The sequence below is a fragment of the Sphingomonas sp. PvP055 genome (assembly GCF_040546365.1).
GTDB classification, from domain to species: domain Bacteria; phylum Pseudomonadota; class Alphaproteobacteria; order Sphingomonadales; family Sphingomonadaceae; genus Sphingomonas; species Sphingomonas echinoides_A.
The window spans coordinates 111854-169524 of sequence record NZ_JBEPNS010000003.1 but is presented as its reverse complement, the minus strand read 5'-3'; the positions used below and the strand labels follow the sequence as shown (position 1 = coordinate 169524).

At 61.0% G+C, this 57671-nt stretch carries 52 protein-coding genes and 4 pseudogenes (1 of these 56 cut by a window edge); 24 read left to right on the top strand and 32 right to left on the bottom strand.

Annotated features, from left to right (window positions below):
• The 4 genes from ABIC16_RS20715 to ABIC16_RS20700 all read right to left on the bottom strand — a co-directional run.
• A protein-coding gene (locus tag ABIC16_RS20715) for a LysR family transcriptional regulator (protein WP_354292808.1) crosses the window boundary here: on the bottom strand, positions 1–515 show its 5' portion. Its footprint begins 358 nt before the window's first position; 515 of the gene's 873 nt are visible here — the first part of the coding sequence; its start codon is at positions 513–515; its stop codon lies off the left edge, out of view.
• An 88-nt stretch (positions 516–603) separates the two neighbouring features.
• The gene (locus ABIC16_RS20710; protein WP_502958370.1) at positions 604–1554 is read right to left on the bottom strand and encodes a malate dehydrogenase; all 951 of its coding nucleotides are present in this window, start codon (positions 1552–1554) and stop codon (positions 604–606) included.
• An 80-nt stretch (positions 1555–1634) separates the two neighbouring features.
• Entirely contained in the window at positions 1635–2444 is an 810-nt protein-coding gene (locus tag ABIC16_RS20705) for a hypothetical protein (RefSeq protein ID WP_354292806.1), read from the bottom strand.
• Between the two features lie 40 nt (positions 2445–2484).
• Positions 2485–2805 (bottom strand): hypothetical protein, encoded by a 321-nt coding sequence (locus tag ABIC16_RS20700; RefSeq protein WP_354292804.1) that lies wholly within the window; start codon positions 2803–2805, stop codon positions 2485–2487.
• Between the two features lie 244 nt (positions 2806–3049).
• On the opposite strand from ABIC16_RS20700, the gene ABIC16_RS20695 reads away from it, so the two are divergent.
• Genes ABIC16_RS20695 through ABIC16_RS20685 form a run of 3 tightly spaced genes read left to right on the top strand, consistent with a single transcriptional unit; the run spans position 3050 to position 5348 of the window.
• Positions 3050–3529 (top strand): hypothetical protein, encoded by a 480-nt coding sequence (locus ABIC16_RS20695; protein WP_354292802.1) that lies wholly within the window; start codon positions 3050–3052, stop codon positions 3527–3529.
• 23 nt (positions 3530–3552) lie between these two features.
• Complete coding sequence (gene copM / locus ABIC16_RS20690; protein ID WP_353461429.1) at positions 3553–3933, top strand: CopM family metallochaperone; 381 nt, start codon at positions 3553–3555, stop codon at positions 3931–3933.
• Positions 3930–5348 (top strand): YncE family protein, encoded by a 1419-nt coding sequence (locus ABIC16_RS20685; RefSeq protein WP_354292800.1) that lies wholly within the window; start codon positions 3930–3932, stop codon positions 5346–5348. The genes copM and ABIC16_RS20685 overlap by 4 nt, the downstream gene beginning before the upstream one ends.
• Before the next feature lie 497 nt (positions 5349–5845).
• Here the strand turns inward: ABIC16_RS20685 and ABIC16_RS20680 are convergent, their stop codons facing one another.
• Positions 5846–6925 carry a site-specific integrase gene (locus ABIC16_RS20680; protein WP_354292798.1) on the bottom strand — a complete coding sequence of 360 codons (1080 nt, stop codon included), beginning with the start codon at positions 6923–6925 and terminating at the stop codon, positions 5846–5848.
• A gap of 413 nt (positions 6926–7338) precedes the next feature.
• Between ABIC16_RS20680 and ABIC16_RS20675 the strand changes: the two genes are divergently transcribed.
• Together ABIC16_RS20675 and ABIC16_RS20670 are read left to right on the top strand one after the other, a co-directional pair.
• Entirely contained in the window at positions 7339–7608 is a 270-nt protein-coding gene (locus ABIC16_RS20675) for a type II toxin-antitoxin system Phd/YefM family antitoxin (RefSeq protein ID WP_354292797.1), read from the top strand.
• Positions 7517–8002 carry a hypothetical protein gene (locus tag ABIC16_RS20670; RefSeq protein WP_354292795.1) on the top strand — a complete coding sequence of 162 codons (486 nt, stop codon included), beginning with the start codon at positions 7517–7519 and terminating at the stop codon, positions 8000–8002. The genes ABIC16_RS20675 and ABIC16_RS20670 overlap by 92 nt, the downstream gene beginning before the upstream one ends.
• 102 nt (positions 8003–8104) lie before the next feature.
• On the opposite strand, the gene ABIC16_RS20665 is transcribed toward ABIC16_RS20670, so the two are convergent.
• Genes ABIC16_RS20665 through ABIC16_RS20645 form a run of 5 tightly spaced genes read right to left on the bottom strand, consistent with a single transcriptional unit; the run spans position 8105 to position 14490 of the window.
• On the bottom strand, positions 8105–9352 hold the full coding sequence (locus ABIC16_RS20665) for a TolC family outer membrane protein (protein WP_354292793.1): 1248 nt from the start codon (positions 9350–9352) through the stop codon (positions 8105–8107).
• Complete coding sequence (locus ABIC16_RS20660) at positions 9345–11768, bottom strand: FtsX-like permease family protein (RefSeq protein WP_354292791.1); 2424 nt, start codon at positions 11766–11768, stop codon at positions 9345–9347. The genes ABIC16_RS20665 and ABIC16_RS20660 overlap by 8 nt, the downstream gene beginning before the upstream one ends.
• 29 nt (positions 11769–11797) lie before the next feature.
• Positions 11798–12481 carry a head GIN domain-containing protein gene (locus tag ABIC16_RS20655; RefSeq protein WP_192191424.1) on the bottom strand — a complete coding sequence of 228 codons (684 nt, stop codon included), beginning with the start codon at positions 12479–12481 and terminating at the stop codon, positions 11798–11800.
• A 15-nt stretch (positions 12482–12496) separates the two neighbouring features.
• Positions 12497–13177 carry an ABC transporter ATP-binding protein gene (locus ABIC16_RS20650; protein WP_354292789.1) on the bottom strand — a complete coding sequence of 227 codons (681 nt, stop codon included), beginning with the start codon at positions 13175–13177 and terminating at the stop codon, positions 12497–12499.
• 11 nt (positions 13178–13188) lie between these two features.
• Complete coding sequence (locus ABIC16_RS20645; protein WP_354292787.1) at positions 13189–14490, bottom strand: efflux RND transporter periplasmic adaptor subunit; 1302 nt, start codon at positions 14488–14490, stop codon at positions 13189–13191.
• 107 nt (positions 14491–14597) lie between these two features.
• Here ABIC16_RS20645 and ABIC16_RS20640 point away from each other — a divergent pair, with 107 nt between their 5' ends.
• The 5 genes and pseudogenes from ABIC16_RS20640 to ABIC16_RS20620 all read left to right on the top strand — a co-directional run bounded on the left by ABIC16_RS20640 (position 14598) and on the right by ABIC16_RS20620 (position 22784).
• Positions 14598–15821, top strand: coding sequence for a sigma-54-dependent transcriptional regulator (locus tag ABIC16_RS20640; protein ID WP_056677439.1), 1224 nt, complete (start codon positions 14598–14600; stop codon positions 15819–15821).
• Between the two features lie 109 nt (positions 15822–15930).
• Positions 15931–16977 carry a sensor histidine kinase gene (locus ABIC16_RS20635; RefSeq protein ID WP_354292785.1) on the top strand — a complete coding sequence of 349 codons (1047 nt, stop codon included), beginning with the start codon at positions 15931–15933 and terminating at the stop codon, positions 16975–16977.
• 435 nt (positions 16978–17412) lie between these two features.
• A complete protein-coding gene (locus ABIC16_RS20630; RefSeq protein ID WP_354292783.1) occupies positions 17413–19791 on the top strand; it encodes a TonB-dependent receptor plug domain-containing protein in 2379 nt (792 codons plus the stop codon).
• Positions 19791–20951 (top strand): annotated as a pseudogene (locus ABIC16_RS20625) (aminotransferase class V-fold PLP-dependent enzyme); the annotation flags it as partial. The gene ABIC16_RS20630 and the pseudogene ABIC16_RS20625, both read left to right, overlap by 1 nt.
• Before the next feature lie 402 nt (positions 20952–21353).
• Complete coding sequence (locus ABIC16_RS20620; protein WP_354292780.1) at positions 21354–22784, top strand: DUF6880 family protein; 1431 nt, start codon at positions 21354–21356, stop codon at positions 22782–22784.
• A 335-nt stretch (positions 22785–23119) separates the two neighbouring features.
• On the opposite strand, the gene ABIC16_RS20615 is transcribed toward ABIC16_RS20620, so the two are convergent.
• A complete protein-coding gene (locus tag ABIC16_RS20615) occupies positions 23120–24034 on the bottom strand; it encodes a pepsin/retropepsin-like aspartic protease family protein (RefSeq protein WP_354292778.1) in 915 nt (304 codons plus the stop codon).
• An 84-nt stretch (positions 24035–24118) separates the two neighbouring features.
• On the opposite strand from ABIC16_RS20615, the gene ABIC16_RS20610 reads away from it, so the two are divergent.
• Both ABIC16_RS20610 and ABIC16_RS20605 read left to right on the top strand, forming a co-directional pair.
• Positions 24119–24484 carry a hypothetical protein gene (locus ABIC16_RS20610; protein ID WP_354292776.1) on the top strand — a complete coding sequence of 122 codons (366 nt, stop codon included), beginning with the start codon at positions 24119–24121 and terminating at the stop codon, positions 24482–24484.
• A gap of 64 nt (positions 24485–24548) precedes the next feature.
• The gene (locus ABIC16_RS20605) at positions 24549–24941 is read left to right on the top strand and encodes a DUF1622 domain-containing protein (RefSeq protein ID WP_354292774.1); all 393 of its coding nucleotides are present in this window, start codon (positions 24549–24551) and stop codon (positions 24939–24941) included.
• 84 nt (positions 24942–25025) lie between these two features.
• Here the strand turns inward: ABIC16_RS20605 and ABIC16_RS20600 are convergent, their stop codons facing one another.
• The 4 genes from ABIC16_RS20600 to ABIC16_RS20585 form a co-directional block, all read right to left on the bottom strand.
• Complete coding sequence (locus ABIC16_RS20600) at positions 25026–25451, bottom strand: hypothetical protein (RefSeq protein WP_354292772.1); 426 nt, start codon at positions 25449–25451, stop codon at positions 25026–25028.
• A 767-nt stretch (positions 25452–26218) separates the two neighbouring features.
• Positions 26219–27826, bottom strand: a complete 1608-nt coding sequence (locus ABIC16_RS20595; protein ID WP_354292770.1) for an efflux transporter outer membrane subunit — start codon at positions 27824–27826, stop codon at positions 26219–26221.
• A 3-nt stretch (positions 27827–27829) separates the two neighbouring features.
• Positions 27830–31036 carry an efflux RND transporter permease subunit gene (locus ABIC16_RS20590; RefSeq protein ID WP_354292769.1) on the bottom strand — a complete coding sequence of 1069 codons (3207 nt, stop codon included), beginning with the start codon at positions 31034–31036 and terminating at the stop codon, positions 27830–27832.
• A 6-nt stretch (positions 31037–31042) separates the two neighbouring features.
• Positions 31043–32230, bottom strand: coding sequence for an efflux RND transporter periplasmic adaptor subunit (locus ABIC16_RS20585; RefSeq protein WP_354292767.1), 1188 nt, complete (start codon positions 32228–32230; stop codon positions 31043–31045).
• Positions 32231–32372: 142 nt separating this feature from the next.
• On the opposite strand from ABIC16_RS20585, the gene ABIC16_RS20580 reads away from it, so the two are divergent.
• Positions 32373–32921 (top strand): TetR/AcrR family transcriptional regulator, encoded by a 549-nt coding sequence (locus ABIC16_RS20580; protein WP_354292765.1) that lies wholly within the window; start codon positions 32373–32375, stop codon positions 32919–32921.
• A 496-nt stretch (positions 32922–33417) separates the two neighbouring features.
• Here ABIC16_RS20580 and ABIC16_RS20575 read toward each other — a convergent pair whose 3' ends face one another.
• Positions 33418–33903, bottom strand: coding sequence for a hypothetical protein (locus ABIC16_RS20575; protein ID WP_354292763.1), 486 nt, complete (start codon positions 33901–33903; stop codon positions 33418–33420).
• Between the two features lie 935 nt (positions 33904–34838).
• Here ABIC16_RS20575 and ABIC16_RS20570 point away from each other — a divergent pair.
• Positions 34839–35135, top strand: a complete 297-nt coding sequence (locus ABIC16_RS20570) for a hypothetical protein (protein WP_354292761.1) — start codon at positions 34839–34841, stop codon at positions 35133–35135.
• 312 nt (positions 35136–35447) lie between these two features.
• Here the strand turns inward: ABIC16_RS20570 and ABIC16_RS20565 are convergent, their stop codons facing one another.
• Positions 35448–35696 (bottom strand): hypothetical protein, encoded by a 249-nt coding sequence (locus tag ABIC16_RS20565; protein WP_354292759.1) that lies wholly within the window; start codon positions 35694–35696, stop codon positions 35448–35450.
• Positions 35697–35919: 223 nt separating this feature from the next.
• Positions 35920–36162 (bottom strand): peptidase S24, encoded by a 243-nt coding sequence (locus tag ABIC16_RS20560; protein WP_354292757.1) that lies wholly within the window; start codon positions 36160–36162, stop codon positions 35920–35922.
• A 205-nt stretch (positions 36163–36367) separates the two neighbouring features.
• Here ABIC16_RS20560 and ABIC16_RS20555 point away from each other — a divergent pair, with 205 nt between their 5' ends.
• The 3 genes from ABIC16_RS20555 (at position 36368) to ABIC16_RS20545 (ending at position 38691) form a co-directional block, all read left to right on the top strand.
• The gene (locus ABIC16_RS20555) at positions 36368–36949 is read left to right on the top strand and encodes an FxDxF family PEP-CTERM protein (RefSeq protein WP_354292756.1); all 582 of its coding nucleotides are present in this window, start codon (positions 36368–36370) and stop codon (positions 36947–36949) included.
• 327 nt (positions 36950–37276) lie between these two features.
• Complete coding sequence (locus tag ABIC16_RS20550) at positions 37277–37966, top strand: HPP family protein (RefSeq protein WP_354292754.1); 690 nt, start codon at positions 37277–37279, stop codon at positions 37964–37966.
• A 410-nt stretch (positions 37967–38376) separates the two neighbouring features.
• The gene (locus ABIC16_RS20545; protein WP_502958369.1) at positions 38377–38691 is read left to right on the top strand and encodes a DNA adenine methylase; all 315 of its coding nucleotides are present in this window, start codon (positions 38377–38379) and stop codon (positions 38689–38691) included.
• Between the two features lie 8 nt (positions 38692–38699).
• On the opposite strand, the gene ABIC16_RS20540 is transcribed toward ABIC16_RS20545, so the two are convergent.
• From ABIC16_RS20540 to ABIC16_RS20530, 3 genes are all read right to left on the bottom strand, one after another.
• Positions 38700–38882: a hypothetical protein gene (locus ABIC16_RS20540; RefSeq protein ID WP_354292752.1), complete on the bottom strand. Its 183-nt coding sequence runs from the start codon at positions 38880–38882 to the stop codon at positions 38700–38702.
• Between the two features lie 4 nt (positions 38883–38886).
• Positions 38887–40203, bottom strand: coding sequence for a hypothetical protein (locus ABIC16_RS20535; RefSeq protein WP_354292750.1), 1317 nt, complete (start codon positions 40201–40203; stop codon positions 38887–38889).
• A gap of 182 nt (positions 40204–40385) precedes the next feature.
• Positions 40386–40619 (bottom strand): peptidase S24, encoded by a 234-nt coding sequence (locus ABIC16_RS20530; protein WP_354292748.1) that lies wholly within the window; start codon positions 40617–40619, stop codon positions 40386–40388.
• 207 nt (positions 40620–40826) lie between these two features.
• On the opposite strand from ABIC16_RS20530, the gene ABIC16_RS20525 reads away from it, so the two are divergent.
• Complete coding sequence (locus tag ABIC16_RS20525) at positions 40827–41408, top strand: FxDxF family PEP-CTERM protein (RefSeq protein ID WP_354292746.1); 582 nt, start codon at positions 40827–40829, stop codon at positions 41406–41408.
• Positions 41409–41481: 73 nt separating this feature from the next.
• On the opposite strand, the gene ABIC16_RS20520 is transcribed toward ABIC16_RS20525, so the two are convergent.
• The gene (locus ABIC16_RS20520; RefSeq protein ID WP_354292815.1) at positions 41482–42930 is read right to left on the bottom strand and encodes a diguanylate cyclase domain-containing protein; all 1449 of its coding nucleotides are present in this window, start codon (positions 42928–42930) and stop codon (positions 41482–41484) included.
• Between the two features lie 262 nt (positions 42931–43192).
• Positions 43193–44008: a transporter gene (locus tag ABIC16_RS20515; RefSeq protein WP_354292744.1), complete on the bottom strand. Its 816-nt coding sequence runs from the start codon at positions 44006–44008 to the stop codon at positions 43193–43195.
• 161 nt (positions 44009–44169) lie between these two features.
• Between ABIC16_RS20515 and ABIC16_RS20510 the strand changes: the two genes are divergently transcribed.
• Positions 44170–44358, top strand: coding sequence for a hypothetical protein (locus ABIC16_RS20510; RefSeq protein ID WP_277969335.1), 189 nt, complete (start codon positions 44170–44172; stop codon positions 44356–44358).
• Between the two features lie 141 nt (positions 44359–44499).
• Here the strand turns inward: ABIC16_RS20510 and ABIC16_RS20505 are convergent, their stop codons facing one another.
• Positions 44500–44931: a hypothetical protein gene (locus tag ABIC16_RS20505; RefSeq protein WP_354292743.1), complete on the bottom strand. Its 432-nt coding sequence runs from the start codon at positions 44929–44931 to the stop codon at positions 44500–44502.
• Positions 44932–45120: 189 nt separating this feature from the next.
• Here ABIC16_RS20505 and ABIC16_RS20500 point away from each other — a divergent pair, with 189 nt between their 5' ends.
• Complete coding sequence (locus ABIC16_RS20500; protein ID WP_502958368.1) at positions 45121–45705, top strand: DNA adenine methylase; 585 nt, start codon at positions 45121–45123, stop codon at positions 45703–45705.
• A 27-nt stretch (positions 45706–45732) separates the two neighbouring features.
• A complete protein-coding gene (locus ABIC16_RS21210; protein WP_502958367.1) occupies positions 45733–45936 on the top strand; it encodes a hypothetical protein in 204 nt (67 codons plus the stop codon).
• 99 nt (positions 45937–46035) lie between these two features.
• On the opposite strand, the gene ABIC16_RS20495 is transcribed toward ABIC16_RS21210, so the two are convergent.
• Entirely contained in the window at positions 46036–46800 is a 765-nt protein-coding gene (locus tag ABIC16_RS20495; protein ID WP_354292742.1) for a PEPxxWA-CTERM sorting domain-containing protein, read from the bottom strand.
• Positions 46801–47440: 640 nt separating this feature from the next.
• Between ABIC16_RS20495 and ABIC16_RS20490 the strand changes: the two are divergent.
• Both ABIC16_RS20490 and ABIC16_RS20485 read left to right on the top strand, forming a co-directional pair.
• Positions 47441–48070, top strand: a pseudogene (locus ABIC16_RS20490) (SOS response-associated peptidase family protein).
• Between the two features lie 80 nt (positions 48071–48150).
• Positions 48151–48351 carry a hypothetical protein gene (locus tag ABIC16_RS20485; RefSeq protein ID WP_354292740.1) on the top strand — a complete coding sequence of 67 codons (201 nt, stop codon included), beginning with the start codon at positions 48151–48153 and terminating at the stop codon, positions 48349–48351.
• Positions 48352–48782: 431 nt separating this feature from the next.
• Here the strand turns inward: ABIC16_RS20485 and ABIC16_RS20480 are convergent.
• The 3 genes from ABIC16_RS20480 to ABIC16_RS20470 all read right to left on the bottom strand — a co-directional run bounded on the left by ABIC16_RS20480 (position 48783) and on the right by ABIC16_RS20470 (position 51527).
• Positions 48783–49533, bottom strand: a protein-coding gene (locus ABIC16_RS20480) for an IS5 family transposase (RefSeq protein ID WP_354292738.1) whose coding sequence is annotated in 2 segments (ribosomal slippage) — positions 48783–49200 and positions 49199–49533 — 753 coding nt in all. Because the reading frame shifts where the segments join, the coding sequence is not laid out codon by codon here.
• Positions 49534–49653: 120 nt separating this feature from the next.
• Complete coding sequence (locus tag ABIC16_RS20475) at positions 49654–49962, bottom strand: hypothetical protein (protein ID WP_277971169.1); 309 nt, start codon at positions 49960–49962, stop codon at positions 49654–49656.
• 326 nt (positions 49963–50288) lie between these two features.
• Entirely contained in the window at positions 50289–51527 is a 1239-nt protein-coding gene (locus ABIC16_RS20470) for a site-specific integrase (RefSeq protein WP_277971168.1), read from the bottom strand.
• A 149-nt stretch (positions 51528–51676) separates the two neighbouring features.
• On the opposite strand from ABIC16_RS20470, the gene ABIC16_RS20465 reads away from it, so the two are divergent.
• Positions 51677–52708, top strand: a complete 1032-nt coding sequence (locus tag ABIC16_RS20465; RefSeq protein WP_354292736.1) for a hypothetical protein — start codon at positions 51677–51679, stop codon at positions 52706–52708.
• A 66-nt stretch (positions 52709–52774) separates the two neighbouring features.
• Here the strand turns inward: ABIC16_RS20465 and ABIC16_RS20460 are convergent.
• The 4 genes and pseudogenes from ABIC16_RS20460 to ABIC16_RS20445 all read right to left on the bottom strand — a co-directional run bounded on the left by ABIC16_RS20460 (position 52775) and on the right by ABIC16_RS20445 (position 57568).
• Positions 52775–53786 (bottom strand): annotated as a pseudogene (locus tag ABIC16_RS20460) (ParB/RepB/Spo0J family partition protein).
• Positions 53787–53832: 46 nt separating this feature from the next.
• On the bottom strand, positions 53833–55035 hold the full coding sequence (locus tag ABIC16_RS20455) for an AAA family ATPase (protein ID WP_277971165.1): 1203 nt from the start codon (positions 55033–55035) through the stop codon (positions 53833–53835).
• 163 nt (positions 55036–55198) lie between these two features.
• A pseudogene (locus ABIC16_RS20450) lies at positions 55199–56277 on the bottom strand (replication initiation protein).
• A gap of 1105 nt (positions 56278–57382) precedes the next feature.
• Positions 57383–57568: a hypothetical protein gene (locus ABIC16_RS20445; protein ID WP_354292734.1), complete on the bottom strand. Its 186-nt coding sequence runs from the start codon at positions 57566–57568 to the stop codon at positions 57383–57385.
• Positions 57569–57671 lie beyond the last annotated feature (103 nt).

Sequence of the window (57671 nt, the reverse complement as noted above, 5' to 3'; positions counted from 1 at the left end):
GCGCGGTCGCTTACCAGCACCATGCGGTCGTTAGCGACCGTCCAATGCGCGAGCGCGGGCTCGTCGATCACACCCTCGACGAAGCCGAGCTCGACCGCACCGTCGAGCACGCGCGCCGCGGCCCCTTCCGTGTTGTCGATCGCCAGTTCGATCGTGATCGCGGGGTAGCGCGCATGGAACGCCGCTAGCTGGCGGGGCAGCCAATAGCCCGCGATCGTTTGGCTTGCGACCAGCCGCAGTGTGCCGCGCTCCAGCCCGGCATATTCGGCCAGTGCAAGTTCCGCGCTAGCCGCACGGCCAAGGACGGCGCGTGCGTCGATCAGAAACATGCGGCCCGCTTCGGACAGTTCGATCCCGCGGCCGACCCGGTGGAACAGCGGCACGCCGTGCCGAGCTTCTAGCGCGGCGATGGCAGCGCTTGCGGCCGACTGCGTCACATTGAGCGCTTCGGCAGCACGCGTCATGTGCTCGCGCTCTGCGACACCGACGAAAATCCTGAGTTGTTCCAGGGTCATGCCCGATCTCCTTGCCCTAATAATAGGGAAAGGAGATCAATCTCACCAACCAAAGATTATGGTCATTCCAATCAGGTATACCGGTCGTTCATTTCAGAATGTCGATGACCGCCTCACGTTCATCGACCAGTTCGGCAATCGTGCGATCGAGCATCGTTCGCTGGAATGGATCGAGGATCAGTCCTTCGATACGCGCATACCCACCGCTTTTGCAGTGCACCGGCACGCCGCACACCAGCCCTTGCGGGATACCGTAGGAGCCATCTGACACCACGCCCATCGACACCCAATTGTCGCCTGCGCCGTGCACCCAGTCGCGTAGATGATCGATCGCCGCATTTGCGGCCGATGCGGCCGAGGACGCACCCCGTGCTTCGATGATCGCGGTTCCGCGCTGCGCAACGGTGGGGATCAACGTTTCGCGGTACCAAGCCTCGTCTCCAATACGGTCGGCGAGCTTTTGGCCATCGAGTTCGGCATTTCCCCAGTCGGCAAACATCGTCGGCGAATGGTTTCCCCAGACGACGAGCTTTGTAATCGCATCGACACCGACACCCGCTTTGGCCGCAAGCTGTCCCTGCGCGCGGTTGTGATCGAGGCGGATCATCGACGTGATGTTTTCGGCAGGGAAACCCGGCGCGCTTTGCGCAAGGATCCAGGCATTTGTGTTGGCGGGATTGCCGACGACCAGGATCTTGGCGTCGCGTTTGGCCACTGCGTCCAGCGCTGCGCCCTGCGTCTTGAAGATCGCTGCGTTGGCAGCGAGCAGATCACGGCGCTCCATGCCCTTCGAGCGGGGACGAGACCCGACCAGCATGGCCGCATCGATGTCCTTGAAAGCCACCATCGGATCATCAGTAATGATCACATCTGCCAGCAGCGGGAACGCGCAATCCTCCAGTTCCATGACCACGCCGCGTACTGCGTCCAGCGCCTGCGGCACGTCGAGCAGTTGAAGGATAACGGGCTGGTCCGGTCCGAACACGTCACCCTGCGCGACCCGGAAAGAGCAGCGAATAGCAAATTTGTCCTGCGGCACCGCTGATCGCGATCCTGACGGGGGGCTTGGTCATTTTGGAAAGGGCTTTCGTTGGGAGATTACAGACGGTGTGAGACCGATCAACGCGCCGCCAGGGCAAGCGCCGCATCGCGCCCGGATGGCACCAGATTGGCGAGACCTTTTCCTGATCGGACGGCACCGGGAACGTAGATTAGGCTTTGCGCATCGGTACTGATCGGGATCGTCGACGCGGTGGTGTACGTCAGCGTGTCGATCCCAGCGACCTTGTTGGTTCCGGCCAGGCTGGCATAGATCCTCGTACCATCGCCCGACGGCCAAACCGCACTCGGAGCCGCTTGTAGCGGGACGGTTGCCACAGCCTCCAGGCTGTCGGTTCTATAGACCTTGATTGCAGGTTGATCGCCGCCAACGCTGACATAGGCAAAGGAATCGTCTGCGCGCTGGGCGAAGTTGACCGCGCCCGTTGCTGGACCAGTGTTTATCACTTCGCGTACCGCAAACGGCGGTTTGGCAGCAAAGACCGTGGTCGTGCCGCTCTCGCGGCGTGTTGCCCAGATCTGTTTGCCATCTGGCGAGACCGCGATTGCTCCCGCACCTGCACCGTTGCTGGCAACGTGTCCGACGACGCGCCGATGCTCGACGTCGACAACCAGGATGGACGGCCTTTCAGTAAGCGATACAAAGGCATAGCGTCCGTTTGGCGACAGGATGGTCGCGCCTGCTCCGCCACTTGCTGGTACGCGGGTGATCTCCCGCGCGGTCTTAGGATCCACGACCGCGATGGCATGTTCATCGCCGAGCGAAACCCAAAGTTCGTGCCCATTGGGCGTAAACGCGACGGCGGTAGGAGACGTCTGGAACACGGTCCGGCCTCGTTCCGTGTTCGTGGCCAGATCTACGAGCGTCACACTGTGCTGCGCTAATGCCGATACCGCCAGGGTCCGCCCGTCACGCGTTGCAGCCAGGTGCTGGACTTTGGGGCTGGAAAAAGCTGGGCTCAGCTATCGCGCTTTTGGCGAGGTCGATGCGTCCCAGTTCGTTGCCCGCTGCAGGATCGATGACAACGATCTTCGTCGATGTCGGGTCAGACACATAGATCCGGTCATGATGGCTAAGGTCGATATCAGCCTTCGACCACGGTGCCTGAACCGCCTTGATATCGTAGGGAAAGTCGTCCGCCGCAGGTGCAGCCCAATAGGCCTGAGCGATCGCCGGGACTGGCGCTACGGAGGCCAACATCGCGGCAACCAAAACGATCGCAGCTTTCATCGTTCGATCCTTATCACGGACCCGGCGGGTGATCGTGCCGGTCCGATGCCGCTAGATCGACCGATATGTCCCTCGCGTCCAACGCATGGTCGCGATGATTTCAATACGAAAACGCGATTATAGATCGCCGACCGTTCCTGTTAAATGATTGGAATGACCGTGGTTATGCGTTGGACCGACCGCCCCGCCGCAATCATCTATCCTGTCACGCTCGGCATTCATCGAGACGCGCGGAGACTTCCTCATGGCAACACAGCCGATCTACGATCTCGCTACCGAGACACTCGTTGCTCCTAAGCCTGTGCGTCGACATCTCGCAATCGTGCCGGATGCAGGCAATTATGACGAGCTGGAAAGAACGGCTCCAGGCATCGCATCGCGCGGCGTCCATCCTGCCACGTTGGGCTTGCTCGTCGGCGTGTATGCAGCAATGTTGCTGACTTTCTGGACCTTCTTCGCACGTGATGCAGCTACGGCGCTCGTCCTGACGGTCGTGTCGGTCTTCATGATCCTGTATTTCGGTCTGATTGCTGGCGGCATCGTACTCAGCGATACTCCCGCCCCCGGCGAACCCCTCCGTTCGTTCTCGGAGTTCATCAAGGGCCCGGTCGATATCTTGACGGGCACGATCACAGGGCGCGAAGCGGCTGTACAGATGCTCTTTCTCCCGGCCTGCATGGCCGTGCTAGCAACGATCATCGGCATCATCGCTCGCGTGTCGTAAACAGTAAAACTAGGGACAGGACGATGAGATCACGCACGACCTTGCTGATGGCGATAGGCTTGTCCGTATCGACCGCTGCTATCGCGCAAACGGACGGCTTCGCGTCCGCGATGGATGCGGCGATGACGCGGATGCACGGCGCGATGATGACCGGCTATTCAAACGATCCCGATCGCGACTTCGCAAGGATGATGATCCCGCATCATCAAGGCGCGATCGACATGGCCGAAATCGAACTGCGCTATGGCAAAGACGAACGCCTGCGCCGGCTTGCGCAGGGAATCATCGTCGAACAGCGTCAGGAAATCGCGGTGATGCAGGGCATCCTATCCGAAGGCGGCGCGTTGCCACGTCACACCGAACCGACCGCGACCGGTCACCCCCATCACGGAGACCGTCCATGAAGCGTTTCACCCTAACCGCCTGCGCCGCCTTGTGCTTTTCAGGCCCTGCGTTTGCCCAGCAAGTGCCCAATGCGACTCCCGACATCCCTGTCAGCGCGCAGGACCGGTTCTACACGTCGGACCAGTTCTCCAACACCGTGTCGGTGATCGACCCATCAACCAACACGCTGCTCGGCGTCATCAAGCTCGGCGACCAGACCCCCGCCAACCTCAGCCCGCTCTACAAGGGGCAGCTGCTTGTCCACGGCATGGGGTTCTCGCCCGATCGTAAGACGCTGGTGGCGATCTCGATCGGTTCGAACTCGGTGACGTTCATCGATACCGCGACCAATGCCGTGAAGCACACGACCTATGTCGGGCGCTCGCCGCATGAGGCGTTTTTCCGCCCCGACGGTCGCGAAGTCTGGGTCGCGGTGCGCGGCGAGGATTATATCCAGGTGCTCGACGGCAAGACCTTCGCGCCGACCACGCGCATCCCCGTCCCCAACGGCCCCGGCATGACGATTTTCTCGCCGAACGGGAAATACGGCTATGTCTGTTCGAGCTTCTCACCCGAGACCGTGGTGATCGACACCGCCTCGAAGAAGATCGTCGGTCGCGTCAAGCAGGCGAGCCCGTTCTGCCCCGACATCGCCGCGACGCCCGACGGCAAGCAGGTCTGGTTGACGCTGAAAGACGTCGGCAAGGTCATGGTGTTCGACGCCAAGCCGCCCTTCGCGGTGCTGAAGACGTTCGACACCGGCGCGATCACCAACCACGTCAACATCGCCCGCACCAAGGCCGGGCAGTTCGCCTATGTGACGGTCGGCACCGAGAACGTCGTCAAGGTGTTCCGCACCACAGACTTCGCGCAGGTCGCGAGCATCCCGGTCGGCGCGCTGCCGCACGGCTTGTGGCCGTCGGGCGACGGCACGCGGATGTATGTCGGGCTGGAGAACGCCGACGCTGTTGCGGCGATCGACACCGCCAGCAACATCGTCATAGCGACGATTCCGATCGGTCAGGGGCCGCAAGGCGTGGCCTATGTTCCCGGCGCGGTGCCGGTAGGCGACGGCAGGGCAAACCTGATACCGCTCGCACAGGCCGGCATGAAGATCCAGCTAACCCTCGCTGGGACTGGCCGCAGCCAGGTCACGCTGTTCGATCAAGGCCAAGTCCAGATCCTGCAGGCGGCGGTTGCGGGCCTCAGCCCAAAGATGCCCTATGTCCTTGGGCTATCCTCCCGCGCTGATGGTGGCGGCGTGATCCAGCCTCTGGCAAAGTTCATGACTAATCCGGCGGGCGGCGCGATCGTCAACACGCTCGGACCGCTCCGCCAGATCGTCAGCGACGCGAAGGGCGACATGCGCCGGTACCTCGTCATTGCGTCAGGCGACCCGATAATGCCGGGCGCTGTCGTTCAGGTGCAGAAATGAGGGTTCAGGTGAACTCTGCGCCCCGCTGTCCGTGTCCGGTATCTTGGTCATGACGCCGGTATAGGTTGCCGCAGCGTCTTGAGGCTGTCGGAAAACACATGATTTCCGATGGCACCTCCGTGGCCACGGACGCGGTCATTAATTGAGGCTCAGCCTGGACGACAAACCCTGTCGCTTTGCCTGAGTAGGCGGAAACCCGATCTTGGCGGTTTTCCGTCACTATCGATCGTTAGCGTTTAACTGGCTCCGTTCTGTGCGCCGCCCCCTGTCTCCGACAACGACATCAATCTTATTTTGCACGACGAAACAACCGGCGACACGAAGGTCGTTCAGCGGGCCGCAGCATCGACTGGGACGGTGCTACCTGATTCTTGAATCGTCGAGTTTAACCCGGACGTAATTTGGGATGACGAAGCGGTGAGCAGCCGGAGTGTCGTCGAAAGCACGAACTTTTGGTGCCACTCGCGCTATTCTCCCCAGCCCGGCGACTGACGAAATCACAAAAACCCCTCTCCAGCATGTTCGCGAAATCGCTCATGATCGCGCACGTATTCCGCGACCATGTCGATGGAGGCGTGCCGGCTATGCTCACGCATCTTGAACAGATTGGCATTTTGTCGCCCCGCCTCCGTCAGGAACCCAGCCCGCAGCGAGTGGCCGGAGAATAAGCCCTCCGGATAGCCCGCGGATCGGGCAGCGGCTTTCACGACAAGCGCCACACCCTGCGCGCTCATCGGCTGCTCGGTGAGCCGCCCTTGCGGAGTCAGCTTTCGAAACACCGGACCGCTGTCGATCGCGGCTTTCTCAAGCCAGGCGCGATAATGCCGGACGGGCTCGAGGCGCCGACCATCGGGTATGGCGACACTATGCCCCCTGCCCTCCTGGTCGGTTTTCGACGTTGGGACGCGGACCAGCAATCCGCGCGTATCGTCCAACACCCGGCCCACGGTAATCGCCACAAGCTCGGAGCGGCGAAAGGCCCCGGCCATTCCGATCGCCAACAAGGCCCGGTCACGGTACGACCGAAGATCCCCGCCATCGATCGTCCGCAACATATCACGCAACACGTCGCCGTCTGCGGGGCGCTTCTTACCCGACGGATCGTCGCGCTTGTCGCGCCGGATGGCACGCATGGCTTTTTCCAGCCGCGCGCCGTCTGGCTGTTGCGTCGGCGGATCGAACCCCGCTGCGCGGTGCGCAAAGACGATTGCAGATAGCCGTCGACCGATCGTCGAACGCCCTAACGGCTTGGCCAAAGCCTCGCGCCCTCCCCGCGCCCTATGCGGCGTCCGTGGGACGAAGCCGCGCTCGGCGAGTAAGGTCAGGAATGCAGCGACGATCGCCGGCGTCGCGGGCAGCGATCGATAACCGCTTTCCTCGCACCAGGCACAAAACAGCCGCCAGTCGGATTGGTAAGCGCGCAACGTCGCTTCTGCCGACGCGCGAGCGACATAGCCATCGACGCGGTCGCGATCGTCCGGCGCCAGATCGGGTAGGTATGCTGCGAGTTCGTTGACCTGATCGGCCACGACGAGGTCGCCGGCCAAGCTCGTGTCAGTTTCGGCGTCGTGTGACACGTCGGGTCGCTCGATCATCAACTAGGCCGGATGTCACGTTTTTCATCGCCTGACAGGTACGCGAACGCTCAATTTGACGCCAGCATGTTTCTAGCGGGAATACATTTTATCGCTAGAATTATTTGCCGGATAATCCGCGCTTGTGATTTTATCCTGACAATCCGATTTCCGCGATTTTGCCTGATTTTGCGTTTTATACGTTACTTGACGGTTATCCGTGTTTTCCCTATTTGATCGATATCGGCTTTAAGCCGGTAGTGCTTCTACCACGATCCGCGCATGCAGGTTGAGCCCGCATTCGCGACCGAGCCCCCCGCGTACAGGCAGCAGCCTGCATGCGATCGAGATCCCGCCCCGCAAGGCAGCAGCCTGCAAAGCATCCAGCACAGGAACACCCGCTCATGGCGACGAGCATGGAAATCGTACCCTCGGGCGAATTGCAAAAGCAGTTCGGCCGCTATTCCGACGAGGCAATGATCCGCCCGGTCGGCGTTAGTCGGAACGGCCGCGTGCGCTTCGTCATGGTCCCCGTCGATGAATACGAACGCCTGCGCCGTCGTGAACGGATCGCAGGCCGCGTGGAGGATCTTGATGACGAAACCCTCGAAGCCATCCGCGGCGTCGAACCCGGCCGCGGCGCCCAAGACGCCGAAAAAAGGCTCAACCCCGCCGCAACCGGGTGAAGTCCTCAACTACAGCTACTTGTGGGAATACGAGTACGTTAAAGGCCGGGATGAAGGTATAAAGGACCGGCCCGTTGCCGTTGTTCTGGTGACTCGTCAGAAGGACGGGATCGACCAGGTGCACGTCGTGCCGCTGACCACGAAAGCCCCTACCCGCGATCAGTTGGCGATCGAAGTGCCCGACGCCATTCGGCGTGATCTCGGCCTGTCGGGCGATAGGTCGTGGATCATCATCACTGAGTGGAACCGGTTTGCCTGGCCCGGCTACGACATCCGACCGATTCCGGGGCGCGAGCCCTCTGTCAGTTATGGCTACCTACCAGCAAGCTTCTTTCGGCGGGTCCGTGATGCGATCGTGGCTGCTGGCATCGGCCGTCCGGTGGATCGCGACTGACACAACCGGCATCGATCGAAATCAAACGTCGATCGCCCTCGGACTTCGTGCTTTCAACGACACTGAGAGTTGCGATTAGGGAAGTGATGTCGGTCGGAGAGTCTATGCGTAAGCCTCTCCGGACAGACGCCCCGTCGCGCGCAAAAGCGCGGCTTGGGCGATCAGAACATCGCTGCGGCTGCGCGCAACGGCGAGCTGCGCGGCACGGAAGCTCTGGTCAGCAACAAGGATGTCGATCGTTGAGCGTAAACCGTAGCTATATTCAGCGCGTACACCCTTGAGTGCAAGGTCGGCAGCAGCCAACCCATCTACGTTCGCTTTCAGTCGGGCACGCGCGGCAATGAGCGTCGCCCAGGCGGCATCTGCACCGCGTATCGCTTCCCGCGCAGCGGCATCGATCTGAAATCGCTCGGCGCGGTACGTCGCTTCTGCCTGCCTCACCCGCGAAGACAGCAGCCCGCCGGTCAGCAGTGGCACCCGAAGTGCCAGCCCCGCAGAGGCCGCGGCCTCATAACCTCGAACGCGCTCGTCGGCTATCCGACCACCATAGCCATAAGCGCCGTTTAGCGCCAGGAACGGCGCGCGTTCGGCTCGCTCTCGACCGATTCGCGCCGCTGCTGCATCGGCGACGCGGCGCTGCTGGAGCAGAAGCGGATTACGAGCCTGCGCGGCCTCGCGCGCCGTTTCCAAGTTCGTTGGTAGCGCCGTCGGCGGCGGAGTTTCGGTGGACAGTGCGTCTGCCGACTGCCCGACGATCGAGCGATATGCCGCAGCCACGGTCGCGAGGGTTCCTTCCGCATCAGCCATGTTAGCGACAACGCTTGAGCGTTGCGCCTCAAGCTGGGCAACGTCGGTGCGGGTCGCCTGGCCCAGCCCGAAGCGCGAACGCGCCTCGGCGACCTGGGCGTCGAGCCGCTCAATGCCTACCCGCGCCACCTCCACCGCCTGCTGGTTGTAAAGCAGGTCCGCGTAGGCGGCGACAACGCTCTCAAGGATCGCCGCCTCCGTATCACGCAGACCCTCGGCCCCGGCCGCCACGTCGTTGTTCGCCGCGCGTACCGCTGAGGATACTCGGCCCCCGGTCCAAACGGGCAGTGTAGCGCCTACACTCACCGTGCCGGCGCGACCGACGCCGAGCCGGTCATAACCCGCCGTGGCACCGCCATCAGCGGACGGTCGACCGAGGGCGCGCGCCTGTTCAGGCGCCTCCGCCAGCGCTTCCTGCCGAGCACGAGCTGCTGCAAGCTCAGGGTTGGAGGCATAAGCCGTGGCGACCGCCTCGCGCAGCGTCTCTCCGCAGGCTGGAGTCGCCAGAACCAGTCCTGCAGCAATTAAGGGCCACTTATTCATGGCGCAACGCCCAAGCCGGCGCGGCGCGACTGGCGCGCAACGATTGGGCGAGTACCGTCAGCACAGCGATGACAATCGCGAGGACGCTCGCCCCGATAAAATAAAGCGGTGACAGCGTGATCCGATCTTCGAACCCCGCAAGCCAAGTCCGCATCGCGACGAAGGCGAGCGGCCATGCGACCAGATTGGCGATCATCACGGGGCGCAGGAACTGGCCGACCAGCAGCCTGACGATGTCGGCGGACGACGCACCTAGCGTTTTGCGGATGCCGATCTCTTTGATCCGCCGGGCCGTGTTGAATGAGGCAAGACCCCACAGCCCGACGCAGCCGATCAGCACCGCCAGCCCCGCGCCGATGGCGAACAGTCGGGTCGCGCGATCATCGTCCTCGTAGAACTCTCCCAGCCACTTGTCGGCAGTGTCGCCGTCAAACGGAACCTGCGGTACCATCCGCTGCCAGATGCTGCGCACAGCTGCCACCATTGCGTGCGGATCGCCCGTGTAGCGGATCGACGCCACCGCTGTACCAGCCTTCTCCGGCTGTCGAGAGTAGACGTAGTAGGTCGCGCTATTGGGTTCGCGTGGGCCGAAGAATTGCATGTCGTCGATGACGCCGATGATCGTTCGCGGACGGTCGCCGCCTACGGTCTTGCCGATCGCATCCTGCGCTGAGCGGAAGCCGAGCGTCGGTATAGCGCGGCGATTGATAACAATGTTGATCGGTGCGCCTTTACCGAGCGGCTCCGAGTCATCGGCTCCGTGTGCGTCGTCGAACACCCGCCCCGCAATCAGTCGACTGGCGTACACATCGAAGAAACGCGGACCGACAACGACCCAGCGCAATGACGGACCAGGTCCGACTACGCCTGGCAGCGGTACGTTATCGCTGTTATTCTCCCCACTGCCGCCCACCGCGCTGTTGCCGACAGTAACATCGTTCACTGCGGGTATCGCCCGGATCGCCGCGACGACCGCACTCTTCTGTGCCGGATCGATCAGACTATCGGCCAAAGAGCGGACCACCAAGAGTCCGTCGCGCTTGAAGCCCAGATCGGTCTGGCGGACGTGCCTGGTCTGCGAAACCAGTACGAAGGTGCCGATGGTAAAAGCGATGGCGAGGCCGAACTGAAGCACCACTAGCGCCTCACGAATACGGTTGCCGGCCCGCCCGCCACCCGGCGCACGCGCCGAAGCGAGCACGGTGGCGGCTGGAAAACGCGACAGCAGTATCGCCGGATAGGAGCCAGCGGCGATGCCCACGAGCACCACCAGCGCGACTAGCGCCGGCGCGACCAGCGCGTAAGGGATCGTCAAAGACAATCCGCCCGCCGCGTTAACGAGCGGCAGGCTGAGTTCCGCGAGCATCAGGCCGATGATGGCGGCGATTGCAACCGTCAGAATCGCCTCGCCGAGGAACTGGCCGACCAGCGCGCGCCGGTCGGCGCCAAGCACCTTGCGCATCGCGACCTCGCGAGCGCGCAGTCCGGCGCGGGCGGTCGCGAGGTTCACGTAGTTGACGATCGCGATCAGCAAGGTGAGCAACCCGACCACGCCCAGCGTCGTGACCGTCATCTTTCGGCTCGCACTCTGCGTCCCCTGTGGTTCGAGATGCATCCTCGCGATCGGGAGCAATTTGAGCTGTTGCGTCCTCGAGGCGTCCTTGCCCATGTCCTTCAGCCCGCGACGATCGACGAACGCTCCAAGCTTCTGCTGGAACGCTTGTGCCGTGGCCGGTGTGTCGAAGCGGAGAAAGGTCTGTAGGGAGGAGCTTCCCCAATGAAACCAGGTTTCCGATGGCGGCGTCCGCGGAAGCGGGATCAGGATGGAAAAGTTAAGGTCGCTGTTCTTGGGGAGGTCGCGGAAGACCCCCGCGACGCGATAGGCGTCGGAGCTGTCCATCCCGACCGTCAAGGTCTGACCGACCGGGTCGCTAGCTCCGAAATATCTGCGGGCAGCACTTTCGCTGATGATTGTGTTTGTCGGTGTGCGTAGCGCATCGCGCCCGTTGCCGCGCGACATCGGCAGGTCGAACACTTCGAAGAGGGACGGATCGACTTGAGCTACGTCGTCGGTAACCGCGATGCCCCCGCGCAAGACGTTGCCGGCACCCTTGCCGCCGCGCACCCGGGTGCCGACCGTGCCGGGGAAATCCTCGCGCATTTGATCAAGGAGGCCCCCCATCGTCCAGGGATAAGCACCATTAAACGGGCTTTCCGGAAGGTTCCATACGGTCTGCACCGCGTAGACTCCGTTGTAACGCGGGAGCCATTTCTCATAGCTTGTCTCGAACCGGACGTAGAGGGCGAGAACTAGGAATACCGCGATCCCCACCGCCAGTCCGCCGACGTTGAGCGCAGCGTAAAGCTTGTGGCGGGTCAGCGAGCGGTAGAGCGTCAGCAGGGCGAAGCGGTTCATCTGTCTCGTCCGTGTTTGAGAAAGGAAGGTCAGCCGCAGCGGACGATGGCGCTGCCACCCTTGCGAACGTCGCAGCGTGCACCGCCCGAAACGCGGATCATGCCCGAGCCACCCGCGCCGATCGTAGCGGTACGAGACGCCGTGGCGGTGACCGTGCCCGATCCGCCCAGATCCACCGTGACCGCCGACGTAGCTAGCCCACGCGTATTGATGCTGCCCGAGCCGCTCATGTCGATCGCTACAGTGTTTGCGTGGCCGCTAGCGACGATCGATCCCGATCCGGACAGGTCGAACCGAGCAGTCCCGACGCGCAGGTCGGTCAGTACGATCCCGCCGGAACCCGAGATACTGGCAGCGAAGTCGCGGCGTTCGATCGCACCAGCGCGGATTTCACCCGACCCTGAAAGTAGCGCAGCCCGCAGCGACGGCATCGTAACGGTGATGCGCGCGCCCTTGTCACGCCACGTACCGGGGCGCCGGCCGACGCGCAGCGTTTCGCCGCGGACATCGATCGCTAGCGCGGCGATGGCGCGCGGATCGCCGGTCGCGACCACCGACACGGTCGACCCCTGAACTATCTGGATCGAGTCTGACGCGGTCAGCTCGACTGCATTGAACCCGCGGACGTTGAAGCGTTGCTCGCTGGATTGCGGCGAGGCCGGGGAGGAAGCGACGGCGAGCGTGAGGGCGGCGGCATGGGTAAGTCGGTTCATGATCGGTCCTTCGGGTCAGAGGGCGCGGGCGACGGAGGTGACTATGCGGCCGTCGAGCATGTCGATCCGGCGCCGCGCCATGTCGGCGTGGCTAGGAGAGTGCGTGACCATCACGATCGTCGCCCCCTCCTGGTTGAGGCCGGTCAAAATGTTCATCACCTGCGCACCGTTTTCGGTATCAAGATTGCCGGTGGGCTCGTCCGCAAGGATCAGCTTCGGGTCGCCGACGATCGCGCGGGCGATGGCGGCACGCTGCTGCTGCCCGCCGGACAATTGGTGCGGGTAGTGACGCGCGCGGTGAGCAATGCCGACCTTGTCCATCGCTGCCGCAACGCGCTGGCGGCGGTCGCCCGCCTTGTCTTTGCGATAGGCCAAACCAAGCTCGACATTTTCGGCGATCGTCAGCTCGTCGATCAGGTTGAAACTTTGGAACACGAAGCCCAGCGTGCTGCCGCGGAACTTCGCCAACTCCTTCTCGTCCAGCGCCGCCAGGTCTCGGTCACCGAACAGATATCGCCCCCCGGTCGGCCGATCGACGGTGCCGAGCATGTTGAGCAGTGTCGACTTGCCGCAGCCAGACGGGCCCATGATCGCGACAAACTCGCCAGCTCCGACGTGCAGGTCGATGTCGTGAAGCGCGGTGGTCTCGACCTCGTCGGAGACGTAGCGGCGCCGGATGCTCTCTAAACGGATCATGGAACGGCCCTTCAGCGGAGGTTGAGGATGTCGCCCTTCACGGACGAAGTGTTCGAGGTGGTAATGCGTTCGCCGGACGAGAGGCCGGACAGGATTTCGACCTGCTCGGGGTTGCGGCGACCGACCTTCACCACCCGACGGCGGGCATGGCGACCGTCGGCATCTAGGACGAAGGCCGAAGATCCGCTCCCCGCCTCTAGCCAGCCCCCCACGGGGGCAACCAGCGCTGGCGCGGTGCTGCCGAGCGTGATGCGGATATCAAGCGTCTGGCCGCGGTTGAGCCTGACGCGCGCGGCACTGTCGAACGTCAGCTCGACACGGAAGCGGCCATCCTTGACCGCAGGCAGCACCTTGCTGACCGTCAGCCGCGCACCATCGGCGATGGCGCGCTGCCCGACCGCCACGCGGCCGAGATAGAACTCGTCGACGTCCGCCTCCAACTTCCACGAGCCCTCGCTGTCGATCTGTCCCGCCGGGTCGCCGGGTTTTAGGGTTTGGCCGGGCTGGATCGTGAAGTTGGTCAGCCGCCCGCCGGTAGGTGCGCGCACGGTCAGCGCGTCGAGGCCGGCGCGTACCGCGGCTAGGTTTCCCGACAGCCGTCCACGCGTATCTGCCAGCCGCGCGGCTTGTGTCGCGGTGATCCGCGCCTCCGCCGCACCGCCCGATTGCAGCTGCGCCACGCGCTTTTCCTGATAAGCAGTTTCTTCTGCAAAGCTCTTCACACCAGCGTCGGATACAAAGCCCTGGTCGTGCAACTGCTGGCGAATGCCGAGTTCGCGGCGCGCCTTGATGAGGTCGTAATTGGCCTGCGCGATCTGGCCCGCACGGTCCAGGCGGTTGCGCTCGATACCCAGATCCTGACCAGACACGTCGCCGAGCTGCCCGGCGATCTGTGCCTCGCGTGTCAGAACATCGAGCTTGAGCGTCGGATTGGCAAGGCGAGCAATTGGCTGACCGGTGGCCACCATCGCACCGTCCTGCACCAGTAGCGTCTCGACCTGCCCCCCCGACAACACGCCGACCAGCGTGGTGACGCGCGGCGCTACAGTGGCGCGCACGGGGAGGTAATCGGCGAACGGCGCGCGGATGACTGTGCCGATCTCAACGTCGGCGAGCTCGATGTCAGTCGATCCGCTCGCCGGCAGGAAACGCCACAGCATCAACGCGACAATTACCACCGAGATGGAGATCAGCACTGTCCGGCGCCGCCACCACGGCGTCGCCTTTCTCGCCACCCTGCGATCCATGCTGGCACCGGGAGAGGTGGTTGCGTGTACGGGCTGTTCGGTCATCATGCGGACAGTGTCGCGCAAGAATGCCGAAATGCCGAAAAGGCCTAATTACAATGACTAAGCAGAACATCCCATCGTCCGTGCTGTCCGACCCCGGACACGCTGTCCGCCAGCGGACAGAAAACTATGTGTCAAGCGGTGCAACGATTCTACTCGTCGACGATAATCCGGAGGTTGCGCGCGCGATCGCGCTGGCGTTCGATTGCGCTGGGCACGCAGTCGACGTAGCAGGCGGACCGGAAGAGGCGTTTTCGATGCTGGCACAGCGGCGCTTCGATGCGATCCTGCTCGATCTGAACTTTACGCAAGGGCAAACCAGCGGCGCGGAGGGATTCGCTTGCCTTGCGCGCATCGTTGCCGACGATCCCGCCGCGGCCGTGGTCGTCATCACGGCACACAGCGGCATCCGTATTGCTGTCGCTGCAATGCAGGCGGGCGCGGTGGACTTCGTGATGAAGCCGTGGCGCAACGACGACCTGATCGCGCGCGTCGAGGCCGCGATCGCCAAGCACCTACGACCCGTCGCCGGTGCGGCCGCCATCCCCACCACGCCCCACCGGCTGCTTGGCGACAGTCCGCCCATTCTCGCCGCACGTGACCTCATCCGCCGCATCGCACCGACGTCCGCGAGCGTGCTCATCGAGGGCCCCGCCGGCAGCGGCCGCAACCTTGCTGCCACGCAGATCCACGAGAGCTCTCCTCATGCTGAGGTTGCGATTGTAACGATCGACGTGCCCGACGAGGGGGCGTGGTCGCGCATGGACGGGATCACCGGCACGCTGATACTACGCGATCCGGATCGTTTGGATGCCGTAGCACAGACACGGCTGCTCGACCGTTTGCCGGACAACCTGCGCACGATCAGCATCGTTGAGGATGCCGCTCGCTTGTCTTCTCGACTGCGGGCGCGGCTCGCCACGATCGTCCTAGCACTACCGCCCCTTGCCGCGCGCGGGGATGACGCGCTGCTGCTCGCGCGGCATTTTGCGCGCATCGCGGCCGAACGTTACGGTAAGATCGCCCCACCCTTCACCGCATCTGCCGAGGGGCTCATCCTGTCGACGCAGTGGACCGACGAAGTGCGCGGGCTCGCTCAGGCGGTCGAGCGTGCGGTGTTACTTGATGACGACGGCGTTATCGATGGAAGTGCGCTGGCACCCACCCTAGTCCGGACGATTGCCAACGCAGCGCCCGACCCGGCAGCACCTCTCGACGTGTCGCTGTCCGCGTCAGAGCGCGTGATGATTGAGGCCGCGCTGCGCCAGTATCATCACAATGTCAGCCACGCCGCGAATGCGCTTGGGCTTACCCGGCAAGCCTTGTACCGCCGGATGACCCGCTATGGTCTCTGACCGGGCACTCAACCCCCGTGGTCTGGGCGCCATCGCCGCTGCAACAGGGTTGATCGCTGCGGGAGGTCTCACCGTCTGGGCACTGCGTTACGGGTTTTACGGCACGATGGTGTTCGGTGTCCTGTCGGCGATCTGGCTTACAACGCTACTGTGGTGGAGCGCTAGCGAACCACGCGATACCGCAGCCGTAGCAACCGGCGAGCGAAACGAAGAACACGAGGACGAGCGGGTCATGCTGCGCACTCTCCTTGACCAAGCGCCCGGGGCGCTGCTCGCGATTGAAGGGACGCGTGTTCGTGCGCTCAACCGTGCCGCACGGTTGCTGTTCGCGACCGACGATCTCGTCCTGCCAGCGCCCGCCCCACTGCTGTCCGGCGACGCGGCGCGGCTCCGCCATGACGGACGAAGCTGGCGTATCGATCGCGTCGCCGTCCAGGGTGCTGCGCCGGGCATGCTGATTGCGTTGATCGACGTCGAGGCCCAGGAACATGCCGCTGAGGCACGAGCCACCCGCGACCTGCTGCGAGTCCTGGGCCACGAGGTAATGAACGCAATGGCACCCATTGCTTCGCTCGCCGAGACCGCGCTCGCGGTACTGGCGGTGCCCGAGCGGCGTGACCGGCTCCTACCCGAGATCCTTGGTACGCTAGCCCGCCGGGCCGATGGCCTGCGCCGGTTCACCGAAGCCTATCGCCAGGTAGCACGACTGCCCGAACCTACACTTGCCCCGGTTTCCGTCGCCGACCTCTTCGCCGATCTCGCGCGGCTCTTCGACGGACAGTGGCACGGGGAAGCGCGGCTAACGATCGCGGAGGTGGGCAGCCTGATCGTTTCGCTTGATCGCAGCCAGATGGTGCAGGCAATGCTGGCGCTGCTGCACAACGGCGTCGAAGCGACGACTGTAACAGATTTACCGCCGATGGTGCGACTGTCTGCTACGGTATCGACGGATCGCCTGACCTTTCATGTCGCCGACGACGGCCCCGGCATCGACCCCGCCCATCGCGCATCGATCTTCCTGCCCTTTTTCACTACGAAGGCCGACGGCAACGGAATCGGGTTAGCCGCTGCGCGCCAGATAGCTCAAAGCCATGGTGGAGACGTGACGCTACGTGCTACTCGTCCAACGACTTTCGACCTTTCGGTGCCGCTCTGACATCATAAGCCAAGCGCTTTATCTCGGCTCAGAACCTATGCGAGAAGGTCTGCGCGTTGGACAAACCGCCGGCCGTTTGTCGCGGCCTCTTTTCCAAACAGGCGTTGTTTTCGAAACTTAGAGCTCAGGACACGGGAGAGCGTCTAGCTCCGCCCAGCAGCATGCATTGGCCTTGTCGCCAGCGCGGCATGTCACAGAGATTGATCAAGCTGCTATCGACGCGCAACGGTTACGAAGACGACCCACCGGCGGACGCTCGCGACTGTCATTGCCCTTCCCAGTTTCGGACGCTCATTCATCTGAATTCGTCCAACCCGCCCTGGAGCAGATGCAGTGTCATGCAAGTGACGCTGTTTCGTCATCAATATGAAGAATGGAGGGCATAGCTGCTCCTTCAAACCGGCGGAGATAAGGCCGGCAACATCTAGGGGCATCATGAAATTCATCACCAGCGGCGCGCTCGTCTCTCTGCTCGCCGGCACGCCTGCGCTGGCTCAGACGGCACAAAACCTTCCATCGACCGCGACCCAGCCGAACGAGGAAAGCCAGATCGTCGTCACGGGCACGCGCGATAGGTCGCGTACACAGTTCGACACCCTCGCCCCCGTCGACGTCCTGTCCGGCGACGACGTGCGTTCGAGCGTTTCGGGGGATCTGTCCGATACCCTCGCGCAGCTCCTACCGTCGTTCAACGTCCAGCGCCTGCCCGCCGCTGACGGCCAGGCATTCGTCCGCCCGGCGACGTTGCGCGGCCTGTCCGCGGATCAGACGCTCGTGCTGGTCAACGGCAAGCGCTATCACCGGTCGGCCTTGCTCGGCACGCGCGGTGCGCAGGCACCCGATCTGGCGGGCATCCCATCGCTCGCGATCAAGCGGATCGAGGTGCTGCGCGACGGCGCGTCGGCGCAATACGGCTCGGATGCTATCGCCGGCGTCGTCAACATCATCCTCGACGATACCGCGGGGATGGAGGCGTACGGGCAGTTCTCGCAATATTACAGAGGCGACGGCAACGAATACAAGACCGGCGCTCGCGGTGGCATCGCGCTAGGGACACGCGGCGCGATCGTCGTCACCGGCGAGTATGACAAATCCGAGGCGACATCGCGCACCCGCCAGCGCCCCGATGCGATCGCGTTCCAGGCGGCAAACCCGACTCTTGCCGTACCCAACCCGGTGCAGCGCTGGGGCCAGCCTGACGAGGAGCGCATCCGCGGTGCGGTCGACGCGCATTATGCGCTTGCCGACGCCGCCACGGTCTATCTGTTCGGTACGGCGCAACAGGGCGAAGGCGTCACCGACTTCAACTGGCGCAATCCCGCAGGCACCGGCAGCGTCTACAACCCGAGCAGCGCATTTCCCGGATTCTCGTTCCGCAGTATCTATCCGGTCGGCTTCACGCCACGCTTCGGTACGACATTTAGCGACTATCAGGCCAATGGCGGCCTGCGTGGCGATCTCAGCGACCGCTTCCGCTATGATCTCAGCGCTGCGGTCGGCCGCAGCCGGATCGCCTACACGCTCAACGAAAGCCTGAACGCGTCGCTCGGATCGGCAAGCCCGACCAGCTTCTACCTCGGCCAGCTCGAACAGCGCGAATTCAACCTCAACGCCGATTTCGTCTATCGCCTGCCGGTCGGTACCGCGCAGCCGGTGAACATCGCGTTCGGCGCGGAGCGGCGCCGCGAAACCTATCAAGTCTCGGCTGGCGACCCGGCATCTTACGCGGTCGGCGCCGGTGCCGCGACCGGTCTCGCGCCCAATTCCAACGGCTTTCCGGGTTTCAGCCCGAGCCTCGCCGGCACCTTCGACCAGACCAGCTATGCGGGCTATCTCGATCTCGAATGGCAGCCGATCGAGATGGTGACGCTCGGTGCGGCCGGACGCTACGAGGATTTTTCCGAGTTCGGCGACACCTTCAATTACAAGCTATCCGCCCGGTTCGAGCCGATCAAGGGAATCGCGGCCCGCGGCACCTATTCGACGGGTTTCCGCGCGCCGACACCGGGCCAGCTCAATACCTCGCAGACCACGCAAGGGCTCGACACGAGGACGCTGCAGATCTTCAACCAGGGCCGCCTGTCGCCCGGCGATCCGCTGGCGATCGCGCTCGGCGCCAAGCCGCTGACGCCCGAAACATCGAAGACGGCGACGGCAGGGCTGACCTTCCAGAGCCGCATCGGGCTGACCGGCTCGGTCGATATCTATCAGATCGACGTCGACAACCGGTTCGGCCAGTCGCAGACGTTCGCGGTGCCGGCGACGTTCGCCAACCCGCAGCGCTTCACTGCGGTGTCGTACTTCACAAACGATTTCGACACGCGCACCCGCGGGATCGATGCAGTGCTGTCCTACGCCCACCGCGCAGGGCCGGGCCGCGCAAGCCTCAGTCTCGCGTACAACTACAACCAGACCAAGGTGCGCAGCGGCGCCACCGCGGCGATCCCCAACGATACCCAACGCCGCATTTTCGAAGAGCGCCTGCCCAAGCATAACGGGACGGCCTCACTCGGCTATGACATTGGCGCGGTGTCGTTGCTGGCCCGTGCGCGCTATTATGGCGGCTGGACAGACGTCACCGGCAACGCGACTGGCGAGCTGTTCCAGAAGTTCGGCTCGATCGCCTTGTTCGACGTCTCCGCCAGCTACCGGTTCGACGAGCATTTCAACCTGCGCGTCGGTGCGGAGAACGTCGCCAACACCTATCCGGCGGAGGCGACCAATCAAGCCGTTCGCGGACTGATCTACTCGCGCAACGCGCCCTACGACACTGATGGCGGACAATATTACGTCCGCGTCGGGATGAACTTCTGATGGCCGTCGTCGATCGCCGCCTGTTCCTTGCCGGAGCTGCCGCCCTTCCGGTGGCGGCACGGGCACAGTCCATTCCATTCGGGGGGATCGACGAAGCCGCGTTCTGGAAAGACATCGCGTCGCAGTATGACGTCACGCGCGACGTGATCCAGCTCGAGAACGGCAATTGGGGCATGATGGCACGTCCCGTCCTCCAGGCATACGAACGCAACGTCGAGCGCGTGAACCGCGACACCAGCTATTACACGCGGCGCGGGATGATGGCCGACTGGATCGCGGCACGCGATGCGTTGGCGGCCACCTTGCGGGTCCAGCCCGATGAGGTCGCGTTCACGCGCAACGCAACCGAGGCGCTGAAGACGTTGATCCTAGGCTATAATCGCCTGACGCCAGGCGACACCGTACTCTACGCCGATCTCGATTACGACAGCATGCAGGCGTGCATGGAAAGTCTTGGTCCGCGCCGCGGCGTGTCGGTGATGCAGATCGCATTACCGGAGCCGGCCACGCGCCAGTCGCTGATCGATGCCTATGCGCAGGCGATGGAAGCGAACCCGCGTCTCAAGCTGATCCTGCTCACGCATCTCAGCCATCGTACTGGACTGGTCCTTCCGGTCCGCGAAATCGCCGCAATGGCGCGTGCGCGCGGGATCGCGACGATCGTCGACGCTGCGCATAGCTGGTGCCAGCTCGACATGACGCTGGCCGATCTCGACTGCGATTATATCGGGATCAACTGTCACAAATGGTTGGGGGTGCCACTCGGCGTTGGCGCGATCCATATCCGGCGCTCGGCGCTGTCGGCGATCGATCGCGATCCCGCCAATCCGACGTCCGACCGCGATACCATCAATGCGCGTATTCATACCGGGACGGTTGATTTCGCCGCTCCGCTGACGGTGACCGCCGCGCTGGCATTTCAGGAAAATATTGGCAGCAAGCGCCGCGCAGACCGGCTGGCAGCCCTCCGCGATCGATGGGTCACACGCGCGCGCACGCTCCGCGGTATCGAGGTCCTGACACCCGAGGATCCTGCGCTGCATGGCGGCATCACTGCGTTTCGGGTCGTCGGAAAGACCAGCTCGGCGGACAATGTGGCAATCGCAAAGACGCTGCTGGACCGGTTCGGCATATTCACCGTACACCGTGACGGGCCTGCCGCGGGAGCATGCGTACGGGTAACGCCCGCCTTGTTTAACACGATGGCAGACATGGATAAGCTGGCGTCAGCTCTGGAACATATGGTCATCTGACGTTTACCAACACCAAGTTCGATATCGCTCTTTGTCGTCGCATTCTAGTGCTGACATCCGCGTCGACATTTCTGGGTAAGCTAACGCTCTTTGGACCCACAAAGCGACATTCAGGGCCAACTTACCCTCTCTCAACTCCGGTCCTTGGTTCACCTCGTCCGAGCGGAGGGTTTGGGGCTTTAGTCGAGGCGGCTGAGCCGCGCCGGGCGCTGATCTCCGTCTCTCAAGTTGGCCGCTTCACACGGCTTTTGCCGGTCTTCAACTTGTCGCGCCGCTTGACGAATCGAGCCCTATTCGTGACGGACAGGAATGCCGTCCGAGACGACGTTGAATGCAAAGAACCTCGCAGCCCTTGGAGCCGAGCGCCTAGCGGAGCTGTTGCTAGACGTGACCGCCGGTGACGCTGCGGCCAAGCGCCGGTTGCGGCTCGAGCTGGCGAGCCGCGCCAGCGGTGACGTCGCGGGCGAGATCCGCAAGCGGCTCGTCTCCATCGCCAGATCGCGCTCGTACGTCGACTGGCGCAAGGTGAAGGAACTCGCCCGTGACCTCGAGACGCAGCGCGAGGCGATCGACGCCCATGTCGCGGCGAGGAGCCCGGGTGAGGCCTTCGACCTTCTTTGGCGTATGCTGGAGATGGCGCCCTCGATCTACGAGCGCTGCGACGACAGCAACGGCGCAATCGGCAGTGTTATCGCTTCCGCACGCGACGATCTCGCTGCGATCGCCGTTAAAGCCGGCAAGCCAGTCGGCGCATTGGCCGATCGGGTGTTCGCGGCGGTCTGCGCGAACGACTATGGCCAGTTCGATGAGTTGATTGGCCTGATGTCGCAGGCACTCGGGCCTGACGGGCTGAACCGGCTCAAAGCGCAGTTCGAGGAGTTGGCGGCCAACGCTCCCGTAGGCGACGCAGGCGGCGAACGCCGGATGATCGGGTTGAGTACGCGCTGGCCGATCTATCAGGACGATTACGAGCAGGGTCGTCATGGACGCCTCGTTCGCTCGGCGCTGACCAAGATCGCAGACGAGCTTGGCGATGTCGACGGGTTCGCGGGCCGCTATTCGGACGGGGAACGCGCCAACCCTGCAATAGCAGCGGCGATCGCCGAGCGGATGCTGGCGGCCGATCGCGCCAGCGAGGCGCTTGCGGCGCTCGACGGGGCAGCTGACGGTTTTCGCCGAGGCGGCCACTGGCCCGATTGGCAGCGCGTACGGATCGAGGTGCTCGACGCCCTCGGACGATCCGACGAAGCGCAGGGCGAGCGCTGGAAACTGTTCGAGCGCGGTCTCGATGCCGGGTACCTCCGGGCGCACCTCAAGCGGCTGCCGGATTTCGGCGACATGGAGGCGGAGGAGCGGGCTCTCAGCTTCGCGTCACGCTTTACCAGCTTCCATCAAGCGCTCGCCTTCCTGATCGACTGGCCCGCGCTCGACCGCGCCGCAGGTCTCATCATGGTTCGGGCCAGCGAACTCGACGGCAACCAATACTGGCTGCTGACCTCTGCCGCCGACGCGCTCGAGCAGCGCCATCCGCTCGCCGCCACGCTCGTGCTGCGGGCGATGATCGATTTCTCACTCGATGCCGCCAAATACAAGCGCTACGGCCACGCTGCCCGCCATCTCCAGACCTGCGAGAGTCTTGCCCGGCGGATCGACAATTTTGCCGGGCATCCAAACCACGTCGAGTATGTGGCGGACCTTAGGCGGCGTCACGCACGTAAAAGCGGTTTTTGGGATGCTTAAGCGAATAGAGCGAGGCGGCATGAAGCGAACGGTAACAAGATCGCGCCGCCTTCGACCCATACCCAGACATTCGGGCACCCTTCCCCACTCCCCAATAGACACTCGTTCATATCTACTTTCGCCGCTTTAGTGTCTGATAGTACGTCATGAACAAGGTGAATTGGTTGGTGGCGGTCCGACCGCTTTCAGGACATTGCCGTGTGGAAGGCGAGACCGAACCCCGCATGAGGCGCTTTGCACTACGGCAGCTGCAACTGCGCGGTTTCTAGCCCGTTTTAGATTAATGCGATACCTATGCGGTTCGCATCATGACGATGCTAATGCTGCTCCCATCTCTAATGGATGATGGCGAACCTCACCCTAGCGGTCAGGTCGAGAACAACAATCCCATCCCAGACGGGAGCATTACCAAGCACGCCGATGGTCTGCACGGGCCAGTCGGCAAAACCGGTCGGCTGAGCAGGATTGGTGAAGATAGTAACACGACCGAGAGAGGTTTTGCCGATGGAAACCAGACTGGTGGAAGGTGCGCCTGGGATAATAAGCGGCTTACCCCAAGCACTGCCCTGATAGTTTGCCGGCGCGCCATCGGTGGTTACGCGGTTGGTCAGTGTGCGCCAGGTCGCTAAATCGACGTTGAGCGGCAATTCGCTAGACCCGGTATCGAACACAAAGGCGTCGCTGTTGAACGTACCGATCGACAGGGGAACGTAGAGTTTGGAGTTGCGTAGCATCGCGCGAACGGATGGTGCTTCGGCGATCGCTGCGGGCACATCCGCCTCGGCAAACACGCAGAACCGTTTGTGAGGATAATCGAGGATCGCAATTTTACCGAGAAGCGCTGGAAGGCCGAGCGTACCTTGCACGTCGGCGTCGGCTTCCATGTCAGAATTGACGTAGATAGTCGGCCGGTCGAGGTCAGTGTCAGCGACTTTGAACCGCGCAGCTTTGAACGTCTCCTCTCCTGTTTTCAGCCAGTGCGATTGCTCGGCTAGATGCCCATAAAGGCTGATGACATCAGCACCCGTGTCGAGCTGCATTTCCAGCGACCGACCATTTACCGCTACCGGCACACTTATCGCGCCACGGACCGACCCCTTGGCGTTTGCAATCCACTTAAACGGTACGCACTGCGACTTGTCGTTGAGGCTTGTCGTTGCGCGGTTCAAAGCTGCGCTGGGCCCGGTAACGGTAGGCATGGGCACGGCAGATACTGTCGCGAGAGCAATGAATGCGATGAGATGGAACATCGCTTATGCCTTAACAGTGTGCTTGGAGAGGGCATAGCCTGTTGATGCAAGCGTTGGGCTTTTGCTGCCAAGCAGCTGTTTGCGATGATCCAGCGGCATCGTAGTCACGGTTGCGTCCGAGTCGACGCCGCGCTCGGCTTCACCGAAATACTGGCGCGCGACGAGCGCATGACCGTTCAATGGCATCACCGCACGGCACGGGCAAAGAGACGTTCGTCAAGCTGTCTCAAACAGATCTTGGTGAGGATGCTTTACCAGACGGTGTTGTTGGACAACGCGGGCGAACCGATTGTGCGCAACGATCCCTATGGTTGGGACGACCGCTTTGTCGCGGCGTTGGGCTTCGAGGTCGGTAAAGCGTTGCGTGTTAAGACGCGTGCCAGCGAGAAGGGACCGCGATCCAGCCATTCTACAGCGCTCGCCTACCTGCCAAGTTTGTACGCTCGGTGACCCTTGCGATAACTGAGTTCATACAGCGATTTGTGCGGTCGATGCCTTTGAGGCATGAAGCGCCATGATCACGAACGAAAGCGGCTGGATCCATCTGGCGACAAGCGCCGTTGAGATTGTCGGCACGGCAATCATTGTTGTGGGCGCATTCGGAACGCTCGCGGCCTTCCTGATCGGGTTGGTCAAAGGCGCGACGAGCCGGGAGATTTTGGTTGCCGACTTCCGCTCGGGTCTTGGCCGATCGATCCTGCTCGGATTGGAGTTCCTGGTAGCGGCGGACATCATAAACACGGTGGCGGTTGAGCCGACGATCGAGAGCCTGCTCGTTTTAGCCGGCATCGTACTAATCAGGACTTTTCTAAGCTTTTCGCTCGAGGTCGAGATAGACGGGCGGTGGCCGTGGCAGAAAAGACAATCAGCACACGGAGCGCCATACGACGGCAATCAGAAAGACTGACCCAGAGCATAGCATCGTAGTTGCCGATGACCCAGGTCTGGACGTTCGGGTCGCTCCACCTGCATTCCATATCCGGACGCTCGTTCATTCGGATTGAGCAGGATCGTCGTCGAGCGTAGCGACCCCCATCAAAGGATGCATCACAAAGGTCCAGCCGTCGCCGCCGACAATCATAAGGCGTAGCGATTGACGATCTGCGGTGCCAAGCAGCGATGCCGCTCCTGACGAAGCCGGCAACGTGACCGTCCTGCCATCCTGAAGAATGCCGGTTGCCCAGCCACGCCGTCCATTGCGGATCTCGCTGGCAAGACGCTCCAGCGCCGTCTCGAGCGCAGTGCGAGCACGTTTTCCTGTAACCCATGCATGGTCGCTTGGCCCCAACTCCAGCGGTGTTAATGAGGGTTGGCTGGGGACTAGAGACCGTTGTTTGACAACACGGCGGGATTTTTCCTTCGCGTTATCAAGAGGACGCACACCCTCCATACTCATCATGCGCGCAAACTCATCCATCGCTCTTCCCTCGGTCGTAGCGCCCGGAGCGCATGGGTTTGACCACTGGTTCCTACCTTATGAGAGGATGGCATCGCCTCCGAAACTGCAAATGAGATGCTGGCCGTCGAGCGCAGATACAAGACCTACAATCGAGTTGTCTTCGGCGGTCGCATCCGACGCACAAGCGTTTATATGCATTCTTGCTTCGCGTGCACAGCTTCAGACTTTCATTCATGTTCCTGGCGTTCGTTTTCCGCCTCAGTTATGACCGCGCCGACGTCGAGCTTCTTGCGAGGGCGGCCGCCGCCTAGCTGCGCAGCCCTCCCCTGATCGGTCCTATCCTTTCCAGTGCGTTGCCATGGCCAGCAACCACCAAAGCCGCCGGCACAGCCCCCCTGCCCACCAGCTGAACGACGGCTGCTTACATCCTATCGCCCCCCGAAAGCGGCTGGGCCGCTTTCTACCCCTGATGGCCCCATGGTCTTCGGACCCGCTAGCGTTCATGATAAGCGTAGGGCTTTAAGGACTACACCGAAAGCTCGCCTACCCCGCGAAGGAAGTCTACGGCGGCCAAGGGTTTATGCCGAGGCCCGCCAAGACGAGTGTCGATATGCAAGTCGAAAACGTTTGCCGCTCGATGCCCGTCGGCTTGGGTTGGAGGGCTTCTTACAGTCATAAAGTGCAATGATGGCATCCGGTATCCGCGACACTATGTGCACTGCGAGGCATAGCCCAAGTCGAGGACTCAGGGTGTCGACAAAGGCCAAAAGTCCCACCCAGACGAACTAAGAGCCTTGCGTCCTATACGAGACTTCTCTGCGTTGCCCGACATCGCGTTCCACCGGATCTAAACCGCCCCCAAGCGACCGGTACAACTCGACCAAATTGCTCCCCTGGTTCAGCCGCGTCGTAACGAGCTGCTGCTGCGCCGCGTAGGCTGTCCGCTGTGAATCTAGGGTCGTCAGAAACGACTCTACCCCGGCCCGGTAACGTGCGTCCGATATGCGCAATGCAGCGTTTGCCGCATTTACACGCGCAGTCTGCGCCGCGATCTGCTCGTCGATCGTCCCACGTTGCGCCAGCGCATCGGCGACCTCGCGAAACGCCGTCTGCACGGTTCGCTCATAGGTCGATACCGCAACCTGCTGCTGCGCACGCGCAACCTGCAGATTGCCGCGCAACCGGCCTCCGTCGAACAGGGGAAGGGAGACCGCCGGAGCTGCGGTATAGGTGAAGCTCCCTCCCGAGAAGAGGCCGCTCAGCGCGGGGCTGATCGTCCCGAGGGTTCCGGTGAGCGAAATCCTGGGGAACAAGGCAGCCCGGGCTGCCCCGATATTGGCATATTGCGCAATCAACTGGTGTTCGGCCTGGAGCACGTCGGGACGTTGCAGCAAGATGTCGGACGCAAGGCTTACGGGCAAGGCCTTGATCGCGACCTCGCCATTCCCCAACCCTTGCGGCAGTAATTGCGGGGTTACCGGCGTGCCGACCAACAGGTCCAGCGCATTCTTGTCTTGCGCCAGACGGGTCCGCAGCACTGCTATGTCGTTGCGAGCCGCCTGATACGTCGTCTCCGATTGTTGTGCCTCAAGTTCGGACGCGACACCGATACGGAACTGCGCGCGGGTCAGTTCAAGCGATTGCTCGAACGACTTGAGCGATTCCTGCGATATACGAAGCTGATCCTGGTCCGATGCATAGGTCAACCATGCGGTGGCTATTTCGGCGATCAGCGTGATGCGGGTGGACCGCTGCGCTTCTTCGGTGGAGAAATACTGCTCTAGCGCTGCACGGCTCAGGTTACGCAAACGACCGAACAGGTCGAGTTCGTAAGCCGAGACCCCGAGGTTTACCGAATAGAACTCGAGATTGGACGAAGACGATCCTATCCCTGCGCCCACTCCAGTACCGCCGGTACCAACCCCAGTACCGCCGGTACCAGCTCCAGTACCCCCGGTACCCGTTCCAGTTCCAGTACCGGTTCCCACGCCAGTTCCGGTACCGCTCCCCGTGGCCCCGCCAAGCGCGCCGGTCGCACCTTGGATATTGTTGGTGTACGTCGCCGACCCGGACAGCGTCGCTGAGGGAACAAGATTGGCTCGCTGGATCCGATATTGCGCGCGCGCCTGCAGGACGTTGCCGGCCGCGATCCGCAAATCGCGATTGTTCTGCAATCCCAACGCGATCGTATTGCGCAGTCGGTCATCCGTGAAGAACTCCCGCCAGCCGATCTTAGTGAGGTCCGGCGCATCCGTCGGCGCGACCGGGTACACACCGCCTGCCGGTAGAGCAGCCGGGACTTCCCCCAGGGGGCGAATGTATTTCGGCGCGAGATTGCAGCCGGCCAGTACCGTCGCGCCCAGCAGGCCAAGGACGATCTTGCTGTTCAACATCACTCAGACTCCCTGCGACGGCGCGGGTTCGTGCCCATGCGCGCCATCATCGTATCGATCGCCGTCCGACCTGGGATCGTCCGTGCCCGGCTGCTCTGCCTTCTTGCGGTTGAACAGGCGCATGACCACGACGAAGAACATCGGGACGAAGAAGATCGCCAGCACGGTCGCCGACAGCATGCCGCCCACTACCGCGCGACCGATGGCATTCTGTCCACCTGCGCCCGCTCCGCTGGAGATCGCCAGCGGGAAGACGCCGAAGATGAAGGCCAGACTCGTCATCAGGATCGGACGAAGACGCAGCTTTGCCGCTTCGATCGCCGCGTCGAATGCACTCAGCCCGTCCCGCATCTTCTCTTCGGCGAACTCGACGATCAGGATCGCGTTCTTCGCCGAGACGCCGATCGTCGTGATAAGGCCGACCTGCAGATAGATGTCGTTGTTGAGACCGGTCAATGTGGCGGCCAGCAACGCGCCGACGATCCCGAGCGGAACCACCAGCATCACCGAGATCGGCACCGACCAGCTTTCATAAAGCGCTGCGAGACATAGGAAGACGATCAGCAGCGACAAGGCGTACAGCGCCGGCGCCTGTCCTCCGGACAGCTGCTCCTCGTAGCTGAGCCCGGTCCAGTCCAACCGCGTCCCCGGTGGAAGCTTGGCTTGCATGTCCTCGACCGCCTTCAACGCGGCTCCGGACGACACGCCCGGCGCCGGCTGTCCGAGGATCTCCATCGACGGCTGGCCATTGTAGCGCGTCAACTGCGTCGGGCCCTGGTTCCAGGACACGTCGGAGAAGGCCGAGAACGGCGCCATGTTGCCATTCGCGCCGCGTACGTAGAGTTTGCCGATATCGTCGGGGGCCATGCGATAAGGCGAGTCTGCCTGGATATAGACCCGCTTCACGCGACCGCGATCGATGAAGTCGTTTACGTAGGCCCCGCCCCATGCCGTCGCGATCGTGCTGTTGACCAAGGCGAGATCGAGTCCAAGCGCGCCCGCCTTGTCCTGATCGACGTTCACCTTGAGCTGCGGCGCATCGTCGAGCGAATTGGGTCGGACCCCCATCAGCGACTTGTTCTGCGACGCCATTCCTAGCAGCTGGTTGCGGGCAGCCAGTAATTTGTCGTGGCCGATCCCGCCTTCGTCGACCAGCTGCAGGTCGAATCCGGTGGCGTTGCCCAGTTCCTGCACGGCCGGCGGAATGACCGCGAAGATCAGTCCGTCGCTGTATTTCGAGAAAGCACCCATCGCACGACCGACCACCGCTTGCGCCTTATTCTTGGCGCCTGGTCGGTCCTTCCATTCCTTCATCGGGATGAAGGCAATACCGCTGTTCTGTCCCTGACCCGCGAAGCTGAAACCATTGATAGTGTAGACACCTCGGATCGCATCGCCTGCGTCGCTCAGGAAGTGATCGCGCACCAAGTCCAAACCCTTTTGGGTCCGTGCGGTCGTGGCACCAGGAGGCCCCTGTACCAACGCGATCATCACGCCCTGGTCCTCGTCCGGCAGGAAACCAGTGGGCAGGCGCGTGAATAGGAAGATCATTCCTGCGACAATAAGCGCGTAGACGATGAGCGAACGGCCCCACCGGGTTGCCGTGGAACGTACCCCACCCTCGTAGCGTGCCCGACCTCGATCGAACCGGTCGTTGAACCAGCGGAAGAACCGCGACAGCGGCCCGTTGCCCTGCCCCTTGTTGGGATCGTGCGGCTTAAGGATCGTCGCGCAAAGCGCTGGCGTCAGGATCAGAGCGACCGCGACCGACAGGACCATAGCCGACACGATCGTGATCGAGAACTGGCGATAGATGACGCCGGTCGACCCACCGAAGAAGGCCATTGGCAGAAACACCGCCGACAGCACCACGGCGATGCCGATCAGCGCGCCGGTAATTTCCTGCATCGACTTGCGCGCCGCCTCCTTGGGGGAGAGGTGCTCTTCGGTGATCAGTCGCTCGACGTTCTCGACTACGACGATCGCATCGTCGACCAGCAGGCCGATCGCGAGTACCATACCGAACAGGGTTAGCGTGTTGATCGAATAACCGAAGGCCGCGAGCACCGCGAAGGTCCCGGTCAGCACGACCGGAACTGCGATCGTCGGGATCAGCGTTGCGCGCCAGTTCTGGAGAAACAGGTACATCACGAGGAAGACGAGCACGACCGCTTCGATCAGCGTCTCAACGACCTGTTCGATTGAAAGCCGGACGAACGGGGATGTATCGTACGGGAAGACTACCTTCACGTCCGGCGGGAACTGTTTGGCGAGTGCGTTGACCCGAGCCTTGACGGCGACAACAGTATTTAGGGCGTTTGCGCCCGGCGCAAGCTTGATGCCGATGCCCGAAGCGGGCTTGCCGTTCCACTGCGCGGAGAAGGCGTAATTCTCTGCACCGATCGCGACCCGGGCGACGTCGCCCAGCCGCACGACCGACCCGTCGGCACCACTCTTCAGGCGGATCTTAGCGAATTGCTCAGGCGTCGTCAGGCGGGATGACACGGATACCGTGGCATTCAGCATCTGCTCCTTGGGGGCCGGCTGTGCGCCGATCTGACCAGCGGAGACCTGCGCGTTTTGCGCCGTGACCGCGTTGGTCACGTCCGTCATCGTCAACGCGTAGTTGTTAAGCTTGATCGGATCGACCCAGATCCGCATCGCATATTGCGAACCGAATATCTGGGTATCGCCAACACCGGCAACGCGGGACAGCGGATCAGCGATCTTCGACGCGACGATATCCGCCAGATCGGCAGCGTCGTGCTTTCCGTTCTCGGAATAAAGTCCGACGAAGAGCAGGAAGTTCTGTGTCGCCTTGGCCACGACGATGCCTTGGCGCTGCACCTCCTGTGGGAGCAGCGGCGTTGCAGCCTGAAGCTTGTTCTGCACCTGGACCTGAGCGATGTCCGGATCGGTACCCTGCTCGAAGGTGAGCGTGATCGTCACCGTTCCCGCGGACGAGGACGATGCCGAGAAGTATCGGAGGTGATCGATCCCCTTCATCTGCTGCTCGATGATCTGAGTCGTCGTATTCTCGAGCGTCTGCGCGTCTGCGCCCGGATAGTTGGCGGTGATCGAGACGGCCGGCGGGGCGATCGCCGGGAACTGCGCGATCGGCAAGGTCCGTAGCGACAGAATACCGGCGATGATGACCATCACGCCCAGCACATAGGCGAAGATCGGGCGATCAATGAAATAGCGTGACATGGCTGGTTACTTCGCCTGTGCCTGCGCCTTACCCGGCTGTGGCTGAGCACCGGCGGGTTGCGCGTTAGGATTCCATGGCTTGCCCTGAACAGGCATGCCGGGACGAAGCATCATGCCACCCTCGACGATGACTTTGTCGCCCGGCTTCAATCCGCTCGTTACCAGCCAGTTTGTGCCGATTGCACGGGTAGCCTGAAGCGAGCGCACCTCAACCTTGTTCCCGGCGCCGATGACCATGACGGTGGGAAGCCCCTTTTCGTCGCGGCTGACCGCGCGCTGCGGGACCAAGATGCCGTTGGCCTGCGTGCCCTCGACGAGCGACGCGCGGACGAACATGCCCGGCAGCAGCAGGCCGTTCAGATTCGGGAACAGCGCGCGGATGACCTGCGACCCGGTCGAGGGATCGACCGTGACGTCGGCGAAGCGCAGCGTTCCCTGTGAGCCATATTCGCTGCCGTCCTCAAGCTTCAACTGAACGCGAGCGTTGCCGTCGCGGGTAAGTTGGCCATTGAGAATTTGCTGCCGGAGCTTGAGCAGATCGGCGCTGGACTCCTGAATGTCGACATAGATCGGATCAAGGCGTTGGATCGTTGCGAGGGCGTTGGTCTGGGATGCGGAGACCAGTGCGCCCGTCGTGTATACCGACCGGCCGATCCGACCGGTGATTGGCGCCCGAATGGTCGTACGGGCCAGATCAATCTGTGCAGTGCGCAGCGTCGCCTGCTGCGCCGCGACGTCGGCCTGCGCCTGCGCTGAAGTGGTTTGAGCGTTCTCAAATTCCTGACGCGCGATGGCATTAATTTTTACCAGTTCGCCATAGCGGCGAGCCAACGCGGCACTAGAAGCGATGCTGGAGCGGGCGCGCGTCAGCGCGGCGCGGGCGCTTGCAACCTGTGCCTCGTAGGGGGCCGGATCAATGCGATAGAGCCCTTGGCCTTTGTGAACCACGTCGCCCTCGACGAACAGGCGCTGGAGCACCAGCCCGTTGACCTGAGGTCGCACTTCAGATGTCTCGAACGCAGATGTTCGTCCAGGCAATTCCGTCGTCAGGGTTATCGGCTCCTGCCTCACCTCAACATAGCCAACCGGTGCAGGCCCCTGCGGCGCCTGCTGCGGCTGCTTCGCACCACACGCCGGCAGTGCGAGCAAAACGCTTGACGCCAACACGCAGCGCATCAGCCGATTGGAGGACATAAAATTTCCCGCTTGAAAAAAAGTATGAGAGCGATCACTCACGAGCGGCGTCGTTAGACGTGCCAGTTGAGTGCGTCAACAAGGCATGAGAGAGGACCTTAGATTGTCGACTGTTGAATGCCCGCCCCCCTCGCGCGCGGAGTTGCGCCGTCACAACATCAAGGCGGTGGCGCGGCGGCTCTTTGTAGAGCACGGCTTCCATTCGACCGGAATTGCCTTGATCGCTCGAGAGTCCGGAGTGGCCGTTCAGCAGCTGTACCGCGATTTTCCCTCCAAAGAGGACATCATTGCAGCAATAGTGGAGGCGGACTGCAAGAAGTTCGCGGACTTGGCTACTCTCGAGAGGGCATTGGCGGCGAGAAACCGTGACGGAATCATGATATGGCTGACATCTGCAACCTGTCGCCAGGAGGAGGTTGGTGACAGGCTTTTCTTGGAAATAGCAGCTGAGGCATCCCGGAACCAACGGATTAGCGCAATCTTCTCTGATGTTCGTAAGACAATGTCAGAAAACATAAGTCGGGCTTTTGCCGGTTTAGCAGCAAGTAACTTTGTGAGCGCGGAGCACCGCCTTCTTGCGGAGGCCTTCATGATCGTATCAATCGGCTCGGTTTGCACTGAAGCACTCCATGGAGGAAACGTCGCAGCCGCGAGCGAGAAGTTGATACGATGTTTAATTGAGAGTGCGTGAACCCAGACTATCGTTCATCCGGGAGCCTGCCTCGCCATATGGGCGAACGCCCATTTACCCACATTTGACGCGTAAAGCAGTTAGGCGCTTTTCACCCAATCAGCCGGTTAGCCCACTGTTCTGCAATCTGAACGAATGGCTGCTTACCGCCTATCGCCGCCCGAAAGCGGCCGGGCCGCTTTCCACCCTTTCCACCGGTCTATGTGCCCCGAAGTCAAAGTACGAGCTTAGTGCCGGTCATGTGGCGAAATGCCAGCTCACGGCATGTCAGCAATATCACCTGCATATGCTGCGAGGCTTCTCTCCTATCACTTGGCCCCCTCACCTTCATCGGAGGTGACTTGAGGAAGCGTTTGGTGACCGTCCATGGCACCCCCGCGACTTCGAAGCTAACCTCGACTTCAGGGGTGACATTCTTGTCGAACGGCTGGTACGAGCGCGTCAGTTGATTGCTCGATCGGTGCGGCGCGAAGAACGTTGCGCGGATCGCTTCGAGCTAGGTGGAATCGCCTGTCTTGTTGGGCTCGACCACGATGTTGAGGCCATCGGCTAGCCCGTCGATCGTAACTGGCGAACAGAACTTGCGGAAGTTTTGGCGGTGATCCGCCGCAGCTCCAGGCCCACGCAGTGGCATCCCTCGGACGTTCGACGAAAAGGCGCTCAAGCGCGCGCTTAGCCAGCGTCGCACCAGTGGGCGCGACATGTTCGGAAGCGCGCCGATCGTGGCGATGCCGGACGGCGGGCAGACCGGCACGGCGGTGGCCTTGCGGTGCGTCTTCGGCTTCGTCGCGGACCGGCGATGTTCCGCAGGCTTCGCAAACCGCGCTTTGGCTGCGTGGTACACCCGCGGCGCGACTTCAACGGCTGTGCAGGTAAGGCCCACGGCGTCCGCATGGCTCAAGATCAAGGCTTCGGCGACCTCAGCAAGGCGCTTGATGATCGGCGCGGCGGCGGCGAAATCGATGGTCGAAAGGTCGGTCACTTCGTCGACCCCCTCGACGCAGGGAACGCCGGCAGCCTCCCCCTAAATGAGGAGCGAACAAGACCGGATGATCACTTGAACCCAAGGGTAGCGGCGCGCACTATCCCTCCAGGGCGACGGGGAGGAACTGAGCCATGATGGGATACACGGTCGACGTCAGCCGGCCGAAGGCGCGCATGGCGGGCGTGGAATTCGACGTTTTCAGTGAGACCCAACGCCTTCGCGCGCACGTTAGTTACGAGACCCTCGGAGGGGGCCGGGAGAGCCGAACGGCAACCGAGTGGGAAACCCTGGTGCGAGAGATGCCCGGTAAACTTCAAGCGCTTGTCGACGAGGGACAGCGCAACGGTCGGTGCGGGACAGCAGAGTGTATGATGTGAAGCCGTTCCGACGCTGCGCGGCGCCTGACACGAGATTACGGCGCCTTCGCGCACGTATCGGCAATTACGAAATTCGACGTCTCGCAGCAGCGACGTCGTTTCACTAAAGGTTAGCGGTTTCCTGATACCGATTTTGGCGAGCACCATTTTCGCTGCAAAGAACGACAAACCATGACGGTTTCGGGTTATTGGGAGCTCAAAGACAGCGTGATGGCTTGGGTCAGATGTCGCTCGCCTAAGGAGAAACGCATACTCGCACCCGACCTGCTCATCCGCATGATCGACTTCTTCAGTACGGCCGACCAACAGGAATTGGCCAAGGCTCAGATCTCTAAGGCGATAAGAGCGACGAAACGGGGCGACGTCACCAGTGTCGACGTTCATATGGAAAGCGCTTTTATAACGGTATCGGGCGCACCAACGAACTTTGAATGGGAGGACCTCAGAGCAGAGGTCGAAAAGCTTCGGAAAACGCTCCGAAAGGTTTGGTGAGATCACGGATTCAACCATGCCGCACCGCGCCGCGCGCGGCGCGCAGCTGGTCGAGATCCGACGGTGAGCAACGGCACCATCATACTTCGCCAGTGGCTGCTTGGAACCACGGTCCTCGGTACCGGGACGACGATCGTTCCTGGCGCCGGCAATACCGGAAGCCTCACCCGCAAGATCACCGCCCAAGGGTCCGACGGATCTACGATCACGATTACGTCGACGGCCGTCACGGTGTCCGCGGTTCCGGCCCCGACCTTCTCCGGCAAGCCGACGATTTCCCCGAACAGCGGCGATACATCGGCAACGTTCACCGCGATCGACCCAACCATCGCGAACGGAACAATTACCGCGCGTGCCTGACTGCTTGGAACGGCGATTCCCGGGACCGGAGCCACCATTTTGCCCGGGGCCGGCAACTCGGGATCTTTGACACGCAGGGTCGGCGGTGAACTCGCAGCCCGTTGATAAGGGGCGGCGTTAGATATCGAAGCCGCGGCGCTCGATCTCGGCTAGGATCGCTTCGGCCTCGGGATCGCCGGGTTCGCCTCCGGTTCGCTGATACGACGCGATCAACTCGCGATCGGTCATTGCCGCGGGATCATCGTTGAGCGGGAGTGAGACGGGGCGTTTAATTCGCAAAGACTGATCGCACCTAGCGATCCGCGCAAGCGGTCAAACATGCGGCGGTTTGGCCAAGGCGGCGTCGATCATAGAGTTCCAGTCACGCTGTGCGTTTGATCCGCCCGGCGAGTTGCGCCCCCATGCAACCTCCATTGCTTTGGTCGGCTCGCGCATGGTCATGATGATGGTGCGTGCTTCCTCCGCATAGCTCGCCCACATCGGTTTGCCTTCGTACTGGGTGTTCTGACGATGCCCGTCCAAAGCGCACATTTTGCGCGCGACGCGTTCGACCATGTCCATAGTCATCTCCCTATCCAACCCGCTGGCACATCCCGGCTACGGGTCAGGTGGGGCGGAGGGCGGGAGCAAAGCGGGTCGCAGTTCGGAGACAACCGCAGCTACGACCCTGGCCGCCTGCGTCGCTTGGGGGGACTTGGGCGGTTACCGGTACGATACATCACAGCTTCCAGATCGCACCACTGATTCAAGCGTCAATAGTCCAGCAGCAGCCGGACCCATCGGATCAGGGCTCCCTCTCCTGTCGCGCTCCGAACAGGCGCGGATCGACCCGGAAGAATTTTGTCAGGAGGTCCTGCTCGTTGGCTTTCAAGCCGTCGCCTCTTTCGCCGCGCACAAATCTCGACAGGTAATCGGATGGTCGACCGACCATGCGTGACAAAGGTGCGAGAGGAACCCTGTTTTCTTTGGCGAGCGAGCGCAACGTTTCGCGCACCTGATCGGGCGTGGCGGCGACGCTTGTCTTCATTGGACCGTCCCTGATTCTGCACTTCGTAAAATACTGCGAAACCAAGAACAATTTGTCGATAGCGCTAACAGCTAAAAATTCGGCAGGGGCGGACGAACTGTCGCTGAGCTTTACACTTCGTCGTAGATATCGAAACCAAACTCGCGGAAATCTGCAATCGGCATGGTATTTGCAGACCTGCCGGTCGCAATTCTCGGAGTTAAACATGCGTACCACGTTCCTTGCTGCCGCCGCTGCGATTGCCATCGCGTCGGTTGCTGGCGTTGCCCCTGCTTCTGCTGCTGTGTTCCCCGTGAACGCTACCGCACAAAACACTGCCAACAACGGCTTCTTCACCGCCGCTCCTGGCGGCGCTGGCACGTTCAACGGTTCGTTCGGCGTTCGGAACATCGCCGCGGGTGATTTTTCGGAGTCGTTCACGTTCACCTTGCCAACGAACGGTCTGGGCAGCGGGTCGGTCACCTCGATCGCGTCGGGCTCTCTCGGCGCGCTGACTGACATCAACTTCACGTCAGTTTTCTTCAACGGCATGGCAGCCGACATGGCGCCTAATGGCCGTTTTGAGTTCGCTTCGCTCGGTCTGCTTCCGATCACGGCTGGCAAGCTGAACACGCTCACCGTCAACGGCGTATCGTTTGGCGGCGCATCGATTGGCGGCAGCCTCTCGTTCACCCCGACCTCGGCTGTTCCAGAAACCGCGACCTGGATGATGATGCTCGCGGGCTTCGGCATGACGGGTGCAGGCCTGCGCTATCGCCGCCGCTCGACGACGGCTGTCTACGCCTAACAGACCAATGCTGTCCTAACGATAAGCCGCTGCCCGGAAGGGTGGCGGCTTTTTGCTGCGTGCCGCCTTCGCGAGGGCCGTCCGGTAGAGAGGGGTCTCTACGTTCACGCGCAGCTAAGGCTCCTACCGTTCCTACAAGCCGACCGGCAGCCTTTCAGGCAGTGAAGCGGAATGTCTGGAAACGCCCACGTCCCCGCCATTCACGCTACACTAATTTGATCCCGGGAGCGGATTTTAGCGCGCCAAGTAGTATAGCGCGCGCATGGTAGTTCGAACGACGCCCGGGTACGGCTCGGATCAGATCATCCTAAAAGGTGCCGCGGACATATGAGAATGTCGTTTTCTTTTGTTCCTGTTCTGGCCGGCGCAACCCTGCGGGACCGCCTTATCGCATGTGTGGGCGGGCTGGTTGGCGTAATGCTGACGAGTCTGGTGTCAGCAGCGGCTCTGCATGGACTGGCGCCGCTACCTTTTCTAGTAGCGCCCATCGGTGCTTCGGCCGTGCTCGTTTTTGCCGTTCCGACTAGCCCGTTGGCGCAGCCTTGGTCGGTGGTGGGGGGTAATGTCGTATCGGCGCTCGTTGGTGTAACAGCAGCCCGGTTCGTCCCTATACCGTCTCTTGCGGTTGGGGTTGCAGTCGGCGGGGCAATATTGGCGATGTCGCTGCTTCGTTGCTTGCATCCTCCCGGCGGAGCGGCTGCGTTGACCGCGGTCATCGGAGGCCCTGCGGTGCTGAGCGCTGGCTATGCCTTTCCGTTCGTGCCAGTTGGGATCAATTCGGTCATTCTAATCCTTGCGGGGTTCGCGTTCCACAAGGCATCAGGGCATTCATATCCACACCGTGCCATACCGATAGCGGGCCACGAGCTTGCTGCGTCCGAACTGGGCGTACCGAACCCCGCAGACATCGATTTGGCACTCGCTGACCTTGGCGAAACATTCGATGTGAGCAGAGAAGACCTTGACCTGCTGTTTCGCCGCGTCGAGTTCCACGCGGCAGAACGAAAACGAAACTAAGGCGTCGCGCGTCCGGCCGTGTCTTCTAACCTTCAATCCCAGCCATTCCGCTTTCGCCCAGTTGCGGACATTCGATGAGCTGGCCATGATGGGTTATGCGAGGACGACAACCCCGACCGATACGACTACGGCTTCCACGCATTGGGTGCGCTGCTCGCTTACCTATTTCTTGTGTTCGCAAGGGCGCGCGATTGGTCGTGGCCTGTATCCATTGTCGCACTCGTTATCGTCTCCATCCCGATTGGCCTGGTGCTTGGACGGCTTAAATATCGGATACAGGCGCGAAGCACGAAGGTCCGCTGACCACCGAATTCAGACATTCCGTCCGGACTCACCCAAGGCTTCACTTCGCTTAAAGCGGTGGCGAAAGTGCTTTCCTACAGTGTCCGTCCTGTGGTGCAGGCTCGTGGATGCGCCACCAACCAGCCAATCCGCCAGCTACAGAACCGCCGTCTAGTCCGATCCGGCCAGTCTCACCCCCTTCTCCGTACATCGGCGGCAAGCGCAACCTATCGCGCCGTCTCTGCGCCCTGATCGATGCGACACCGCACGACACCTATGTCGAGCCGTTCGTCGGCATGGGTGGCGTGTTCCTGAAGCGCACGCGCCAGCCCCGGGCCGAGGTGATCAACGATCCGTGTCAGCCGGATCAATATCGCGTACCGCTCGCCGGTCCCAAACACGGTGGAAGAAGTTCGGCTTTCCCCATATCCGCACGGCGCTGATGTACTCGTCACCGCGGAACCCGACGAAGTGCGTCGCCGATATCACGTCCACAGCGCTTCTCCTTCAGATTTGCGGCCGGGGGTGCAAGGGCGGCGTCGATCATCAAGCGGCAATGCGCCTTGACGTCGAACTCGAAATCCTTGCCGGTGTTGAAGCCGTGGTTGACCATCGCCTCGGTCGGTTCGTGCATCGATCTAAAGTCCGTGCAAGACTCCGGCTCGATGGAGCGTGGTATCAATCTGACCCACACGAGCGCGAAAACGTGGATCGGACAATCCACCGTATCGTCCCACAAACTCTGCGTTCGAGAGACCGTCTTCCTGGTTTGTAAGCTCTGCCGGCAGCAACTCCTCTGCTGTCGCGATCTTAAGCTTGCGAGCTAAGGCTGCGGCGTTCTGGGGCCGAACGGCGGCCTGTGCTATTTCATAACCGGACCGGTCTGCCGCTAGGTCAGCAAACGAAAAACCTGTGGGGTCGCCAATCGCGAATTCGGATTGCTTGGCAAGGCTGTCCGCCAACTCTTTCCAGTCGCCCATCGCTTCCGCCAAGTGCGTGCTGGTTCCTGCCGCGAGCGCTGCAGAAAGTGCCCAATGCTTGGGCCAGTCAGCCCTTCCGTGAATGCTCACTAGCGAACCATTGGATGTCCGCGTGAACTTGGTTCGGCACGACGCGGTGTCCGCCCGCGCCTTCCCAGCCAGATCGCCAGCTCGTTCGTCGACAAGCAACATCGCTAATGCGATAAATGTTGCGCGATTATACTCAGCTGTTCCAGCATCAGTATCCGATGTTGTGAAAGCTCGATGTACCTGGTCTGTTAGTTCACCAAGTGGCTCAGCTTGTTCCTGGGAGGCGAGCTTACAGTAAATCCTTGCCACCAAGGCACCGTCTGCAGAGGAGCTGGGGAGTCCAGCCACCTGATCTACCAATCCGCTTTTACGGGGTAGTCGGATATCGGCAATGATCTGATCATCCTTGATCGTCACACCACGCACCAATTGGTCGAGCGGTGGAACATCGACATGACGGAGGCGCAACGCCAGGCGTCCAAGCTCTATCACCCAGCGCGCCGAGGAGCCGCGTAGGTGCACAAGCCCGATCTTTAAATCAACGGGCGGAAATCCCTGGCTGTGACCTTGAACGACGACGCTAATATTCAGCCAACGTCCTCCGTAAAGACGGTGGCTGCCAGCGATGCTCAAGTCTCCCTGCCCAACTTCCATTCTCAAGCGATCGGGCTGGAAACCGTGTGTCGCCAAGGCGCTCATGCCATCAAGCTGAGCGGGACCGAATTGTATGCGAGTGGAACCGGTCGGGTCATTCCGGCTTGCCTTTAACTGTAGAAATGCATCGCGGCCTGCGCCAACCTGTTCAGCGGTCGGCGGCGCGAGCTCATCCACATTGGGCCTGCCGCTACTTGTGGCAAAAAGAATTAAGATTAGGACCAAAATCAGTCCTCCTGCGACAGCAAGAGCAATTCGCAATACCCGCCGTCTGGCGAAATGTCTTTTCACTCGGTATCCCAACTGGCGAACGCGGGTCCCAGTTCGGAGACAACCGGAGCTACGACCCTGGCCGCCTTCGTCGCTTGGGGGGACTTGGGCGGTTACCGGTACGATACATCACAGCTTCCAGATCGCACCATGGTTTCGAGGGTTGCAAACAAGCAGTTGCCGGATCCATTGGTTCAGGGCTCCTAGTCCTCTCGCTTGCCGAATAGGCGCGGATCGACGCGGAAGAATTTTGCTAGGAACTCCTGCTCATCGGCTTTCAGCCCGTAGCGTCCTGCACCGCGCACAAACCGGGACAGATAATCGGATGATCGACCGACCATTCGTGACAATGGCGCGAGCGGAACCCTGTTTTCTTTAGCAAGCGATCGCAACGTTTCGCGCACCTGATCGGGTGTGGCGGCGACGATAGGCTTCACGAGACCGTCCCTGATTCTGCGCTTTGCAAAATACTGTGAAACCAAGAACAATTTGTCGATAGCGCTAACATCGAAAGGTTCGGCAGGGGCGGACGAACTGTCGCTGAGCTTTACATTTCGTCATGGGCATCGAAGCCACAATCGCTAGAATCTGCAATTGGCATGGCATTTGCAGATCCGCAGGTCGCAATTCTCGGAGTTATAAACATGCGTACCACGTTCCTTGCTGCCGCTGCTGCCATTGCCATCGCGTCGGTTGCTGGCGTTGCCCCTGCTTCTGCTGCTGTGTTCCCCGTGAACGCAACCGCACAAAACAATGCAAACAACGGCTTCTTCACCGCCGCTCCTGGCGGCGCTGGCACGTTCAACGGTTCGTTCGGGGTTCGGAACATTGCCGCGGGTGATTTTTCGGAGTCGTTCACGTTCACCTTGCCAACGAACGGTATGGGCAGCGGGTCGGTCACCTCGATCGCGTCGGGCGCGCTCGGCGCACTGACTGACATCAACTTCACGTCGGTTTTCTTCAACGGCGTGGCGGCCGACATGGCGCCTAATGGGCGTTTCGAGTTCGCTTCGCTCGGTATGCTTCCGATCACGGCTGGCAAGCTGAACACGCTCACCGTCAACGGCGTATCGTTCGGTGGCGCATCGATTGGCGGTAGCCTCTCGTTCACCCCGACCTCGGCTGTTCCAGAAACCGCGACCTGGATGATGATGCTTTCCGGCTTCGGCATGATGGGCGCAGGCCTGCGCTATCGTCGCCGCAGCTCGACTGTCGCTTTCGCATAATCCCGTTTCGCTCTGAAAATGCCGTCAATGAAAATTGGCGGCATTTTCTGGAGCGTCGACCACACAATTTTTGCTACGCTTGGGCGAGCTTGCGGTCATCAATATCGATGTTCATTCCCAGCCATCCTACGATTAAACCATCACCGTTGCGTAATGGTACCGCATGCACCTGCATCCAGCGGTACGCACCGTCCCACCGTCTTAGCCGATATTGTGCCTCAACCGACTGCTGATCGTGGACGGTCTCACGCCACTTGCGCATCGTGGCGATCCGGTCATCGGGGTGGATAGCAGTCGCCCAACCATATCCTTTCCAATCGTCGTAGCTCTGGCCCGTATAAGCCCGCCAGCTCACACTGTCGGTTTCGATCAGGCCGTCCGGCGCGCTTTCCCAAGAAGCAACCGCGATCCCGTCTATTAATAGCCGAGCTCGCTCTTCGCCTTTGTTCCAGGCGGAGTTGTCGGCGGGGAGTTCATAGGCGCTACCTTGCGCTTGAAGACCGGCGGAGCGGACGCCCGGTTCGCGCGCATCTCGTCGTTCGGCCTTTTTCTGGCTGAGCGCAGTATCCGCAGCGACCAAAAGCGCGTCCAGCGTCTGAACGGACGACGCGTGACGGCTGGACCCGATGCTCGCCCCCACCTCGATCGAACGTCCATTCAAGATGTACGGTGCGTTCAAGGATCGTTCGATCCGCATTCTTTGCTCGTCGACGTCGCGGTCACCAGAGGTGTCGAACTGCGCCAGTACAAATTCGTCGCCTCCAATCCGAACGACAACGTCGCCGGCGGCCCCACACCCCAACAATCGATCAGCAACGAGGCACAAGAGACGGTCCCCCGCCTGATGCCCGAACTGATCATTGACGGGTTTGAACTTGTCTAAATCAACGTAATGGAGGGCGATCCGCCCTAGTCGCTCGTTCCGACTGCTGGACTCGAACGCCTGGACGAGCGCGAGACGGTTGCCGAGTCCGGTCAGAGGATCGGTGCGCGCTTGTCGGGCGAGAACTTGTCGCGTTGTGGTCTTGGTACGCTGTGACCGGTAGCGCTGGCGAGCGCTGCGTATGCCCCCCATGAGAAGAGCGAGCAGACACACCGAAGTTAAAGCGGCGTTTACGTTTTCGCGCATCAATAAGATGCATGTCGGGGGGATGACCGAAAGCATCAGGCTCCAGCCGACAATGCACGGCCGCATGGCGACGGTGGATGCAGCACCAGCGGCATAGCCAACCACCAGGATACCAATCGGCATCTGCCATTCTGCGGGCGGAAGCATATAGGCTCGAGCGGCAAAGGCCCCAAAGACCGCTGCGAACCCACAATAACTCAGCGCGAACTGCAGTTCGAACCGCCGCGCTCTAATCGGCGACATTTGTGCCTGGTCACAAAGCTTTCGCCCGGCGAACAGAACACCGAGACGCGCCGCGCTCATTACGCCGCCGGTTACAACGAGCGCTGCCAGCGTGCGATCGGGCGCGGCCCGCACGCTGGCAGCGCCGACCAGTAGAAACAGGACGGTCATGATCACCGCGGGCATTCGCGTCCCGCACATGCTCGAAACGAGTTCTACATACGTCCCTTCAGGCAGGTCGCGAAACGATGGGCGATCGGTGGTTCTCACGGTATCTATCGTATGTGATAAAGATGAAGGGTTTATCCTCGTCTGACCTGGCCGTACCGGTTGGTACGCATGCGGCATGAAAGACTGTCAGATCTCGACCGGCATATGGGGCATTCGGCCAGGATCGGCTCGCAGCAACGCAGGGATCGTTCGGCGCTCGCGGTCAGAATTGGTGCGAGACGCCCGCATAGACCGCGACATCGGGCGCGCTTTTGTTCAGGCCAACGTTGGTACCTAGGTCCAACTGCATGTTGCGGTTTGGCTGCCAAGAAACAGCAACGCTGCCTAGCGCTGGCGTACCGCGGACTTGTGGATCAGGATCATCATCGCGCGTAACCTGCGCACTGAGATCAGCTTTAACGGCCTCACTCAGCGAGTATTCTACCTCCAACGCGCTTCCGTAGAGGGAATGACGACCTCGACCGTCGTCGTTGACCGCAGCAGCCACAATTGGGGTAGCCTGCAGCGAGATCTTGTCTGAGGTACGGTAGGTAACCGGAAGCTGAAACGAGACGCCCCAATCCCCGGCGCCAATTGGTAGCCGCCCGATTGGTAAGATCGCAGTAGCCAAGGCTGACATCGCTAGTCCGGTATCACCCTGACGTTCTATGATTGACGTCTTGACGCCGACGGTCGCGTCGCCAATGCGCCCGGCGCGCTCGACGCTACCGTCCGCGTGTCGATCTCGCGCAAACCCGTATGGTGTCCAGCCGAAGCGAAGTTCGGTTTTCCCCCCAATGCCATAACGAACGGAGGTATCGCCAATTAGGAACGTATCGGTGCGCTCGCCGTCACCCTGCTCCAGCGTCCAGCTGGCGAGCCCCGTTTCGGTCTGGAGGCGGCCGGCCGCGGTGATACAGGCGGTAGTCGTTAGCCCTGGGCGTTCACTGCAGAGCCGGTCCGCATTGCTGTCCTCAGCCTCAGCCCCCACGGCGATGCATGCCACGCTGCAGGCCAGTATCTCTTTAAACCAACGCATCTCTTCCCCCTGAACTGCTTGGGGCACTCACTATCGAACGATCGGCTCCCGTAAAGCGTCACTTTCAAACCGGACTATGGTAAACGAATGCTGAGCAAGATCGCTGGAGCCATACAACGTTGGCGTGTACCGTGCTTCCAGTCAGGTAGGGATAAGATGGCGTGATTTTCAAATCCAATCGCGAAAATGCTGAGCTCGCCCAGGCTGCGGCGAATTCGGCCACACTCGAAAACGTTCGTCTCCGTGAACAGCGATCTGCAGCCGCATATGCCGCGCTGGCGACGCGGGACGAGCGCATTGCGGCAAAGGCTGCGGAACGATCAACCGAGGTACATGTCGAAGGAGAGTGATGACCATTGGTCCCGGGCTGCTCTCGATGTGTATCCGCGCAGTCCCGACCGCGCTACCTAGGAGACGTGTGTCCGATCGGATGCGGCGGGAGTGTTTACGAGCAGCGGTGCATCAGAAGGCAGGGGCGAACTGCACGTGCGTCACGGACGACCATTGCCTGTCATGACCTCCAGCTTTTGTATAATGGCGTCTTGATCGGCGAGCGCCTTTCGGATCGTCGCCATCATTGCGAGGGCTGAAAGCCTGTATTCAGGCCACCGAACTCCAACGTCAGCGTGCGTCCACTTCCATTGAAACGCCGTGTAGTCCGTACCTAGTTTTATGCATTCCGCCTTCAGTTGCCGCCCGATTTTTTGCCGGGGACCGCCCTGCTGGATCATGGGGTCAAAAAGGGCTTTGTGTTTGAAAACTTGGAACTCCTGCATCCGCTTCGACAATTCCTGCCGAAACTGCAGAAGGGCATCCCAAGCTTCGTTGTGACCGAGATTCAACCACGGCCGCGCACGGTCTAACGTCCTGGTCACACCGTCTCTATGATCTCTGTATTCACGGACGGCAGCAGAAATTGCCATTGCGTTTAACTCCCGTGCGACTGCGATATCCAGCGATAGCAGGCGATACTGATTAAGCTCCGAATCCGGTCGATCGTAGGTATGGCACCGTAAAATACCTAATTAAAACAAGATGACCGCCCCGAAAGCGCTTTCCTACAAGATCGGCTCTGTGCTCCAGAACTGCGGATGCGTCACAAATGTTCAAACATGCTGGCAGGCGAATTACCTTCGAGGGCCGTCCGCCCGGTTTCGCCCCCTGCCCCGTATATCGGCGGCAAGCGCAACCTCTCACGCCGGCTCTGCGCCCTGATCGTTGCGACACCGCATGACACCTACGTCGAGCCGTTCGTCGGCATGGGCGGCGTGTTCCTGAAGCGCACGCGCCAGCCCCGGGCCGAGGTGATCAATGATATCTCCGCGGATGTCACCACCCTCTTCCGGATCCTCCCGCGGCATTACCCCCAGTTCATGGACGTGCTGAAATGGCAGATCACCAGTCGGGCGGAGTTCGATCGCCTCCGCGCGGCGACACCGGAGACGTTGACCGACCTCGAGCGGGCAGCGCGCTTCCTCTACCTTCAGCGGCTCTCGTTTGGCGGTAAGGTCGACGGCCGGAACTTCGGCGTCGATCGGCGGACGCCGGCACGCTTCGACGTAACGAAGCTCGCGCCAATGCTCGATGAGCTCCACCAGCGCCTGACTGGCGTCGTGATCGAACGCTTGCCCTACGCCGACCTGATCCGGCGATACGACCGGCCCGAGACGCTGTTCTTCCTGGATCCGCCTTATTGAGGCTGCGAGGGCGACTATGGGCCCGGTGTGTTCGAGCGTGCGGACTTCGAGCGCTTGGCCGAGCAGCTGGCGGGGATCGCCGGACGCTTCATTCTGACGATCAACGCCACTGGTGGTGCCCGGGACGTTTTCGGATGCTTCGACCTCGAGGAGGTGGATACGACGTACTCGATCGGCACATCTGCCGCTGGCGCGGGCAAACCGGTCAAGGAGTTCATTGTGCGCGGATAGCAACCTGCTCCGGCCTCGACACTAATCAACGTGATGAGTTGAATCGAAAAGCCGCCGGTCCACGGACCGGCGGCTTAGCGTTCTCCTCGCGGAAAAACCTCAGGCGTATGCAACCTTCATGTTACGGCGGCGGTAGCGCATCGCGCTTCCCATCATGCCAAACCCAGCGAGCATCATGCCCCACGTCGCAGGTTCTGGCACCGCGCTTGGCAACGGTGTACCTGCGCCGATGTTGGCAAAACGGACAGTGCCGCCCATTACTAGAAATTCACCGACACCGTCGCCCCAGAACGAGACGGTATTAAACGTGCTGCTATTGTCAAATGCGCCGACAAACACACCTGCTCCGCCATTCGTCAGGAACTGATCGCCGAACGTCGTCGAAGCGCCGACCTGAATCGGGGAGCTATTACCGAACTGGATCCAAAGGTTCGATGGTTGGCAGCAGGTCGCCCAGTCACCAACTTCAAACCCAAGCGCGTTAATTGCATTTGCGAAGGTGAATGCTACGCCGCTATCTTTGTAAAGCAGCGAGTTCGATCGCGGGTCGCTGTTCGGTCCGTTGGGGCTGATGTCGATCACGCCTCCCGACGTCGTCCGATTTGGAGATGAACCGGATAGTTGATAGGGCGCGCTTACGAAGACGCCGCCACCATTTGGCCTTGAAATTGTAAAGTCTGTGTAGGCACCATTGGACCCGGTCGGCAACACAAACGCAGACGGCGTATTCCCAGTGCCGACTACCGTCGAGTTAAAGTTAGCGACACCTGCGTCGAAATTGTCGAATACCGCGTAAGTACTCGCCGAAGTGGGTACTGCATAAATTAAAGCGGACGCGGCAAATGCGATTATCGATTTAAGCATTTCAATTCTCCCGGTCGATTTATTATGGTTAGATCGAAAGTGTGGAGATTGGTTATTATTATTAGAACATAGTTGTTGATCGAGAAAAGTCGGCTTTGACTAATCTCGACTTTCGAGGACTTCCCGCTCCCCACCAAGCACATAGCTGTGAAAGCTAGTACTATTTCCCTTTGAGCAAAAAGCGCGCCAATCGCAGAAAAGCGTACTTTATATCGTTTCGGTCGTAATATGTGTAATAAGCAACGACAGTTATGCCTCACAGTTGGCACATTCGTATGCGGCATGATCGTCATCCTAAAGAGCTAGTTTAGGATTTTCCTTTCGTTGAGCAGGGCCTGCATGAACCATATGATCTCGACGAGCATTTAATTTTGGCAGAGACTGAGTCTTTGTTTTATAACGATAAATTATCTTACGCATGATTGAAGTGGCCTATTCTGCTCGAGTACAGCGGTCATTCCGTACTTATGAAACAACGACCTATACGATCGCCACCGCAGCGACAGGCGGCGGACAGTGGGGAAGGAACTGATCGTACGAGGGTAGAGGCGCGTTTGCGGTTGCCCGGTCGGGAGCAAGTCAGGACGGTGCCGAGGCGGTTTGCCTCGACAGCGATCACTTCGTCATCCAGACTTGCGCGATGTGTAACCGTGCCCGAAATAGCTATGAGCCAGATACGCTCTATGCCCACTTCGGCACGGTGTTCGGCCCCGATCGGCCGATGGACAACCGCTTTAAACCAAGCGAACTGATGCCACGCAGCCGGGCGTACTCAATCCGCGAGGCCGACCGCGGCCGCTGCCTGGACGTCATGAGTTGGGACGTTCTTGGGGGCGGCGCGGCTTGGCCAATGACGAACGTGCGCAACCTCGCCCTGCCCCAGTAGCGCGCCCTCGCCGCTCGCCCGGAAAATCAGTGCCTCATTCCGCTCAGCGAGTTCTGCGAATGGACGCTCGAAGCACACGATCTGGGGGACGGCAAGAAGCCGCTCAAAGGGGAAATGTGGTTCCAGGTGACCGACCAAGCCCTCTTCGCCGTTGCGGGCTTCTGGCAGCCAACGGCCAGGGGTAATCGCTTCACTATGGTCACGTGTAACCCGAACGAACTCGTGGCGCCGATCCATCAGAAAGCGATGATCACCGTCCTCGAGGAAGCAGACCACGATCGCTGGTTGCGCGGCAGCTACGACGATGTTGTGGCTCTGCAGCGACCCTACGCGGCTGAACGAATGACGGTTCGCGGGCCGGTATTCCCGATGCGCCGCGCCTGAATGTATGCCGCGAGTCCCCTGACCCAGGATGGCAATAACTTCGGCGACACCCTAGATAGTGAGCTGAAGGGGATCAGAAGATGGCGTTCAAGACGAACCGAGAGAACGCAGAAATAGCTCAAGCGGCAGCAACGTCAGCGACGCTCGAGAACGTTCGGATCCGGGAGCAGCGGTCAGCCAACGCTTATGCCGCGTTGGCCACCCGAGATGAGCGTATCGCAGGTAAGGCGGCAGGTTTGCAATCTGGGGATCGGGCCAACGATGAGGTGACTAACGATTGAATTGGAGCCGATGCCAGTCGGATATGGCGGCATCAACCGTCCTTTTGCCCAAGACCTCTTCAGACGCTTCGAGGTTGTCGAGGTGGATACGACGTACTCGATCGGTGCGTCCGCGGCCGGCGCGGGCAAGCCCGTCAAGGAGTTCATCGTTGGGGGCTAGTTTCCTGTTGGAAAGCAGAGCCCAGTCTGTCTAAGATCAGGGCGCATCGGTTGCCACTGATGGCATGCCCGGAGTGTGGACCCCTCGGTCATGGAGAGACCTCAGCTCGGCAACCGATGCGTTCTAACCCACCGTTGAGAGCGGGATAGGTAAGGTTCGCCCCCGAACCATTACTGCCATATTTTGTGGCGGTTCCCTCAAACAGGGCAAGCGGGGTTTTACCCGCGCTCGTTCCACGTTTGTTCGTTAGTCATGGTTCTAGGGTTAGGACTCATAACCACCAGGTGACGGCTGCCACGAGGTAGATCGCGCCGAGGAAGTTTGTGGCGAGCTTGTCGTAGCGAGTGGCGATGCGACGATAATCTTTGAGGCGGCAGAACATGCGCTCGACGGCGTTTCGGCCTTTGTAGAGTGAGCGCGAGAAGCAGCTTTTCCAGCGCCGGTTCGCCTTGGAGGGAATGTTGGGCACGGCACCCTGGCGCTCGATCAGGTCGCGGATCGCGTTGCTGTCATACGCCTTGTCCGCCAAAACGATGCTGCGCGGCGGGAGATCGTCGAGGAGGACATCGGCAGCACGGCAGTCGGCAACGTTACCGCCGGTCAGCAGGAAGCGGAGCGGGCGACCTTCGCAGTCGGTAAGGGCGTGGAGCTTGGTGTTGCGTCCGCCTCGGCTGATCCCGATCGCCTGGACGAGCGCCCCCTTTTCCGCCGCCCGCCGAGCGGTGCGCCTTCATATGTGTGCTGTCGATCAGGACTTCGGCAGGCGGTCCGCCCGCTGGCGCCAGCGTGACGAAGATCTCTTGCCAGATGCCTTTCGCCGCCCACCGGACGAACCGGTTGTACAGCGTCTTTCTCGGACCGTAGCAGGCCGGTGCATCGACCCAGCGACCGCCCGATCTCACCACATGGATGATGCCGCTGATCACACGCCGGTCATCAACCCGAGCAACCCCTCGAACCTTGTCCGGCAGCAACGGCCGAAGCCGCTCGAACTGCTCTTCACTCAACCACAACTCGCTCAAACCCACGCTCCTGCTGTCGCCGAGCCTGAATCACATTCGCGCCGCCAAAGGAATCCCGTTTATGGGTCCTGACCCTAGGGTCAGGACGGCAATTAGATACGTGACGTACCGACAAACCTTTCAGGCTCTGCGAATTTGGAGGATGAGGCCCCGATGGTCGACGGTGTACGTCCCGATTGGTGGCTCGTCGAATATCGCGGTGCGGAGATACCCGGCCGCGCCGAACGACTCAGATCGCTTGCCCTGCCGTTGCCACAGCATCACGCAGCGCCATAACGGCGAGCCTTCTGGACCAGAGATGCAAAGCACCTTAGGAGACGGTGATCTCAAAAAACGCTCGATCTCGGCACGGACAATCGCTTTGGACATGAGCGGGTTCTCGCACCGGTCTCGATCACTGTCGATGCCGTAGGCGGCCTTGTCCAGCATCCGCGGAGTCCTCGCGAGCGCACCTTCACCGTTATGAAACCCGGGTAGCGGGCGCTTTCGTCGACATCATCGGGCATGCCCCAGCTCTTAAAGGCTTCGACGTCGAGCCGGGCGAGGTTAACGCTGGTAGCCTATGAGGACGAACGTCCGCTTACCGGGCGTGGCCTGCGGAAAGCGGCCTTTCTGCTTTCCGCCAAAAAAACGGCGATGCGGCCCCCTGCCCCGCAGTCTGAACGAACGACCGTTTACGCCGTTCGATTTCCAAAAGCGGACGGGCGGCTTTCCACCCATGTTGTCTAAATGTAGACGGTTCGGTTTTCGAAGGGTCAAGCGATCTTTGCCATAAGGCGACCGGCGGCACCTTGCTCTGCCGCAAGATTCCGATTGTACGCAAGCGGCATCCGCGCTGATTTCCACCGCAAAGTGTCCATAATACCCGCCAGATCCTCGCCACTGGCAAACAGGTCCTGGTTAAGCCCAATACGCGTCGAGTGGGAGCTGATGCCTTTGAGCAGTCGAGCGATATCCTCTTCAGTCAGGTCGGGCAGCGCACTGCGGTCAAACGCGCGCTGGATAATCGATCGGAAGATCGGTCCGATCGAGCCTGGATGCAACGCTACAATGCCAACGTCATACGCCACGCGCGCCTCCACCGCAGGTTTGGAAAGTGTCTTGCGCAGATCCCACGTCTCCCGACCCGAGATGCTATGGATCGAGCGGCCACGCACCGCTGTGCAAGCCTTGTAACGACGCACTTGCACACGTCGGAAAAGCGGCCCAGTTGTGATCTCGGCCGCCTCGGTCCAGGCAGCTATCGCCGCAACGGTCCGCGGGCTGAGATAGGCAGTGGCTCCCTCCCCATCCTGATCACCCTTGTGTCGCAGGATTTCCAGCAGCCGCGCTTCGGGGTCGATCGCTTCCTTGATATGGTCGATGGCGACTGCCACCAGCTCAGATGCGCGCAAACCTGTGTCATACGCAGTCGAAAGGAGCGCGCGATCGCGCAGTTCAGGCAGATCATCCCCGCAGCTTTCGAGCAAGGCCCGGATATTAAGCCCGCGCGCCTTGTCGCGCTCGACATCGCGCACTGGGCCTTTGAACCGGAGCGGCCGCGCCTGTTTCTGCGCCGTCCCCTTCTTGCGGCGTACAGCCTGTAGCCGCAGCTTGACCAGCGGGGCGGGCGTCGGATCCTTGAGATCAAGCAACTGGTGGATTTTAGCAATCGACGCCTTGTAACGGGACAACGAAGCCGGCCGGCTCCCCTTTCCTGCTCGGGCATCAAGATAGTCTGCCACAGTCTCGGCCGTCGCCGGTAGCGCGATCCGGCTAGTGTGCCGACACCACGCGTCGAACGCCGCAATGTCGGATTTGACCGCCCGGATGCTGTGGGGCGACGAGGCCGCCTGGTAAGCGGCGATAAGCGGCTCATTGACGGCGATGCGCTCGCCCGCACGCATCTGTACAATTATCCAGGAGAGATCGTTCGGTGGCCTGATCGCCGGCACGCTCGCCTCAGGTGCTGCAATAGCGGTCTTATGCCCTTCCGGCGCGGTTTTTGTGCCCATTGCGCGCCTTACTCCTCCGCAACGCATGTACCGCACCTTATAAGGGTTGGTCAATTTCGCTTATGTGATAACTGCAATTATCATATATGCATACATCAGTAGCCTGCCCACGCTAGACTGAGATGCCCCGTTAGGGATATACTCGCATTGTGACGCGCGCTATTCCTGACCTTTCGAAGCCGGTTTGGACTTCCAAACTCGTGGCTGCTCTTGAGCGCGCCGCGGCGGCCATAGGCAGGCTAGATGCCCGCGTTTGCGTCAGTCCGGTCGCTGCACCGTGGGCCATTCGCGCTTCTTGGACGGGGTATGCCACCGCGCTCAGGGGGCAGTCTGTAGAAATTGACGAAATCGACATTTTCGGTCAGGAATGTGCGATCAAACTCCCCGGTCGACCGCTGATCCCGACCCATACGGAAGATCCCGCGGCCTTGCACGAATGGCAAGCGCGGTTGCGGCAACGCGAGCCGCACTATTGGCGGGACATTGCCACTATGCCGACCGCCGTGGGCGAGGACTGGAACCGGCGCCCCGCACTGCTTCGGACTCTAGAGGTCACCGCGCATCATGCGCGAGCCGACGCTACCATCGCTCCGTGGCTGACGTTCCCCGCCCTGCTCCGCTCGATGGCCGTCACTCGGGCAACGCTCCCGTGTCTCACAGTCGGCGATAAGGCGATGCGCCTCGCTCCGCGCGAGGGCGAGGCCATCATCCTACGCAACCTGCGTGGTCTTGCCGATCGCGCCGACGAGGCTCTTGATCGACTCCAGGCGCTTGAGGATCACCGGCTGCGGACAGCCGAAGCGATCCGTGCCGCGCACCGGCCTGGGAGGCTTCTGGAACTCGCCGCTCTGGTTCAGTTCGCGCCGGTGGTGAGCCCGCGTCAAATTGCACAGCGTTTAAACATGACACTTTCGGGGGCCGGAAAGCTGCTTGCACGCGCCGCAGACCTCGGACTGCTCGCCGAGGTCAGCGGTCGAATGGCTTGGCGCGCCTATATGGCCCCGGATATCGCAATAGCGTTCGGGTACGTCACCCGACCGGTCGGACGACCCCGCGCCGCACCGCGACAGCTAACGGAGCTCGAACCAACCTTGACGGCTTTCGATCGCGAGATGGTGGCTCTAGATCTCGTCCTCGAGAAGTTCGGTGTGATCAGTCCTGCGGAAGAGCCAATCTCCTAGATTCAACCTCACCGCGCAGAAGGACGCGTCGCACAAAGCTCAACGCATCGAGTTCTGGTATCTCCCTTACGTCCAGTGCTGATCGAGCACCTCTCGTATCGCTTTCTCCGCGTCTTCCCGCGAAGCTCCACTTTTATGTAACAGCGTCAGGCGGACACCCTTGCGATCGGCGCTTTCGATCCGAAGAACAGCTTTCCCCTTAGAGGACGAGATGGTCTGGACCGATCCTGACCTCTTGGGGGATCCTGACTTTCTGGGGGGGGGTGCAGCTGCGGTCAACGCCCGGATAATATCAAGTACGGGCATCGGGGGTTCCGGTGTCTATCTGCCGCTTCCTTAGCATTGCAGCCTCCTGAAAGACCCGAACTCGCTTTTCCTCTGGCTTCAGTAGTGGCTTCAAAGCGATCACGTTTCGGATCGTAAGCGACTGCGGTTCCGGGAATGCCGCCATTAAGCCCTCGGGCAGGCGCGCCAGATCAAGATACCGAGTTAGCCAGCTTTCACTGACGTTGATCCTCTCCGCCATCGTCTTTTGGCGCCCACCATAATAGGCCTCGAGCGCCCGGAGATAATCGCGCGCGCGCTCGAGGTCGGTAAGATCGTCGCGGGCTCGGTTTTCGATGTCAGCCAGCCGGAACGCTTCCTCATCGCCGATTTCCCGAATGTCGACGAGCAATTTGAAGTCTGGATAGTTGTGCGACCGGAGCCAGCTGATCGTCCAGTGGCGGCGCGCTCCGCAGATTACCTCGAAGTCGCAATCCGGATCGCCCGAAACGCGGCGGACGATGGCCGGCATCTCCTGCCGACCCTGCGCCTTGATGCTCTCGATCAAATCTTCGCAGCGTTGCTCATTCAGCAACCCATATTCGCGATTATGCCCGGACCACATGCGACAGCGTGCTGGATCGACCAGTTCGTGGGTCCGGGTGATCACGGCACCCGAAGCGAGTTCCGCAATTCGGTTGCTTCGCCCCGTGAGGACATTGTTTGCGATCCCGCTACGTCTCGGCGCGGCCTCATTGCTGAGGTCGATTCCGGCAGCTAGATCGGCTGCAAATCCACTGTTCTTCCCGCTCATGCAGCCCTCCGGTTCTCGCAAATTGCACGCGTGCAATTTCGCTTTTTCACGCCAGTGCCTCCTGGCGCAAGCGGGCACGATGGCTTGGCCACATCGACCGCACATCGATCTCGATTTCCTGATTTACACCGTCGAGATAGGCGAGGCATCGGTTACGAACCTGCGAGCTGGTGGCTGGCCCGTCTAACTCATAGACCGTCATTAATCGCGCCGTAGCGTTGTCGATTTCGGCGGAGTCCTTTAGCGGCGTGCGGATCATGGCATGCCCGAAAAGGGTTCGCATGAGGTTCAGCAGTTCTTTCTGCATCGACTTGTTCTCGTCGACCTTCGACGCGACAAACCGAAGGAACTGCAGATCGGGAGCTAGGCCGCGTTCCGTCAGCTGTTCGATCGTCTCGTCGAGCATCGACAGAAATGCTGCGGTTGAGGAAAAGTCCATCACCGTCGGCGGCACCGGCACAATGAGTGCATTGGCGGCGCGAAGGACTGAAAGCGAGATAGCGCCGAGCGCGGGGGGCGGGTCCATCACGATCACGTCGAACCTATCCGAAATGCTGTCGATGCCTACCCTCAGGCGATCGAGCAGTTCGCCGCTGCCACGTGCCATCCTCGCTGCCAGTTCGTATTCAGAGTTGAACAACCGCAAATTAGCCGGAATTAGCTCAAGTCCGTCGAAGTGCGTCTTGCGCAGCGCGTAATCGAGCGATGTCCGCTCCTCTTCCCGCAGGAACGGATAGAGCGTGTCATCCTCCGTAAGATCCAGATCGGGGACATACCCAAAAAGTGTTGTCGTGGACGCCTGGCTGTCGCAATCAATCAATGCGACGCGATACCCGTGAATTGCCAGGTACTGGGCAAGGTGGACCGCGAGCGTCGATTTCCCGACGCCGCCCTTGAAGTTCTGGACCGCAACGACGCAGCACGGATCTTCAGCGGTGCGATAAGGCCGCGTCCCGAACACCCCCCGCATGTCGTTAATCTGAGCAAGCGTGTATCGCTCCCGCCGGTTATTCTCGCCGCGCACCGGCTCTGGAAGCCGACCATCTTTTTCGGCATCTCGGATTGCAGCGGCCGTTCGCCCCACCAGCTCGGCGGCCTTGCTTATGGTAAATGTGGGTTCGCGTCGATCACCAGCACGAGCACTCCGCGCAGAATCCCGGAGCTTCTCGAGCACCGACGACGTGCGGGCAGCGAGTGTCGCCACCGACACTAAGTCTTGGGCGCCCTCAATATCCAATGCCGATGTCACATGCCCGCCTTTTTGAAATTTGGGACATGGTGCGCTTACTTGCGCTTTTTTGTCAATAAACTTAAGAATTGCGAAAGCTGGTGTGGCGAGAAATGCACTTCTGGTCGGCTCCGGAGGCTATCCTGACCTTTTGGGGACAAACGAAATTGCACGCGTGCAATTTTTACGAAGCCCTGCCCCGCCGAGTAACCCAACCCTCACAAAATCCCGTCCAAGCTTTCAGCAATTTTGCTCCTCGAACCTTCTCAATCCGATCGCCCATTTGCTGTCTGAAGCCGTCTGCGATCAGATCGATGTCCCAGCCCCCGCCGTCGTGCCGGGCAATCGCCGCAAGCTCCTCTGCTCCAAACCGGATTGATCCCGACGGAAAGACGAGCTCAGCCGACTTCGCTGGAACGGGGGCCGGCTTCTGCTCTGCCATGGCAGGCACGATCGTCATCACTTCGACCGTTCCATCCCGCCGCTGTCGACGCCCGCCGGAATGGCGTTCGAGCTCATCGACGGTGGCGATAAGCGCTGGTGTGTCCTTCGGTTCAAACCGGAATTCGATCTCCACGACGGTCCGACCCTGCCTGATCTCCCGCCATTCGACGCGGAAATGCGCAAGCTGATCAATCTCAGCCTTTGCTTTCTCAAGTACCTTCCGTCGAAGCTGCGCAAAATCGGTGTAAACTTCGGGAGGTATGCCGAGAGCAGCGCGCAGCGCGGTCATATCCCCGCGCCATGTTGCCTGCCTGCGATGCAGCCGAAGCGCCCCCAGTTCATAAAGCTTGAGCGCATAGTTCGAGCGAAAACCGAGGACTGCCTGACGGTTCAGGACCGCATAAGTCTCGGATGCCTGAATTAGTTTTCTAGCATCAGCGGTAAATTCCCATTCAATCCACCCGGCCTCGCCCTCCTCCTCCGTTTCTTCCCGCGATCGGGAGATGAGAGAGAACAGGGTGGTGGCCTTCTTCCCGCGCCATGATCGGTCATCGACAGCAAAAACAGTGTCCGATGGAGTTCCTGGAGCATGTCCGTGATCCGCTCATTGCCTTTATGGCCGCGGCGAATGTCGGCCTTTCGCATTCGGTGTGGCTTGTCTTCCCAAGCATCCCCGCCTGCAGTTAAAATCATCAAAGCCAGTAATCGCGATGCCGTAAGGCTCAGCGATTCGCCTTTGACGAACTTCACCTCGATGATGTTGCCCGGCTTTGCGAACTCGTCGCCGCCTTTAGCGCGCAATGCCGCAGCCACGCGCATCGAACGGCCCGGAAGCGGCTCCTCGGTGGCCTCCTCGACTACAACAACACTTTCACTATCGCCGGCTTCCATGCCATAACACGATCAGAATCAGAGGTCAGAGGCGTGATTGCTGCCTGACCTGACCTCCACCGTCAAGTCAGGTCAGGACGTTTTTGAATTCAGCATCCCCCAAGTGGTCAGGATGATGACGGTGTCAGATCTGGAAAAGCCCTATTAAAGTCACGAGTCGCGACGAACGTGCGTCCTTGTTGTTGAAACTGGCGATTTTGCGAAATTTGTCGCCGAAACTGGGATCGGAAAACCGATCGGAACGCGATATTTCCGCCGCCCCCAAATGGTCAGGATAACCCCAATCAGTCAGGAAGCTTCCCCCGCCAGGACAGGATGTAGCCCCCAATCGGTCAGCGAAACTCCCCCGCAAGGTCAGGCCACTTCTCGTATGCTATTGAGACTACGCCGTTTTTCGCCCGCGAATTAGAATCTATTGAATCATGAATCCTTCCGCTGCGAGCAGCGTCGTTTTTATAGAGTGATTCTTAAGAAAAAGAGAGTGATCGAAATGGCCATCGATCGATCCCATACTGCTCGCCGTGGCTACGCCCTAAGGCTTGTGCGCGTGTCGATGATGCTTAAGTGGCCGCGATCGGAGGGCTCGAGCCGCATACCGTTCATACGCCCTTCGCCGCGGTGCAGTTCGAGGAGGGGCTACCGCCAACCTGCGGATTGAATTGTCGCGACGACTTGCAGCGGAGCGCTGCCGAGCCGATCAAGCCGCCTGAGGCACTTGCGCAGTGGCCGATCCTTAGGCTTAACCGCGGCGGCGAGATGCTCTGCAACAAGCTGGGTATCCATGACGCCGCCAACCTGACGAAGGCGCAATATCGGGTCACAAGCGAGAAGATAACCCGAGCTACGACGCTGCGAGTCGTGCTCGGTGCACAAGGCTATCGTCAGCTCAGTGCGCACATCTTACAGTATCTGTATGACTGGACTGGAGAAACCGGCTCGGTCCACACTTTTAGACCAGGGACTTTCTTCGCCCGCGCAATTCATCCATCGCGATCTCGAACAGCGCTTCGAGACTTTTGTAGGCAGGGCCCGGCTAGAAGGCACCGACCTGGAGATATTCGCGGAAAGAGTGGCCGAACAACTTGTAGAGTTGAACTTCATCCATTTTTTCCGCGAACGTCGTCGTTGCACCCAAGCCGATTCGGCTCGTCACCATGGCGAGCGCTGAGAGTAACGTGAACGGCTCGAACAAGGTGATGGTGTGGCTGTGCTTCAGCACGCCGGGCGGACGCTTGATCTCCGCTTAGCATATTCCGCCCATTTCGGCGACTGGCACGCCCGGTCCGTTCAAGCCAATTGGTCCGGGTATACCGCCAGAGCAT

What these genes read in the sequence shown, in the direction of transcription:
- ABIC16_RS20605 (WP_354292774.1), top strand. Translation starts at nt 24,549, where the DNA reads ATGATCACGAACGAAAGCGGCTGGATCCATCTGGCGACAAGCGCCGTT.
- ABIC16_RS20630 (WP_354292783.1), top strand. Translation starts at nt 17,413, where the DNA reads ATGAAATTCATCACCAGCGGCGCGCTCGTCTCTCTGCTCGCCGGCACG.
- ABIC16_RS20595 (WP_354292770.1), bottom strand. Translation starts at nt 27,826, where the DNA reads ATGTTGAACAGCAAGATCGTCCTTGGCCTGCTGGGCGCGACGGTACTG.
- ABIC16_RS20620 (WP_354292780.1), top strand. Translation starts at nt 21,354, where the DNA reads ATGCCGTCCGAGACGACGTTGAATGCAAAGAACCTCGCAGCCCTTGGA.
- copM (WP_353461429.1), top strand. Translation starts at nt 3,553, where the DNA reads ATGAGATCACGCACGACCTTGCTGATGGCGATAGGCTTGTCCGTATCG.
- ABIC16_RS20650 (WP_354292789.1), bottom strand. Translation starts at nt 13,177, where the DNA reads ATGATCCGTTTAGAGAGCATCCGGCGCCGCTACGTCTCCGACGAGGTC.
- ABIC16_RS20525 (WP_354292746.1), top strand. Translation starts at nt 40,827, where the DNA reads ATGCGTACCACGTTCCTTGCTGCCGCTGCTGCCATTGCCATCGCGTCG.
- ABIC16_RS20665 (WP_354292793.1), bottom strand. Translation starts at nt 9,352, where the DNA reads ATGAATAAGTGGCCCTTAATTGCTGCAGGACTGGTTCTGGCGACTCCA.
- ABIC16_RS20520 (WP_354292815.1), bottom strand. Translation starts at nt 42,930, where the DNA reads ATGACCGTCCTGTTTCTACTGGTCGGCGCTGCCAGCGTGCGGGCCGCG.
- ABIC16_RS20685 (WP_354292800.1), top strand. Translation starts at nt 3,930, where the DNA reads ATGAAGCGTTTCACCCTAACCGCCTGCGCCGCCTTGTGCTTTTCAGGC.
- ABIC16_RS20610 (WP_354292776.1), top strand. Translation starts at nt 24,119, where the DNA reads ATGATCCAGCGGCATCGTAGTCACGGTTGCGTCCGAGTCGACGCCGCG.
- ABIC16_RS20515 (WP_354292744.1), bottom strand. Translation starts at nt 44,008, where the DNA reads ATGCGTTGGTTTAAAGAGATACTGGCCTGCAGCGTGGCATGCATCGCC.
- ABIC16_RS20495 (WP_354292742.1), bottom strand. Translation starts at nt 46,800, where the DNA reads ATGCTTAAATCGATAATCGCATTTGCCGCGTCCGCTTTAATTTATGCA.
- ABIC16_RS20585 (WP_354292767.1), bottom strand. Translation starts at nt 32,230, where the DNA reads ATGTCCTCCAATCGGCTGATGCGCTGCGTGTTGGCGTCAAGCGTTTTG.
- ABIC16_RS20560 (WP_354292757.1), bottom strand. Translation starts at nt 36,162, where the DNA reads ATGAAGACAAGCGTCGCCGCCACGCCCGATCAGGTGCGCGAAACGTTG.
- ABIC16_RS20700 (WP_354292804.1), bottom strand. Translation starts at nt 2,805, where the DNA reads ATGAAAGCTGCGATCGTTTTGGTTGCCGCGATGTTGGCCTCCGTAGCG.
- ABIC16_RS20500 (WP_502958368.1), top strand. Translation starts at nt 45,121, where the DNA reads ATGCTGGCAGGCGAATTACCTTCGAGGGCCGTCCGCCCGGTTTCGCCC.
- ABIC16_RS20615 (WP_354292778.1), bottom strand. Translation starts at nt 24,034, where the DNA reads ATGTTCCATCTCATCGCATTCATTGCTCTCGCGACAGTATCTGCCGTG.
- ABIC16_RS20505 (WP_354292743.1), bottom strand. Translation starts at nt 44,931, where the DNA reads ATGGCAATTTCTGCTGCCGTCCGTGAATACAGAGATCATAGAGACGGT.
- ABIC16_RS20660 (WP_354292791.1), bottom strand. Translation starts at nt 11,768, where the DNA reads ATGAACCGCTTCGCCCTGCTGACGCTCTACCGCTCGCTGACCCGCCAC.
- ABIC16_RS20470 (WP_277971168.1), bottom strand. Translation starts at nt 51,527, where the DNA reads ATGGGCACAAAAACCGCGCCGGAAGGGCATAAGACCGCTATTGCAGCA.
- ABIC16_RS20485 (WP_354292740.1), top strand. Translation starts at nt 48,151, where the DNA reads ATGGCGTTCAAGACGAACCGAGAGAACGCAGAAATAGCTCAAGCGGCA.
- ABIC16_RS20545 (WP_502958369.1), top strand. Translation starts at nt 38,377, where the DNA reads ATGCGCCACCAACCAGCCAATCCGCCAGCTACAGAACCGCCGTCTAGT.
- ABIC16_RS20565 (WP_354292759.1), bottom strand. Translation starts at nt 35,696, where the DNA reads ATGGACATGGTCGAACGCGTCGCGCGCAAAATGTGCGCTTTGGACGGG.
- ABIC16_RS20550 (WP_354292754.1), top strand. Translation starts at nt 37,277, where the DNA reads ATGAGAATGTCGTTTTCTTTTGTTCCTGTTCTGGCCGGCGCAACCCTG.
- ABIC16_RS20670 (WP_354292795.1), top strand. Translation starts at nt 7,517, where the DNA reads ATGACGAAACCCTCGAAGCCATCCGCGGCGTCGAACCCGGCCGCGGCG.
- ABIC16_RS20540 (WP_354292752.1), bottom strand. Translation starts at nt 38,882, where the DNA reads ATGCACGAACCGACCGAGGCGATGGTCAACCACGGCTTCAACACCGGC.
- ABIC16_RS20675 (WP_354292797.1), top strand. Translation starts at nt 7,339, where the DNA reads ATGGAAATCGTACCCTCGGGCGAATTGCAAAAGCAGTTCGGCCGCTAT.
- ABIC16_RS20475 (WP_277971169.1), bottom strand. Translation starts at nt 49,962, where the DNA reads ATGCTGGACAAGGCCGCCTACGGCATCGACAGTGATCGAGACCGGTGC.
- ABIC16_RS20590 (WP_354292769.1), bottom strand. Translation starts at nt 31,036, where the DNA reads ATGTCACGCTATTTCATTGATCGCCCGATCTTCGCCTATGTGCTGGGC.
- ABIC16_RS20600 (WP_354292772.1), bottom strand. Translation starts at nt 25,451, where the DNA reads ATGGATGAGTTTGCGCGCATGATGAGTATGGAGGGTGTGCGTCCTCTT.
- ABIC16_RS20695 (WP_354292802.1), top strand. Translation starts at nt 3,050, where the DNA reads ATGGCAACACAGCCGATCTACGATCTCGCTACCGAGACACTCGTTGCT.
- ABIC16_RS20655 (WP_192191424.1), bottom strand. Translation starts at nt 12,481, where the DNA reads ATGAACCGACTTACCCATGCCGCCGCCCTCACGCTCGCCGTCGCTTCC.
- ABIC16_RS20555 (WP_354292756.1), top strand. Translation starts at nt 36,368, where the DNA reads ATGCGTACCACGTTCCTTGCTGCCGCCGCTGCGATTGCCATCGCGTCG.